Source organism: Micromonospora sp. LOL_024 (assembly GCF_048060415.1).
GTDB lineage: Bacteria > Actinomycetota > Actinomycetes > Mycobacteriales > Micromonosporaceae > Micromonospora.
The window spans coordinates 1-57,671 of record NZ_JBHMIS010000027.1 but is presented as its reverse complement, the minus strand read 5'-3'; the positions used below and the strand labels follow the sequence as shown (position 1 = coordinate 57,671).

Annotated in this window: 44 protein-coding genes and 3 pseudogenes; 23 read left to right on the top strand and 24 right to left on the bottom strand. The window is 70.7% G+C overall.

The window, feature by feature from the left end; translation table 11 throughout:
- Positions 1-1,456: 1,456 nt before the first annotated feature.
- From ACFHWY_RS22395 to ACFHWY_RS22385, 3 genes and pseudogenes are all read right to left on the bottom strand, one after another.
- Positions 1,457-7,150: pseudogene (locus ACFHWY_RS22395) on the bottom strand (toxin glutamine deamidase domain-containing protein); the annotation flags it as partial.
- Positions 7,151-8,281: 1,131 nt separating this feature from the next.
- The gene (locus tag ACFHWY_RS22390; RefSeq protein ID WP_416582204.1) at positions 8,282-8,623 is read right to left on the bottom strand and encodes a hypothetical protein; all 342 of its coding nucleotides are present in this window, start codon (positions 8,621-8,623) and stop codon (positions 8,282-8,284) included.
- Complete coding sequence (locus ACFHWY_RS22385) at positions 8,620-9,012, bottom strand: YbaB/EbfC family nucleoid-associated protein (protein ID WP_416582203.1); 393 nt, start codon at positions 9,010-9,012, stop codon at positions 8,620-8,622. Before ACFHWY_RS22385 ends, ACFHWY_RS22390 begins: the two co-directional genes overlap by 4 nt.
- A gap of 244 nt (positions 9,013-9,256) precedes the next feature.
- Here ACFHWY_RS22385 and mycP point away from each other — a divergent pair, with 244 nt between their 5' ends.
- Complete coding sequence (gene mycP / locus ACFHWY_RS22380) at positions 9,257-10,537, top strand: type VII secretion-associated serine protease mycosin (RefSeq protein WP_416582202.1); 1,281 nt, start codon at positions 9,257-9,259, stop codon at positions 10,535-10,537.
- 121 nt (positions 10,538-10,658) lie between these two features.
- Here the strand turns inward: mycP and ACFHWY_RS22375 are convergent, their stop codons facing one another.
- From ACFHWY_RS22375 to eccB, 3 genes are all read right to left on the bottom strand, one after another.
- Positions 10,659-10,946 carry a WXG100 family type VII secretion target gene (locus tag ACFHWY_RS22375; RefSeq protein ID WP_416582201.1) on the bottom strand — a complete coding sequence of 96 codons (288 nt, stop codon included), beginning with the start codon at positions 10,944-10,946 and terminating at the stop codon, positions 10,659-10,661.
- A gap of 15 nt (positions 10,947-10,961) precedes the next feature.
- A complete protein-coding gene (locus ACFHWY_RS22370; RefSeq protein WP_416582209.1) occupies positions 10,962-11,291 on the bottom strand; it encodes a WXG100 family type VII secretion target in 330 nt (109 codons plus the stop codon).
- Positions 11,292-11,450: 159 nt separating this feature from the next.
- Entirely contained in the window at positions 11,451-12,878 is a 1,428-nt protein-coding gene (eccB, locus tag ACFHWY_RS22365; protein WP_416582200.1) for a type VII secretion protein EccB, read from the bottom strand.
- A gap of 141 nt (positions 12,879-13,019) precedes the next feature.
- Here eccB and ACFHWY_RS22360 point away from each other — a divergent pair, with 141 nt between their 5' ends.
- Positions 13,020-13,766 carry an SUKH-3 domain-containing protein gene (locus ACFHWY_RS22360; protein ID WP_416582199.1) on the top strand — a complete coding sequence of 249 codons (747 nt, stop codon included), beginning with the start codon at positions 13,020-13,022 and terminating at the stop codon, positions 13,764-13,766.
- Between the two features lie 9 nt (positions 13,767-13,775).
- On the opposite strand, the gene eccD is transcribed toward ACFHWY_RS22360, so the two are convergent.
- Complete coding sequence (gene eccD / locus ACFHWY_RS22355) at positions 13,776-15,164, bottom strand: type VII secretion integral membrane protein EccD (RefSeq protein ID WP_416582198.1); 1,389 nt, start codon at positions 15,162-15,164, stop codon at positions 13,776-13,778.
- Between the two features lie 140 nt (positions 15,165-15,304).
- Here eccD and eccCa point away from each other — a divergent pair, with 140 nt between their 5' ends.
- From eccCa to ACFHWY_RS22330, 5 genes are all read left to right on the top strand, one after another.
- Positions 15,305-19,267: a type VII secretion protein EccCa gene (gene eccCa / locus ACFHWY_RS22350; protein ID WP_416582197.1), complete on the top strand. Its 3,963-nt coding sequence runs from the start codon at positions 15,305-15,307 to the stop codon at positions 19,265-19,267.
- Between the two features lie 130 nt (positions 19,268-19,397).
- Positions 19,398-20,018, top strand: a complete 621-nt coding sequence (locus ACFHWY_RS22345) for a hypothetical protein (RefSeq protein WP_416582196.1) — start codon at positions 19,398-19,400, stop codon at positions 20,016-20,018.
- 28 nt (positions 20,019-20,046) lie between these two features.
- Entirely contained in the window at positions 20,047-21,786 is a 1,740-nt protein-coding gene (locus ACFHWY_RS22340; RefSeq protein ID WP_416582195.1) for a hypothetical protein, read from the top strand.
- Positions 21,787-21,891: 105 nt separating this feature from the next.
- Positions 21,892-23,175, top strand: a complete 1,284-nt coding sequence (locus ACFHWY_RS22335) for a S8 family serine peptidase (RefSeq protein WP_416582194.1) — start codon at positions 21,892-21,894, stop codon at positions 23,173-23,175.
- Between the two features lie 26 nt (positions 23,176-23,201).
- Entirely contained in the window at positions 23,202-23,729 is a 528-nt protein-coding gene (locus ACFHWY_RS22330) for a hypothetical protein (RefSeq protein ID WP_416582193.1), read from the top strand.
- A 70-nt stretch (positions 23,730-23,799) separates the two neighbouring features.
- Here the strand turns inward: ACFHWY_RS22330 and ACFHWY_RS22325 are convergent, their stop codons facing one another.
- The 3 genes from ACFHWY_RS22325 to ACFHWY_RS22315 are packed head-to-tail and all read right to left on the bottom strand — an operon-like array spanning position 23,800 to position 25,918.
- Positions 23,800-25,059 (bottom strand): SseB family protein, encoded by a 1,260-nt coding sequence (locus ACFHWY_RS22325; protein WP_416582208.1) that lies wholly within the window; start codon positions 25,057-25,059, stop codon positions 23,800-23,802.
- Positions 25,053-25,538, bottom strand: coding sequence for an SUKH-3 domain-containing protein (locus ACFHWY_RS22320; RefSeq protein WP_416582192.1), 486 nt, complete (start codon positions 25,536-25,538; stop codon positions 25,053-25,055). Before ACFHWY_RS22320 ends, ACFHWY_RS22325 begins: the two co-directional genes overlap by 7 nt.
- Complete coding sequence (locus ACFHWY_RS22315; RefSeq protein ID WP_416582191.1) at positions 25,535-25,918, bottom strand: YwqJ-related putative deaminase; 384 nt, start codon at positions 25,916-25,918, stop codon at positions 25,535-25,537. The genes ACFHWY_RS22320 and ACFHWY_RS22315 overlap by 4 nt, the downstream gene beginning before the upstream one ends.
- A 191-nt stretch (positions 25,919-26,109) precedes the next feature.
- On the opposite strand from ACFHWY_RS22315, the gene ACFHWY_RS22310 reads away from it, so the two are divergent.
- The 5 genes from ACFHWY_RS22310 (at position 26,110) to ACFHWY_RS22290 (ending at position 36,210) form a co-directional block, all read left to right on the top strand.
- The gene (locus ACFHWY_RS22310; protein WP_416582190.1) at positions 26,110-27,789 is read left to right on the top strand and encodes a right-handed parallel beta-helix repeat-containing protein; all 1,680 of its coding nucleotides are present in this window, start codon (positions 26,110-26,112) and stop codon (positions 27,787-27,789) included.
- 31 nt (positions 27,790-27,820) lie between these two features.
- The gene (eccE, locus tag ACFHWY_RS22305) at positions 27,821-29,299 is read left to right on the top strand and encodes a type VII secretion protein EccE (protein WP_416582189.1); all 1,479 of its coding nucleotides are present in this window, start codon (positions 27,821-27,823) and stop codon (positions 29,297-29,299) included.
- Positions 29,296-29,988 (top strand): hypothetical protein, encoded by a 693-nt coding sequence (locus ACFHWY_RS22300; RefSeq protein WP_416582188.1) that lies wholly within the window; start codon positions 29,296-29,298, stop codon positions 29,986-29,988. Before eccE ends, ACFHWY_RS22300 begins: the two co-directional genes overlap by 4 nt.
- A 185-nt stretch (positions 29,989-30,173) precedes the next feature.
- Positions 30,174-34,541 (top strand): ExeM/NucH family extracellular endonuclease, encoded by a 4,368-nt coding sequence (locus ACFHWY_RS22295; RefSeq protein WP_416582187.1) that lies wholly within the window; start codon positions 30,174-30,176, stop codon positions 34,539-34,541.
- A 274-nt stretch (positions 34,542-34,815) separates the two neighbouring features.
- Entirely contained in the window at positions 34,816-36,210 is a 1,395-nt protein-coding gene (locus ACFHWY_RS22290; protein ID WP_416582186.1) for an MBL fold metallo-hydrolase, read from the top strand.
- Between the two features lie 448 nt (positions 36,211-36,658).
- Here the strand turns inward: ACFHWY_RS22290 and ACFHWY_RS22285 are convergent, their stop codons facing one another.
- A complete protein-coding gene (locus tag ACFHWY_RS22285; protein WP_416582185.1) occupies positions 36,659-37,018 on the bottom strand; it encodes an ArsR/SmtB family transcription factor in 360 nt (119 codons plus the stop codon).
- A gap of 132 nt (positions 37,019-37,150) precedes the next feature.
- Here ACFHWY_RS22285 and ACFHWY_RS22280 point away from each other — a divergent pair, with 132 nt between their 5' ends.
- The gene (locus ACFHWY_RS22280) at positions 37,151-38,560 is read left to right on the top strand and encodes an FAD-dependent oxidoreductase (RefSeq protein WP_416582184.1); all 1,410 of its coding nucleotides are present in this window, start codon (positions 37,151-37,153) and stop codon (positions 38,558-38,560) included.
- A 68-nt stretch (positions 38,561-38,628) separates the two neighbouring features.
- On the opposite strand, the gene ACFHWY_RS22275 is transcribed toward ACFHWY_RS22280, so the two are convergent.
- Together ACFHWY_RS22275 and ACFHWY_RS22270 are read right to left on the bottom strand one after the other, a co-directional pair.
- A complete protein-coding gene (locus tag ACFHWY_RS22275; RefSeq protein ID WP_416582183.1) occupies positions 38,629-39,072 on the bottom strand; it encodes a hypothetical protein in 444 nt (147 codons plus the stop codon).
- Complete coding sequence (locus ACFHWY_RS22270) at positions 39,072-40,886, bottom strand: carbon starvation protein A (protein ID WP_416582182.1); 1,815 nt, start codon at positions 40,884-40,886, stop codon at positions 39,072-39,074. The genes ACFHWY_RS22275 and ACFHWY_RS22270 overlap by 1 nt, the downstream gene beginning before the upstream one ends.
- Before the next feature lie 113 nt (positions 40,887-40,999).
- Here ACFHWY_RS22270 and ACFHWY_RS22265 point away from each other — a divergent pair, with 113 nt between their 5' ends.
- On the top strand, positions 41,000-41,794 hold the full coding sequence (locus ACFHWY_RS22265) for a pyridoxamine 5'-phosphate oxidase family protein (RefSeq protein ID WP_416582181.1): 795 nt from the start codon (positions 41,000-41,002) through the stop codon (positions 41,792-41,794).
- Positions 41,795-41,831: 37 nt separating this feature from the next.
- Here ACFHWY_RS22265 and ACFHWY_RS22260 read toward each other — a convergent pair whose 3' ends face one another.
- Complete coding sequence (locus ACFHWY_RS22260) at positions 41,832-42,767, bottom strand: AraC family transcriptional regulator (RefSeq protein ID WP_416582180.1); 936 nt, start codon at positions 42,765-42,767, stop codon at positions 41,832-41,834.
- A gap of 137 nt (positions 42,768-42,904) precedes the next feature.
- Between ACFHWY_RS22260 and ACFHWY_RS22255 the strand changes: the two genes are divergently transcribed.
- On the top strand, positions 42,905-43,720 hold the full coding sequence (locus tag ACFHWY_RS22255; RefSeq protein ID WP_416582179.1) for an NmrA family transcriptional regulator: 816 nt from the start codon (positions 42,905-42,907) through the stop codon (positions 43,718-43,720).
- Positions 43,717-44,115, top strand: coding sequence for a DUF4345 domain-containing protein (locus ACFHWY_RS22250; RefSeq protein ID WP_416582178.1), 399 nt, complete (start codon positions 43,717-43,719; stop codon positions 44,113-44,115). Before ACFHWY_RS22255 ends, ACFHWY_RS22250 begins: the two co-directional genes overlap by 4 nt.
- 377 nt (positions 44,116-44,492) lie before the next feature.
- Here the strand turns inward: ACFHWY_RS22250 and ACFHWY_RS22245 are convergent, their stop codons facing one another.
- Positions 44,493-45,278 (bottom strand): spermidine synthase, encoded by a 786-nt coding sequence (locus ACFHWY_RS22245; protein ID WP_416582177.1) that lies wholly within the window; start codon positions 45,276-45,278, stop codon positions 44,493-44,495.
- Positions 45,279-45,737: 459 nt separating this feature from the next.
- On the opposite strand from ACFHWY_RS22245, the gene ACFHWY_RS22240 reads away from it, so the two are divergent.
- The gene (locus ACFHWY_RS22240; RefSeq protein ID WP_416582176.1) at positions 45,738-45,908 is read left to right on the top strand and encodes a hypothetical protein; all 171 of its coding nucleotides are present in this window, start codon (positions 45,738-45,740) and stop codon (positions 45,906-45,908) included.
- A gap of 24 nt (positions 45,909-45,932) precedes the next feature.
- A complete protein-coding gene (locus tag ACFHWY_RS22235; RefSeq protein WP_416582175.1) occupies positions 45,933-46,145 on the top strand; it encodes a hypothetical protein in 213 nt (70 codons plus the stop codon).
- 594 nt (positions 46,146-46,739) lie between these two features.
- Here the strand turns inward: ACFHWY_RS22235 and ACFHWY_RS22230 are convergent.
- Genes ACFHWY_RS22230 through ACFHWY_RS22215 form a run of 4 tightly spaced genes read right to left on the bottom strand, consistent with a single transcriptional unit; the run spans position 46,740 to position 49,519 of the window.
- The gene (locus ACFHWY_RS22230; protein ID WP_416582174.1) at positions 46,740-47,657 is read right to left on the bottom strand and encodes a cytochrome c biogenesis CcdA family protein; all 918 of its coding nucleotides are present in this window, start codon (positions 47,655-47,657) and stop codon (positions 46,740-46,742) included.
- A gap of 1 nt (position 47,658) precedes the next feature.
- Positions 47,659-48,192 carry a redoxin domain-containing protein gene (locus ACFHWY_RS22225; RefSeq protein WP_416582173.1) on the bottom strand — a complete coding sequence of 178 codons (534 nt, stop codon included), beginning with the start codon at positions 48,190-48,192 and terminating at the stop codon, positions 47,659-47,661.
- A gap of 59 nt (positions 48,193-48,251) precedes the next feature.
- Positions 48,252-49,010: a zf-HC2 domain-containing protein gene (locus ACFHWY_RS22220; RefSeq protein WP_416582172.1), complete on the bottom strand. Its 759-nt coding sequence runs from the start codon at positions 49,008-49,010 to the stop codon at positions 48,252-48,254.
- The gene (locus tag ACFHWY_RS22215) at positions 49,007-49,519 is read right to left on the bottom strand and encodes an RNA polymerase sigma factor (RefSeq protein WP_416582171.1); all 513 of its coding nucleotides are present in this window, start codon (positions 49,517-49,519) and stop codon (positions 49,007-49,009) included. Before ACFHWY_RS22215 ends, ACFHWY_RS22220 begins: the two co-directional genes overlap by 4 nt.
- Positions 49,520-49,891: 372 nt before the next feature.
- Between ACFHWY_RS22215 and ACFHWY_RS22210 the strand changes: the two genes are divergently transcribed.
- On the top strand, positions 49,892-51,130 hold the full coding sequence (locus ACFHWY_RS22210; RefSeq protein ID WP_416582170.1) for a glycoside hydrolase family protein: 1,239 nt from the start codon (positions 49,892-49,894) through the stop codon (positions 51,128-51,130).
- A gap of 228 nt (positions 51,131-51,358) precedes the next feature.
- Here the strand turns inward: ACFHWY_RS22210 and ACFHWY_RS22205 are convergent.
- The 3 genes and pseudogenes from ACFHWY_RS22205 to ACFHWY_RS22195 form a co-directional block, all read right to left on the bottom strand.
- Positions 51,359-51,729 (bottom strand): annotated as a pseudogene (locus tag ACFHWY_RS22205) (VOC family protein).
- A gap of 125 nt (positions 51,730-51,854) precedes the next feature.
- Positions 51,855-52,196, bottom strand: coding sequence for an ArsR/SmtB family transcription factor (locus ACFHWY_RS22200; protein ID WP_416582169.1), 342 nt, complete (start codon positions 52,194-52,196; stop codon positions 51,855-51,857).
- 193 nt (positions 52,197-52,389) lie between these two features.
- Entirely contained in the window at positions 52,390-52,515 is a 126-nt protein-coding gene (locus ACFHWY_RS22195) for a hypothetical protein (protein WP_416582168.1), read from the bottom strand.
- 316 nt (positions 52,516-52,831) lie between these two features.
- Here ACFHWY_RS22195 and ACFHWY_RS22190 point away from each other — a divergent pair, with 316 nt between their 5' ends.
- The 3 genes from ACFHWY_RS22190 (at position 52,832) to ACFHWY_RS22180 (ending at position 55,852) form a co-directional block, all read left to right on the top strand.
- On the top strand, positions 52,832-53,080 hold the full coding sequence (locus ACFHWY_RS22190; RefSeq protein WP_416582167.1) for a hypothetical protein: 249 nt from the start codon (positions 52,832-52,834) through the stop codon (positions 53,078-53,080).
- 106 nt (positions 53,081-53,186) lie between these two features.
- A complete protein-coding gene (locus ACFHWY_RS22185) occupies positions 53,187-54,587 on the top strand; it encodes an FAD-dependent oxidoreductase (RefSeq protein ID WP_416582166.1) in 1,401 nt (466 codons plus the stop codon).
- An 8-nt stretch (positions 54,588-54,595) separates the two neighbouring features.
- Positions 54,596-55,852: an MFS transporter gene (locus ACFHWY_RS22180; RefSeq protein ID WP_416582165.1), complete on the top strand. Its 1,257-nt coding sequence runs from the start codon at positions 54,596-54,598 to the stop codon at positions 55,850-55,852.
- Positions 55,853-55,962: 110 nt separating this feature from the next.
- On the opposite strand, the gene ACFHWY_RS22175 is transcribed toward ACFHWY_RS22180, so the two are convergent.
- Positions 55,963-56,730 carry an SDR family NAD(P)-dependent oxidoreductase gene (locus ACFHWY_RS22175; protein ID WP_416582164.1) on the bottom strand — a complete coding sequence of 256 codons (768 nt, stop codon included), beginning with the start codon at positions 56,728-56,730 and terminating at the stop codon, positions 55,963-55,965.
- A 60-nt stretch (positions 56,731-56,790) separates the two neighbouring features.
- On the opposite strand from ACFHWY_RS22175, the gene ACFHWY_RS22170 reads away from it, so the two are divergent.
- Positions 56,791-57,219, top strand: a complete 429-nt coding sequence (locus ACFHWY_RS22170; protein WP_416582163.1) for an ArsR/SmtB family transcription factor — start codon at positions 56,791-56,793, stop codon at positions 57,217-57,219.
- On the opposite strand, the pseudogene ACFHWY_RS22165 reads toward ACFHWY_RS22170, so the two are convergent.
- Positions 57,138-57,470: pseudogene (locus ACFHWY_RS22165) on the bottom strand (transposase); the annotation flags it as partial. The gene ACFHWY_RS22170 and the pseudogene ACFHWY_RS22165 overlap by 82 nt on opposite strands.
- Positions 57,471-57,671 lie beyond the last annotated feature (201 nt).

The following is a 57,671-nucleotide window of genomic DNA, read 5'->3' as shown; positions in this document are numbered from 1 at the left end:
CCCACGGGTCGTGTCCCAGGGAGACGCAGAGCACCGGCGGCAGGCCGGTCCCGGTGTCGGCTGCGACGCCCATGGTGACGAAGTTGGCGGTGGCGGCCCAGCCGCCACCGAGCACCAACCGGCCGAAGACGTGATCGGGTGCCGCGTCCAGGGCAGATTCCACTCTGGCGGTCAGGGCAAGATCGGCCTCGTTGCGCAGGGCGGTAGCCTGCCGCGCCCAGGCCCGCGCCTCGGCACGCACAGCCGACTGTGCCGCTCTGAGGTCCGCGACGAGCTGTTGCCCGTCGCCACGGCCAATCCCGATCAGGCTCGCGACCTCCGGGGCAAGGGTCCCCAACTGGTCACGGATCAGGTCGAGGCGGGCTTGGGCCGCCGACGGACCGACCACCGGCTCGTTGCCGCTACGCCTGTGTCCGTGTACGGGATGGGCAGGCGCCTGTTCCAGCAGGCCGGAGGAGACGAGCAGGCTCAACGCCTCGGCCCGCAGTTGGCCGGCCCGGGCCGGATCAGACGCGGCAGAGATGTCGGCGAGCACGACCCGCAGTTCGGCGAGGTGGCCCACGTCCCGTGCGGTGAGTACCCGGACACCGCTGCCCTCCGGCCGAGCGCCCTCGGTGAGCGCCATGGTGGCGTCGATGCGCAGCCCGGCGGCCCGCTCCTGGGCGATCGTGTCCACCTCGGCGAGCGCGGCCGCCACCGCGCGTCGGACGTGATCCGGGTGCGCCCCGGTCGACACCTGCACCACGGCACCGTCGACCGGGTAGTGGATGGTGGCGACGGGTACGAGTGGCGTGTCGGTCGGAGGGTCGGTCAGCTCGATGCGGATCTCGTACGGGCCGTTGAGGGTGTCCAGGGTGACGGTGCCGGCGGCCGGGTCGACGTGCGCTCCGTCGGGCAGCGGGCCGCCGGTCAGCGCGGCCTCTACTGCTTGCGCGGCACGAGCGGGATCGACGTCGAGAAGTGCGCCACCGAAGGTCGTCCCGGCGGCGGCCTGCCGCAGGTCAGGCCCGTCGGCGTGGCCCGTGGAGTCGCGGCCACCCGGTGGCCCCGGCGGACCGTCGAGGTCGGTCAGGCCGTCGGTTCCGCCTCGGGCCACACCTGCCGGCCCTTGGTCCGGCCCTCGCGGCGTGCCTGCGCGTACTCCTCCATCACGCGCCGGGGCGGCAGGCTGGAGTGCGCCGTGATCACTCCGGACCGGTCGATGATGTAGCTCCCCTGGCCCACGTGCATCCCCGAGGCCCGTTCCTGCTCCGAGAGTCTCTCCCGGGCCAGCCAACCGAACTCGAACTGCCGGAGAACGATCGGATTCGCGGTACCCAGCAGCCGGCTGATCAACGTCAGCGCCTCGTCCTCGGTCAACTCGCCCCTCCCGGTCAGGCATCATCATCGCCCAGAGGGCATGGGTTTCCCGCACGTCGGCGTCCGGCATGTCCGGTGACGTCGTCCCGGTCTGCGGATCCCACCACAACGGCGTGTCAGCGTCGGCCGGGAAGACGACCACGAAGGCGTGCGAACCGTCGACCTCGGGTCGGCCGGTCTCGTCGAGGACGACGTGCCCGGCGTCGTCGAGGAACAGCCAGTCGGCCACCACCAGGGCGGACGCCCCCGGACCGGCATCCGCCACCCGCTGGTAGATCTCGGCGTACTGTCGGGCTACCGCGCCCGTGCGGGCAGACAGTTCAGGCGGCAGGTTGTCGGACCCGCCAGTCCACGCTCCGCCGATCCACGTCTCGGCCCGATCCAGGCCACCCCGCTCACCGGAGACGCGGTCGATCGAGCCGTCGTCGAGGCGATCCGCCCAGCGCGGCACCGACACCTGAGGATCGCCGTGGAAGCTGGCCAGCGCGGCCAGCGAGCAGTCAAGACAGTTGTTGCCCCGGCCCGGCTGGTCCGGCCCGCCGTCGTTGACCAGCTGCCCGTACGGGTGCGTCGACGGGTCGGCGAAGACCGCGTACCCGTCCGGGGTGGCCAGGCTCACCGCAAGATCATCCTGGTGGACGGAGTCTTCCAGGGGCGCCAGCTCGCCCGGACCGATCCGCCGGCTCTCCGGCAGCGAGAGTTGGGGGTTGGTGTCGGTCAGGCTGTCGGTTCCGCCGTCGGCCAGACCTGCCGACCCGTCATCCGACCCTCCCTGCGGGCCTGCGTGTACTCCGTGATCAGCAGTGGTACCGGCAGACTCATCTGCGCGGTTATCACTCCCGTCCGGTCGATGACGTAACTCCCGTGGCCCAGGTGTCTGTCCGCCGCCCGTTCCTGCGACGACAGCTGTTCCTTCGCCAACCACCCGAACTCGAACGGATGCAGCTCGATCTCGTTCGCCGTGCCCAGCAGGCGCCTGATCAACATCAGCGCCTCGTCCTCCGTCATTCGGAACCCCTTCCACTGCGGGCACCATCGACCACAGTGCATAGGTGTGCTGTACGTACGCGGCCGGCGGTTGCGGCCACGTCAGTCCCCGCAGTGGATCCCACCAGACCGGACCGTCGGCACCCTGCGGATAGACCAGGACGATGGCGTGTGAGTCCTGAACCTGGACGTACCCACCATCGAGAACCAGTTCGCCGGTGCGGGGATCCGTCCTGACCCATTCGGCCACGACGAGCGCCGCCGAGCCCGGACCTGCCTCTGCGACACGCTGATGAAGCTGCGCGTACTGCTCGGCCACTGCCGCCGCGTGCTCGGCCGGCGTCGCGGGCAGCACGGTGTGGCCACCGGACCAGTCGGCACCGAGCCATGCCTTCGCGCGGTCCAACCCGCCCGACTCACCCGTGACGGTCTCGATCGAGCCGTCCGGCCGGACATCGGCCCAGCGCGGGAAGGACACCCGGGGGTCGCCGTAGAAGCTGGACAACGCCGACAGTGAACTGTCCAGACAGTTGTTGCCACGACCCGACTGTGCCGGCCCCCCATCGTTGACCAACCGACCGTACGGATGCGTGGACGGGTCGGCGAACAGCGCGTACCCCTGGGACGTCCGCAGGCTCTGCTCGACGTCCCACTGGTAACTCGGATCCTCCAACGGTGCCAGTTCACCCGGACCGAGCCGGCGGGTCTGCGGCAACCCGTGGTCGGTGTCACCCGGCACCGAAGTCGGACCGGCTCCGATCGCCACCGGTGCACTCGGGCCCGGATCGCTCAGGTCACCGGCCCGCGCGACCGCTCCTCGGACGTCGGCGGCCAGGTCGACCTGCGGCAGATCTCCGTCAGCTCGGCCTCGGTCGGCACCGGTACCGTCGTGAAACGCGCTGCCTGGCGCTCCGCCGTGGCCCGGTCGACCTCCTCGGTCTCGTGGCGTTCCGGGTTCGCCCAGAGGATCGCCGCCGCCACGTCCGGGCGGAACGTCCACGCCTGCTCCGGCCGGTCCCAGATCACCGCCTGGGTCGGCCCGCTGCTGACGGCCTGCGCGATCAGGTTGACCGGCGGGCCGGTCGGCTCGTCCGGTCTCCGCAGGAGGAAGTAGCCGAACCTCAGCTGCGCCATGCACGCCCCCCATCAGGTCAAGGTCCAGACCGGGCAGGTCGGACGCCGTCAATCCTCGCGCGGCCAGCACATCGGCGAACGTTCGGCCCTGCTCGGCGAGCGAGTCGAGGTACGCCTGACGCATGTTCGCCTGCCCGGGCGAAGCCATCCACTTGGCGAAGCTGGTGTCCTTCGGCGGCGGGAACCGGGTGGTGTCCAGGCCACCCGGCATGCTCGCGGCGATACCGTTGGCCTTGTTGATGGCGAGGATGTCGAGAAGTGCGTGCACGCGGGCGGCGGCGGGCTGCGCCGGGTCGCGCATCACCTCGTACGGCACGTGGGTCTGGCCGCCGATGGCGTAGCTGGTGGCGGTCGGGAACTGCAGCTCGAAGGTACGTCCGGTCGGCGAGGTCAGCGTGACGTTCAGCCCGAAGAACCGGTTCCCGGGATGCCAGAAGTTCTTCAGGTCCGTGACCTGGTACCCCTGGACCTCCAGCGACGAGAGGATCGAGTCCACCGCCGGCCCGTACGCCTCGGACTCCGGCCCACGCACCGAGAACCGCACGACGTCGTTGACGACGTCCAGTGCCGATGCCATGTCGTAGCCGAGCGGTTCCATCTCGGTGCGGAACTTGCGGGCCAGCGACTCCGCGCCCTTGACCCGGTGCTGCTCACCGAGCATGTTCAGCGCGTCCGCACCGGTCAGGCCGAGCCGCGCAGCCACCTGCGCGTTAGCGTTCCTCAGGTCGGCGCGGATCTGGTCGGCGTCCAGCCGGGCCTCGGCCAACGCCTCGAGCAGGGTGGCCTGGTCGGTGTCCGGGAGCCCGTCCAGGTAGCGGCTCTCGGTAGGGTCGCCCTCCGGCGTCGACGCGTCGGCGTCACTCGGTCCCTCGGACTGGGATGGGCCGTCACCACGCCACTCTGGTCGATGATGAAGACTCCCTGGCCCAACTGCGTCCGTGCCGGGCCGGCCGGTCGGACCGGCGTCCTGCCCCTGCCCACCCGGTGGCGTGGCCGCCGGTGTGTCCGCGGTCGAGGCGGGCGGTGGGGCCAGCCTGGTGGCCTCCGGTGCGGCGGGTCGGACCGGGTCGCCTTCGGCGTCCAGCACGATCGCCCAGACGTCACCCGCCCGCGCCGAGTGCAGCGGGCCGGTGTCGGAGATGAGCTGGTTCTGGCCATCGAACCAAACGATCGTGCCGCCGTGGTTGACCGCGTTCAGGGTGTGTGCGCCGGGCTCGCCAGCCCAGCTGATCACGATCAGCGCTGCCGAGCCAGGACCGGTCGATCGGAGTGCGTCGGTGAGGGCGTCCAACCCGGTGGTGCCGGAGCCCTGGTGGGCGAAGCTGGCCCGGAGCGCCTGCTCCTGCCGAGCGGTGCTACCCACCTCCACTGTCGTCGACGGTGCCGCCGGTGCCGCCACCTCAGGCCGGCCGAACCAGGTCGACAGGACGGAGAGACCGACGTCGGCACAGTTGCTGTCCCGACCCGCTACGGTCGGCCCACCGTCGTTGATCAAATCCGCCCACCGACCGACACGTGGATCGGGATGGGTGAGTGGACGGCCGGTGTCCTTGTCCTGCGGTACGGCCGCGTCGAGTGCGCCTTGGTCGGCCGGGTCCGGCGGCACGAGGCCGTCCGGCCGCCCGAGCGGCCGGTTCTCGCTCAACGGTGGGCTGTTGCCCACCACGCCGGGTACGGGCGGCTGGTAGACATCGACGTCCCGCTCCGGATCTTCGATCGGCTTGACGTCGAACTGTGCGAGAAAGTGCGCACAGGAATTGCACGGCTTCCGGTAGTGCCCGAGGTCGTAGGCGACCTTGTTGGAGACTGCCGGAGCCACTTGATGGGTGACGACCTTCGATCCTTCGAGGGCAGTGCGGGCGTACCGCTCGAAGTTGCCAGGCTCACCAGCCTCACGCCACTGCCGCTCGAGCCGGTGGAGCTGGTCGGAGACCAAGGCAACCTCGGCGCACTTGCCGTGCCCTTTACCACGGCCCTGGCCCAGCGCTTGGGCCGTGCCGTCCAGCGCCTTCTCAGCGAGCTGATGCCTGGCGGGTTGGGTGGGCGGCTTGGTGCCCTTGTCCTCGGTCATGCTGGTGTGCGTCGTGATCTCGCCGTTGGGCATCAACAACGCGCCAGCCATGCCGGGGCGCTTGCCCTTGGAGACCGTGGTGGCCTTGACCGCCGTCCGTACGGTCTCCGCCAACGTCCGCGACGCCTCGATCAGGGCGCGTTCGGCGTCCGGACCGGCGGGGTCTCCATCGACCGACGTCGCATCCAGGTTCCAGCTGTACGTACCGCGCCCCGTCGGCCCGTCCGACCGCCTGAGGGTCGCCGGGTCGACCGGACCACCCTGGACGTTGGGCGTGTCGGGAGCGCCATGCAGGGTTCCGGTACTACCTGGCACCGGAACGACGACCGGTCCGTCGGTACCGGTCCACTGAGCCGGATCCGTCCGAGCCAGGTTCGAATCCAGGTCACCGGCGGGAGTGCCGGGTGTGGCGTCGGGGCCAGCGGTCGCCGACTCGACGCCCTCCGTCTGCGCCGGGACGGTCGGGACGGCCGGATCGACCGGCTTACGCGACTCCGGCACGCCGGGTGCCGGGGTGCCGGCCGGCTGTGCCGGAGAACTCTGTTGTGCCAGAGCCCCCGGTTGCTGCGTGGCCCCGACCTGCTGGGCGGGAGCGCCGGGCTGGACCGGACTGTGCGAGGTAGGACCGGCAGCTGGGGTCAGCGAGACCGAACCGGCCGAGTTCGGCGCAACGGTACTGACGGCCGGCGCGAGCGGCGTGATACGACCAGGTGTCGGTTGCGTGGCGGTGTTGCCGGTGGTGGACTGCGTGCCAGCCGTGGTTGATGCCGGCGCGTTGGGGGCGGTCCCGACCGGTGGACCGGTCGCCGCAGGCGAGCCGGCCGCCGGAAGGGTGGGGCTGGCCGGGGCGGTCGGCCCGGAAGCGGCGACGGTGCCCGGCGGCACACCCACGACCGGAGCTGTCGGCGACGCGGCCACCGGCGCCACGGGCAGCACCGTCGACGGCGCGTCCACGGCTACCGGCTCGCCGGGCACGCCGACCGGGGCGGTGGCGGCGAATTCTCGGGTGGGGGTTTGGCTGACTCCACCTCCCGTGGTGGTGCCGTCGGTCGACACGCCGCCCGAAGTCGAGGCCGCGCCACCGGCGGAGACACCGGACGGGGCTCCGCTCGTGCCGTCGCCGCGCGACGCGCCGCCGTCTGCCGTGGCGGCCTCGCTATTCGCGGCGACACCGTCAACCGCTACCGCGACCGCCGCGTCAGAAGTTGGCGGCGCGAGGTTGATCGAGCCTGCCCCGCTGTCCGGCACGATGCCGGTGCCGTTCCTGGTCGCACCACCGCCGGTGTCGGTGCTCCCGGCACCCGACGTGCCACCGGCCGCGCTGGAACTGCCGACACCGTCCGATCCGGATTCGCCGGCGCTCCCTCCGCCGACGTCCGGCGTCGAGCCGCTGCCACCAACTGAGGTGGCCGAGCCGGCACCGGACGTCGGATCGGCACCGCCACCAGCCGTGGCACCGCCACCCGAGCCGGCGGTAGGTGTGGCATCCGAGCCGGCGGCACCGCCGAGGTCCCCGAGGCCCTTCGTGCCTCCGACACCGAGGGACGAGTCGACTGCGCCCGCGCCGAGACCCGCGCCGGGAGTGAGCGAGATTCCCATCGCGCCGAGGGCCAATTTGCTGCCCCGCCCGGCCAGGTTGCCGGTCGCGCCGCCGGCGAGGGTGGCTCCGGTGCGGCCCGCGCCACTGGCGAAGCCACCCAGGAAGGCGTCCCCGCCGGGCAAGGCCCACTGCTGGTTGACGCTGGCGTTGGCGAAAACGCTCGCCGCTGGCGAGACGACCGCGTTTCTCGCGCCGGAGGCGAGGCTGGTGCTGCCCCAACGGACCAGGCCGCTGCCCGGGAAGGTCAACCGGGACGGACTGAACGAGAACGGCATCCGGGGCGCGGCGCGCCGGCCGGCCCAGCTCATCCCGGTACCGAGCACCGCACCATAGGCACCGCCCACGCCCGCGGTGAGCGTCCGCCTGCCGTCCCACTCCCGCCGCTCGCCGCTGTTCATCTGGTATGCCTGGGCGCCCACGTCGATGATCAGCTCCTCGCCGATCTCCTCCAGCAGCTCGAAGCCCAGGCGGTTGAGGCCCTGCCGAAACCCCTGGCTGGCGGCTATCTGCCCAAGTCTGGTGCCGGCCAGCCGCAGCGCCGCACTCATCCCGGCCCGGGTGAGCAGTTGCCGCCCCATCTGAGCGATCAGTCGCCGGAAGGCCACCGTCACCGCCTGCCGGCCGGTCGCCAGGATGCCCGGGATGGCGCCCGCCGACACGCCGCCCAGCCACGCCATCAGCAGCGCGACGAAGACCGCGATCACGGTGATGACGACTGCGATCATCACGGTGAGCTTGGCGTACTCGATCTCCAGCGCCGCCTGGTCACAGCCGACCGCATACGCCGAGGCGATCTCCTGGATCAGTGGTAGGCCGGTGTTCGGGTCGACGCCTATCTGGTTCCATAGACGGCCGAACTCCTCGCCGGCCCCGCCTCCCCAGCTCTGCAAGATCTTCATGACCGCCGGGTCTGCCTGGCCCAACGTGTCGCCGACCGCATCGGACAACGCCTGCCACGCACCGGCGAGGTCGCGCATCCGGTCCTCGTCGCCGCTGGGCCACGCCTCGCCCGCGCTCACCCAGCAGATGGCATCCCAGACCCAGGCGTACTCGCCGAACGAGTCCCTGGGATTGGGTACCGCCACCCCGTGTGCCCCTTTGTCTGATCGCGGCCCGCAGCCGGTGGACGACTACTTGTCGTCGCCGCCGAACAGCGTCTCGACCATGTCGTCGACGTCGACAGTGCCCTCAACCGCACCCTTGACCGTCGGTCCCAGCACCTCCACCAGTGGCACGAGGTCTGCGGTCAGCTTGAGGACCTTGTCTGCGGGCTGGTCCGCACCGCCGAGGTAGCTCTTGTTGAACTCGTTGCCCGGCTCGTCGTCGCCCCACGGGCGGCCCTCGTTCAGCGTCTCGATGGTTCCGGCGAGGTTCCGCCAGGTCATGGCCAGACGGGCACCGGCGGAGCCGAGGTGGTTGGCCCCCTCCAGGGCTTCATCCGGCTCGACGAAGGTCTCCCGCAGCTCGGTCATCGCTTGTCCTCCCCAGGTAGGTCGCTGTCCAACTGACGGAAGATGCCATCCAGATCATGGTCGATGTACGCTTGAAACTGGCTGTCGGGTACGAACGGGCGGACCAGCTTCTCGACCTCTGCCATGGCCTTCTCGGTCGCTAGCCGGATCGTCTCCGTGACGGTGGCGGAGAGTTCTTTCGAGTTCGGACGGCGGTATATCCGCGGGTCGAACTCGACCTTCGTCACCTGTCCCCGCGGCCCCACCGTGACGGTCACCAGACCGTCCTCGGACGTGGCTGTGGCCGCCACCGCCCTGAGCTGCTGTTGAAGATCGCCCACGCCCGAACGCATCCGCTCGAACTGGGCCATCAGCTCGTCGGCACGGGCGCGCAGCGCCTGTACGTCCATGGCGTGTCCTCCCCGTGCCTTGCCGGTCCTCGCGCGCCTTGGGCCGGTCCTCGCGCGCCTTGCCGGTCCTCGTCTTTCACCGGTCCTGGCTACACGCGTCCACCTTCGACCCACGCCGGACGTGACCGCCTCCGACCATACTGAACAGATGCGACATCGGCGCCCTCGGTCTACGGTCGCCCGCAGATACGATGCACCGACACGGTCGGCAGGGAGGTCAGCAGGCATGGTCCGGGATCACCCGATGACAACGTTCGCCCTGGTGGGAGCGATGTTGGCCACGGCGATGTCGATTCCCGCAGCGCATCCTGCCCAGGCCGCACCTGCGATTTGTCAGAATCCGAGCGATCCCGGGCAGGTCAACACCGAGACCCCCTGGCACCAGCGGTGGCTCGCGCCGCAACGGGTCTGGCCGTTGAGCACCGGCGCGGGAGTGCGGGTCGCCGTCATCGACTCCGGCACGGACAGCAGCCACCCCCAGTTGGCCGGGCGGGTGGCCGTCGGCTTCGACGCGCTGAGCGGCACGCCTGGCGGCGACGTGGACTGCGTCTCCCACGGCACTGCGGTGGCCAGCATCATCGCCGCACGCCGACAGGACGCAGTGGGCTTCCACGGACTGGCGCCCGACGTGACGATCGTGCCGATCCGGGTCAGCGAGCGCAACGCCAACGACGCCCAGAGCGCCGACGGGGATGCCGTCACCGGTCCGGTCTTCGCGCAGGCGATCCGGCGTGCGGTCGACGACGGCGCCGACGTTATCAACATGTCGGTGACCCTCTACCACCCGGACCAGGACGTACGGGATGCCGTCAGGTACGCCGCCGAGAAGGACGTGTTGCTGGTCGCCGCGGCGGGCAACGAGCACCAGGACGGCGTCCGCCCTGACCCGGTGCCCTACCCGGCCGCCTACGATGACGTGATCGGGGTCGGCGCGATCGACCAGCACGGCGCTCGGCTCCGGCAGTCCCAGATCGGGTCCTACGTGGACATCGTCGCGCCGGGCGCAGCGGTGGTCGCCGCCACCCGACTGGCCGGACACCAGACCTGGGACGGAACCAGCTTCGCCACCCCGATGGTGAGCGCGACCGCGGCGCTGATCCGCTCGGCTGAGCCAGCTCTGTCCGCCGCGCAGGTCACCCGGCGGCTGCTGGCGACCGCGGATCCGGCCCGTGGGGACGCCTCACGCGGCTACGGCAGCGGAGTGCTCAACCCGTACCGGGCGGTCACCGAGCGACTGACCAGCGAGACACCGGTGGCACAGCCGCCGCTGCCCGAGGTGCCGCACGATGCGGTGGCGCAGGCTCGCGCGCAGCGGTGGGAGGTCTTCGCCCGGCTCGGGCTCTGGATCGGTCTGACGCTGGCCATGGTCGCCGTCGGCGTGGCGGTGTTGGCGGCGCTGCTGCCCCGGGGCCGCCGGACCCGGTGGCGACCCACCCGCCCGTCGGCACCACCGCCTCCCGGTCCTGAGCTCGACGAGCCGGAGGCGGCCTTCTTCCGGGTACCGAACTCGATGCGACGCGGCTGACGGCGACATCGGCAGCCACCGGGACCGCAGGTCGCTTCCGACTGAGGTGCGCACGGCCCGGCAGCCTGCGGTGACGACGATGGCCCGGCAACCTGCCGGGCCATCGTCGTCAGGTAAAGAGTCAGTCGCCGAACTTGGCGCGGTTCGCGGCCTCGCGGGCCTGCATCTTGGCGGCCGACTCGCGAAGCGCCCGCTCGATACGGCCGAGCAGGTCGCGCAGATCGTTGGCCGCGGACTCCCAGTCGGCCTGCCGGCGGAAGTACGCCTCGCGCGCCTCGCCGTCCCAGGTCGCCAGCAGCGGAGCAATGCCGGACTTGAGTCCGTCGAGCTCGCCGGTGAGATTCTTGACGGCACCACCGCAGCTGTCCGCCGCCGCGTTCAGGCCGGCGAAATTGTAGCGAATCTCCATTTCGAGTCCCCCCCGTCAGAGCTTCAGCGCCGCGGTGATCTGGCCGGCGGTCGCGCCCGCGCTGTCCATGTCGGACCGGATCTCCTCGTCGCTGACGTCGTAGTCCTTACCGGCCGAGCCGACCGCCTCGGCGATCGCCCGCAGCGCGACGTTGAGCCGGGCCATGTCCTGGTCGAACCGGTCACGGACCTGGTGGAAGGAGCCCGCGCCAGCGCCCTTCCACTGGTCGTACAGCGGTGCGAGCTGGTCCATCAGCTGGTTCAGGTTGCCGGTGAGCCGGTCGGCGACGGCATCGACGTCACCCTCGGTCTTCAGCATCAAGCCGGTGTCGGTGTTCATCGACATGGCGGAAGTCACCCCCGTCCTCGTTCGATCGCCCCGCTTCGCCGGAGGCGGCCACTCTCAGTCGGCGCTCACGCACCTTCATCACACGCACGGTAACGGGTGATGTCCTGCCTTCGCTAGACCACCGCTCGGCCCACACTTCCATTGTGGCTGGTCACGTCACTCCGGGTCGAGGGCGAGTTTCGCAGTCGCCGGATCGAGGGCGGGGCCGGCGGGCAACCGGACCACCAGGCTGGCGGGCAGTCGCACCGGCTCCACCTCCGCGTAGCCGAGCATCGCCGGCACCGCCTCGGAGGCCAGCGGATAGCGGTGTCCCAGGTCGGTGACCAGGTTGAGCGTGCCGTTCTCCTGGTCGGGTGAAGAGACGGCGTCGACCAGGACCCCGAAGCCGGGTTCGATGACGACCCGGTCGGCCAACGGCACCCCGTCACCGGTCTGCTCACCGGTACGCACCGGCTCCCGGACCGGCTGGACCCGTGCGTCGAGCAGCACCGTCGGCTCGTCCTCGCCCGGCTGGTAGGCGGCACAGATGGCCGGCTGGTTGCCGACCAGCCGGGCGATCTCCGGCCGCTGCTCCGGTGCGCGGAAACGTCCCTGGTCCGGCGCTGCCGCCTTTGGCGCGGCGGCGGCATCACCGGCGGCGAGTGCGATCGGCTTCGGCTTCGCCCCACCCGGGTACGCCGTCTCCGTCGCCCTGTCGGCCAGGAGCACGTCCGCCTGCACTGGAGTGATCGGGACAAGCCGCCTCCGCTCGGCGAGGTAGTACTGGCGACTGCGGTTCTGGCTCTCCACCAAGAAAACCTGGCCGATCCGGGCGTTGGGAAGCGCCGTGGACAGTGCGCCCCGGCCGGTCACCCGACGGGCGACGATCGCTTCACCGGCGGGCAGCGCGTTCAGCCACGCACCGCCTACCTCCACCACCGGCTCCGCGCCCATGGTGAGGCCCGTCAGCACCGTCTCCTCGTCCCGGATCTCGTACCGGTGGTCCCGCCAGACCAGATGCAGCCGGCTGGTCTCGCGGTCGCGGACCAGTAGCGCGACGTCCCCCGGGTCCCGCCCGCCGTCGGGGGCCAGTCCGACGGTGAGCACTGTGGTGGCGACGAATCCACCTGCGGCGTCCCGGGCCGGCTGCGTGCACAGGGTCCACGGCCCGTCCAGGATCCGCTCGGCCGGCGGCAGCGCCTCCGGTGCGAACGGGATACCGATGCGTGGGCCGCGGGAGATGCCGACCAGCGAGTTGCGGGAGACCGAGACCGTCGGTGCGGACGACTCCATTGCCAGCAGTGCGGAGGAGTAGTTGAGCACCGGATGCAGGCGACCCTCCCGGTACAGGTACCGGGTGCCGGTCTCCTTCTCCACGATGACGGCACCGCCTTTCTTCCACATGGTGGCACCACCCGGGCGCAGCAGGCCGTACACACCCACCGCGGCCAGGCAGAGCACCGCCACCATCACGCTGGCGAAGCCTGCGCCACCGAGCCGACGGAACGGCGCCGCCTCCGGGTCGGGCACCCGCGCCACCAGCGCCGAGGTCATCCGTTGCACAAAGAACTGGTACGACTGGACCTGGTCCCGCCGCGACGGCATGGCACCCTCCCCCTGGCGTACGCCGGCACGGTCACGATTGGCGGACCGCGGTGCCTACCATAGGCACGGCGTCGAACCGCCCGGTGCCCGCACCCGGCGTCGGCCGGACAAACCGCCGACGGCAGACCGAGGAGTCCTTCGATGATCAGTCGCGACGAGGCCCTGACCATCGCGCGTCAGTGGGCCGGCGCCGGCAGGCCAGAACCCGCACCGGAGGTGGACCTGCGCGAGTTCGACCTCGGCTACGTGGCCTGGCGCGTCATCCCCGCCCCACCGCCCACCGACGGGCCACCCGTTCCACCTCCTTCGACCGGATACCCCCGGGCGGTCATCGACCGGAAAACCGGCGAGGTGTCCCAGTGGCCATCACTGCCCTGGCAGCTGATCGCCGAGCAGTACGCGCAGCACCGCGCTGCCGTGGGACGATTCCCCCCCGACGTGCGGCAGGTGTTGGACAAGGCCGGCTGGTTTCCGGGCCGCGATCGAACCGCCTCGGTCGACCTGTGGATCGTCCGCTTCGCCGACGAGCTGGCCGGGCTCGACTGCCCGCCGGTCGCCCGGGCGGCGATGGTCGAATTCGGCGGCCTGCGACTGCCGCAGTTCGGCCACGGCGGTGAGCTGGGAGGTGGCTTCACCAGCTACATCCACCCCACTGAGGGCGGCGTGGTGACCGAGGCTGCCCGGGCCTTCGCCGAGGAGTACGACAATCCGGTCTACCCGCTCGGCAACAACGAGGACGGGCCCTCCGAACTGGTCATCGACGCGCAGGGGCGGGTCTTCATGCTGCACTGGGCCGCCGACTTCTTCGTCGGCCCCGACGTCGACTCCGCCATCGTCGAGCTGATCCGCGGCGGCGACCTGTCGGAAGCCAGTGACCGCGACTGGTGAGGCGGCCGGTCAGCCGTTGATTGCCCGCATGAACGCGTAGAGGCCGAGCACGCTGCACGCCACCGGCACCACGGCGAGTTGGAGAAGGATGTCGAGCATGTCGCCGAGCCGGGCGAGTCGGGGGGACGGGGAGCGGCGGCTGTAGGTGAGCCCGGCGGCGGCCGACGCTGCGGCGGCGACCAGGGCCACCGGCAGCACCGCCAGCACCCGCGTCGCGGTGGACTCGTCCGCCGCACCGATCAGCGGCAGCAGGCCAAGGCCGGCCAGGCCGACGGCGATCAGCGGAACCCGGTGCCGGACCGTCGCGACCAGCCGGGCACGCAGCAGGTAGCCCAGCGAGACGACCCCGGCGAGCAGCAGCGCGGAGAGCGTGCCGGTCGCGGTGAGCACGACCAGGCAGCCGATGGTTACCACGGAAGCGCCGAAGACCATGCCGGTGAACACCTCGTCGGCGCGGGCGGTGGCCTGGTAGACCACGGTGCGCTTCGGTTGCGGCTCGTCGCGCAACAGATCCTCGGTGGTACGCGGCATCGCCGGCATCGGCATCTTCCCGAGCCGCACGGAGAGCAGCGGCATCGCCGGCAGCAACAGGGTCACCGCGCTGACCACGATCGCGGTGCCCTGCGCGGCGTCCATCTCGCCGAGGGCGAGAAGCCCGCCCACCATGCCCCAGAACCCGACGAAGACGGCAGCAACGAAGACCCGTGTCGCGTCGCCCACGCCGAGCAGACCGAGCAGGCCGGAGAGCAGCAGCACAGCGGAACCGAGCAGCACGTGCGGGGCGCCCAGCGCCCACACCGACTCCCCGCTGCCGATGACCAGCACTCCGCCGACGAAGGCGTAGGGCAGACCGGCGGCGGCAACCACCGCGCCGGCGAGGGAGTCGGCCATCGCCCGGGACAGCACGATCCCGCAGACCAGCAGCAATCCCGCTGTCCCGAGGGCGACCGCCCCGCCGAGCCAACCGGGCTCGGCGGAGGTGACGATCACGACCAGGCCGAGCAGCAGCAGCACCCCGGCCACGACCAGGCCGGTCAGCCGGGTGGCGAACGGACTCCAGGCCACGCCACGCCGTCGGGCACCGTCGGCGACCGCCTCCATCAGGTCGTCGTACGCCAGCTCCGGCCAGTCCGTACGCCGCGGCACCAGGTGCAGCGTCTCGCCGTCGCGGACGCTCTGCGCCGCGAGCGTACGGGCGAGGTCGACGGCGCTGCCGTCGCTGCGCCGCAGCATCCAACCGCCGTGGCTGGTGCCGTCCGACGGATCCTCGTCGGCCTGGCGCAGCACGGCGGGGAGCAGGCCGACGAGCGGCAGATGCTCGGGCAGGGCGAGATCCAGTCGTCGGTTGGGGGCGACGACGGCGATGCGCGCGAGTCCGGTTCCGGCCTGGGTGACCACTGACGACCCCTCGGTACGGGGAGCGGGCCGGAAGGCCCGCAGCTGTCCTGACGGGCAAAGGCTACCTACCATGTGCCGATGACGCGGGGGCGGTTCACCGCTGCGCATCAGACCCAGGAGAGGCGACGGAGGTCTGTCACGTGAGCACGGTGGTGGTGAAGCGGCCCTCCCGACAGCCGGAACCGGAGTATCCGTCCGGCGAGGTGCTGCTGGAGGCACCGCCTGAGGTGCCGGCGCCCAGCGGCAAGGCCTGGGGTCAGATGCTCATGATGCTGCCGATGCTCGCCGGCTCTCTGGCGATGGCGATGATGTTCGCCGGCCGGGGCGGCGGCACCTTCGCCTACGTCACCGGGGGCCTGTTCGGACTCTCCGCCATCGGCATGCTCGGCGCCCAGTTGACCAACAATTCCGGTGGGCCCAGCAAGCAGGAGATGCTGCAGAAGCGTCGCGAGTACATGACACATCTGTCGCGCCAGCGCCGTCGGGTACTCAAGACAGTCCGCCGACAGCGGGAGGCCGCGTTCTACCGGCATCCAGACCCGGACACTCTCTGGTCCCTGCCACTGGGCCCGCGACTGTGGGAACGCCGCCGTGGCGACGTGGACTTCGCCACCGTCCGCATCGGCCTCGGTCCGCAGGAACTGGCCACTCCGTTGGTGCCGCCACCGGCCACGTCCCTGGAGAAGCTCGAGCCGTTCTGCGCGTTGGCCCTGCGCCGGTTCCTCACCACCTACGGCGAGGTGCCGGACCTTCCGGTGACGATGGCGTTGAACGGGTTCGCCCGGGTGCACCTGCGCGGCGACACCGACGCCGGCCGCGGAATGGTCCGGTCGGTGATCGCCCAGGCCACCGCGTTCCACGCTCCCGACGACATGCTCGTCGCGATCTGCGTGGCAGCGGATCGGCGGGCCGATTGGGAGTGGACGAAGTGGCTGCCACACGCCCTGCACCCGGCGCGCACGGACGCGCTCGGTCAGCTGCGCCTGGTCGCGTCTTCGGTGACCGGACTGGAGGCGATGCTCGACGACGTGCTGGCCAGCCGCCCAAGGTTCAACGCCAGCGGCGGCCCGCCCCAGGTCGCCGGCCCGCACGTGCTGGTGGTCGTCGACGGTGGCGACACCGCCGGCTCGGACCACCTGATGACCGACGGCGGCGTCGAGGGCGTGACCCTGTTGGACCTGTCCACCCCGGCGCCGCGCCTGCTCGACCGGGCACGGCTGGTGCTGGAGGTGACCCCGGGGCGCCGGTTGAACAGCACCACCGTGGACGGCTCGGCAGAGATCGGTCGGGCCGACGACTGCCGGGTCACGGAGATCGAGGCGCTGGCCATGCAGCTCGCTCCGCTGCGGTTGTCGGCCGCCTCCCGGGGTGGTGGCGACACCCCGCTCACCACCGAGCTGGGCCTGGCCGAGCTGCTCGACCTGGGTGACCCGTACGAGTTCGAGGTCGACCGGGCGTGGCAGCCGCGACCGAACCGCGACCGGCTGCGAGTGCCGATCGGTGTGGGTACCGACGGCGGCCCCGTGGAGCTGGACCTGAAGGAGTCGGCGCAGGACGGCATGGGCCCGCACGGGCTACTGATCGGTGCGACCGGTTCCGGGAAGTCGGAGCTGCTGCGCACCCTGGTGCTGGCGCTGGCGGTCACGCACTCGTCGGAGAGCCTCAATTTCGTCCTGGTCGACTTCAAGGGTGGCGCGACGTTCACCCGGCTGGACGGACTGCCGCACACCAGCGCGGTGATCACCAATCTGGCCGACGAGTTGCCCCTGGTCGACCGGATGACAGACTCCATCAACGGTGAGCTGGTGCGCCGGCAGGAGTTGCTGCGCGCGGCGGGCAACTACGCCTCACAACGCGACTACGAGAAGGCCCGGACGGCCGGCGCGCCGCTCGCCCCGCTGCCGAGCCTGCTCATCATCTGTGACGAGTTCTCCGAGTTGCTCTCCGCGAAACCCGACTTCATCGACATGTTCGTGCAGATCGGTCGGGTCGGTCGGTCGCTCGGCGTACACCTGCTGCTGGCGAGCCAGCGCTTGGAGGAGGGGCGGCTTCGGGGACTCGACACCCACCTGTCGTACCGGATCGGTCTGCGGACGTTCTCCGCGATGGAGTCACGGGTGGTGCTCGGGGCCACCGACGCCTACGAGCTGCCCCGGTCGCCGGGGCACGGCTACCTGCGGTTCGGCATGGAGCCGTTGATCCGGTTCAAGGCCGCATACGTCTCCGGCACCTACCGGAGCAAGACCGCCGCGGCGGTCGCGGCCGGCGACAGCGAGGACCGGGTACACGAGTACAGCACCACCTACGTCGCCCCACCGGTGAGCCGGACACCTAAGCAGGAGGAGGCGCCGGAGCCGACCGATGGTGTCGGTGAGAGCGTCCTCGACATCCTCGTCGCCCGGCTTGCCGGCCGGGGTAAGCCGGCGCATCAGGTCTGGCTTCCGCCGCTGGCCGACCCGCCGACGTTGGACCAGTTGCTGCCTCCGATGACCGCCGACCCCGCTCGCGGGGTGACGGTGGCGCACGCCGGTCTGCTGGGCGAGTTGCAGGTGGCGGTCGGCATCGTCGACAAGCCCTTCGAGCAGCGCCGGGACGTGCTGTGGTTCGACCTGGCCGGTGCGGCCGGCCACGCCGTGATCGTCGGTGGGCCGCAGAGCGGCAAGAGCACTCTGCTGCGGACGGTCGTCACGTCGCTGGCACTGACCCACACTCCCCGGGAGGCCCAGGTGTACTGCCTCGACCTGGGCAGTAGTGCGCTCTCCTCGCTGCGCGACCTGCCGCACGTCGGGTCGGTGGCGACCCGCCTCGACGCTGGCCTGGTCCGGCGCACCATCGCCGAGCTGCAACTGCTGATGGGTGAGCGGGAGCGGCGGTTCGCCGAAGGCGGCGTCGACTCGATGGCCGAGTACCGCCGGGCCCGCCGGCACGAGCAACACAACGACGACCCGTTCGGCGACATCTTCCTGGTCATCGACGGCTGGGCGACGCTACGGACGGAGTTCGAGGACCTCGAGTCGACGATCAACGACATCGCCAACCGGGGCCTCTCCTTCGGTATTCACCTGATCGTGACCGCCGGCCGCTGGATGGATCTCCGCCCGGCGGTGCGGGACGTCTTCGGCACCCGGTTGGAACTCGCGCTATCCGACGCCGGCGACTCCAACCTGGACCGTCGTGCGGCGATGAACGTGCCGGAGAAGTCGCCCGGCAGGGGTATCACCCCGGACGGGCAGCAGTTCCTGGCGGCGCTGCCACGCGCCGACGGCGCGCAGGAGGCGGAGACTCTCGCCGAGGGGTCCCGCAAGCTGGTGACCGACCTGGCCGCCGCCTGGCAGGGCCCGGGTGCCCCGCCGATCCGACTCCTCCCGCCGGTGGTTCCCTACGGCAGCCTGCCCAGCACCGGACGCCGGGGGATGCCGATCGGCATCGCCGAGGTGGACCTTCAGCCGGTGCAGCTGGACTTCGCCGCCGATCCGCACTTCGTCCTCTTCGGCGACGGCGAGTCCGGGAAGAGCACGTTCCTGCGGGCGCTGGCGCAGACGATCGTCGACCGCCACGATCTGACCGAGGCCCGGCTGGTTCTCGTCGACTACCGGCGTAGCCTGCTCGGCGACATCACCACGCCCCATCTGATCGGTTACGGCTCGACGGCCCAGGTGACCGAGAACATCGTCACGGAAGTGGCAACCGTGATGCGCGACCGACTGCCCCCGGACGACATCAGCGCGGATCGTTTGCGGGCCCGCGACTGGTGGAAGGGTCCGGATCTCTACGTGTTGGTCGACGACTACGACCTGGTCGCCGGCGCCGGCAGCAACCCGCTGACCCCGTTGCTGGAGTTCCTGCCCCAGGCCCGGGACATCGGCCTGCACCTGGTCATCGCCCGGCGGACGGGCGGCGCGAGTCGCGCACTCTACGAGCCGGTGCTGATGCGGTTGCGCGAGATCAGCACGCCGGGCGTCGTGATGTCCGGCAACCGGGACGAGGGCGTGCTGCTCGGCACCGTACGACCGGGGCCGCTACCACCGGGCCGGGGGTGGCTGGTCTCCCGACGCGGCGGCACCCGACTGGTGCAGTTGGTGAACCTTCCGCAGCGTGCGTAGGCCGGTACAGGGTTGCCCGATGAGGCTACCGTCGGCCAGAGTGGACTTACGGTGGCGCGGCTCCGGAACTCGGCTTTCACGAGCGAAGAACAGCCGCGTTGGCACCGTGTGAGCGACCGGGGGAGGGGACATGGACCGAGAGTGGCTCGTCAACGAGGACATCGATGTCGACATCCAGCAGTTGGGGAACTTCGCTGAGGCCCTCCGCAGGGAGATGGAAGAGAACTTCCAGCCCAGCTTCGACAACGGCCTCCGCCCCATGCTCACCGTGCAGGCTCCGTTCGGTGGTGGTGGGCTCAAGGAGGCGGCGTTCTTCCGGGGGCGACACGACGAGAGTCGTGCCGCGGTGTCACTCCTGATGAGTGACGTGATGAAGGGCCTGACGGCGCTGCGCGTGGCCGCCATGTCCATCTCGGCGGAGTACCTCACCGGTGACGCGCTGGCCCAGGCCACCAACGAGGACGTCTACAACGCGTTCCACGCCGTCGACGGCCAGGAAACGCTGAGCGGGGCCTGGGAGCAGGGCGGGGAGGACCCGGCGAACGGTGTCCCCGATGGCTCCATCAACCCGCCGCCCATCAACCCGTACGAGGGCATGGACTCCTGCCCCACCGGTGACCAGCGCGAAGAAACTCCGGAGCGGGACCTGACCGAGGTCGTCGGTGAGGGCACCGCCGCCTACACCATCTCGGGTGACAACGAGCGTATGCACGGCAATGACCTCCGGCTGGACACCTCGGGCCTTCGGTGACAGTGCCGGGGAGAGCTGAGGAGCGGGGATGAGCGAGGACTACTACGGCTGGCAACCTCCCACGTACCACATGTACTCGGGGGTGTCGGACGACTACGCGGCCGAACGGGCGGCAGACGCCACGCCGTACCAACCTACGGCGTGGGGCGAGGTCACCGTCGAGCAGATGTGGGAGTTCGTCCGCAAGGAGAGCGACGAGCGCACCACCGCACTCGCCGACATGTGGCAGGACGCGGCCAGCCTGCTGGAGGTCACCCGGGCCAATCTGAAACGTCATGCCGACGGTCTCCGGGCCAAATGGCAGTCGCCGGCGGCAAGCGTGTTCATGGGGCGGGTGGGTGGCACGCTGCACTCACTCGACGAGTGGGAGCAGATCGCCGCCAACAACGCCGCCGGGCTGCGGCAGCTCGCCACCAAGATCGCGGCTACCCAGCGCGACATGCGACAGCTGTGGCTGGAGTACAAGGCCGAACAGCAGCGGCAGGAAGACATCTACGAGGAGGACAAGAAAGAGGTCACGTTCGGTGACATCTTCGGCGACAACCACAAGTCGTACGAGGAAGTCCAATCCGAGTTCCACCAGCGTGCAAAGAACATCGCCAAGCCGCTCGCCGACCTCTACATCGACGTCTACATCTCGAACATCTCCCGGGGTGGCAAGTTCAAGGGCCCGACCGACGCGGTCCTCACCAACGCGGCGAACGTCCCTCGGCCGGGCCGGCCGGGCGCGCCCGGAGCCCCGCCGGGCGCGCAGACGGTGAACGGCAGCCGCCCGGATCGTCCGAACATGCCGACCCGGCCGGATGTGGTTGATCGGCCGGCCGGTGCCCCTCCGCCGCCCGCGGGACTGCCGGAGGGTGTCGGCCTGGCCGGCGGTGCCGCGCCCACTGCGCCGCCCGGAGCACCACCCGCCGCACCACCGGTGAGCACGCCGAACGCCACCGCGCCGCCGGGACCGGTCGCGCCGCCGATGGCCGGGCCGGGACCGCGTCCCACCAAGCCGGGTGCGAACTCGGGAAGCCGACCGAACGTCCCCCGGACCTCCCTACCCGGATCCGGAGGTCCCGGCGCCCCGCGGGGAGGCCGCGGTCCGGCACCGAACCGGCCGACCCTTCCGGGCTCAGGTGGTCCAGGTGGCGGATCTGGCGCGCCTCCCGACGGAAAGCGCGGCTCCGCCCCGAACCGTCCGACCCTGCCTGGAAACACGGGCGCGGGCCGACCGGGGGGCGGCCCGGCCCGGCCGGGGCTCGGCGCACGCCCGGGGACCTCGCCGGCCCAGCCGCCGTCCAGCCCTCGCCTACCGGGCTCCACCGCCCGCCCCGGCCAGGGCGGCAACTCTCCAGGGCGTCCGGCTGCCCCGCCGCCGAGCCTCGGCGGACAGCGTGGCACCACTTCGGGCACCCCGAAGGCTGGTCCACCGCTGACTGGCCGGTCCAGCCAACCACCGGGCGCACGTACAGGCTCGCCGCCGAAACCGGGTACTTCCGGCGGCGGAACGCGGCCGGACCTGAGCGGACGCGCCGGGTCGGGTACCGGTCGACCGGCACCGACCACCGGGCCGGCACCGTCGCTGGGCGGCCGGCGCGCCGGGTCGGCCGGGCCCGGTCCGCGTAGGGGCACCGAGCGGCCGGACGCGGATCAGGAGACCTGGGAATACGGCGAGGGCGACGACGAACTGTGGGTCACCGGCTCGTCCGCCGTCGGCGTGGTGGGGGCGCCGGCCGAGCACCGGCCCCGCGAGCAGGGCAGGGCCCTGGGCCAGGGCTGATGGTACGGGCCCATCACCCAACTTTGGGTGGTGGGCCCGTACCATGCGGTAACCGTCCATTCCCGGCTGTCGGGAGCGACGGCCCACAGAGGAGGGCAACGGGACATGAACGGCATCACCCGACCGGCCACCGTCCCGGCGCTCGCCGCCGCGAGCGTCCTGGTCGCTCTCTCGCTCCCCGCCACGCCTGCCGCAGCGGACTCCACGAGGGACGACTCGTGGCACGTCAAGGCCCTGGAGCTACCGGAGATGCACAGGATCACCCAGGGCGAGGGAGTCGTGGTAGCGGTGATCGACACCGGGGTGGACGGGAGACACCAGGATCTTCGCGACAACGTCCTGCCCGGCGTCGACCTCCACGACGACGGCACCAAGGGTCGGATCGACCGGGCGGGCCACGGCACCGGCATGGCTTCGTTGATCGCCGGTCACGGCCATGGTCCGGGTAACCGGGACGGGGTGCTCGGGGTCGCCCCGAGGGCCAAGATCCTGCCGGTGACGATCAAGAGCGAACAAAGCCCCTTGATCGCACCGACGGCTGTGGCCGCCGGGATCAACTGGGCGGTCGACAATGGCGCGGACATCGTCAACGTGTCGCTGGGCAGCAGCTTCAGCGAGGAACTGAACCGGGCGGTCGACCGGGCGTACCAGCGGAACGTGATCGTCGTCGCGGCCGTCGGCAACCGCGGGGACTCACTCATCAGCAACCCCGCCCGGCAACAGACGGCGGTCGCGGTCAACGGCACCGACCGCAAGGGCGTCATCAGCGAGGAGGCGGCGTTGCCGGCCCGGGAGGTCGACATCTCCGCACCCGGGGAGGAGATCATCCAGGCGGCCCCCGGCGACAAGTACGTCACCGCGATCGGCAGCAGTGGGAGCGCTGCTATCGTCTCCGGAGCACTGGCGCTGATCAAGGCCGAGTATCCGGACCTGAACGGGTACGAAATGTTCCGGCGGCTGCTGGAAACCACACGCGACGAGGGCGATCCGGGCCACGATCTGTACTACGGCTGGGGTGCGCTCGACATCCGACAGGCGCTGACCGGTGAGCCGGACGGCCGCGGTACCCGAAGCTTCGACGCCGGGCCGAAAGCGGGCGGGGCCGAGCCGTGGCAGGCCAATCCCCGCGAGCGCGAGGACGACATCCTGATCTTCGTTTGGGCGGTGATCATCGCCGTACTCGTCCTCATCATCGGTGGAATCGTGGCGACCGCCATGTTGATCCGCAGTCGCGCACGGCAGCGACAGGCCATGTCCGTCGACGAGACCACGCCCACACTCGTCACGACAACTCCTGGGCCTGATACACCCCCGATGACTCAGGCGACGGACGCCGACCAGCCCCCGGACGCAGCCGGAGACGGAGTGTGGCGCCCGCCGCCCGGCTGACTGGGAGCCGATTCGAGGAGGCAGCCATGCCGACACCACCAGCCGAAGGGCCGTCTTCTCCGATCCTCGGTCCGTCACCGGCCCAACAGCCGCCAGGGACATCGGGCGCACCGCCGGCCGCACCGCCCTCGCGTCGACCGCCGGTGGTCGTTGTCCTCGCCGTTCTGCTGATGGTTCCGGCGATCGTCACCTGGCTGGTCGCCGGCTTCGCCTTCTTCCGGGCGATGCTGCGCTCCGAGGGCGACGGGCTCGGCAGGTTCCTGGTGGTGTGCATCGGCGCGGGCGGGCTCGGGATCGCCCTGCTGGTGGTGCTGCTCGGATCGCTCGGAATACTCATGGCCTGGGTCGGCGACAGCGCGGAGGGACTGGCGGTGCCGGCGGGCTTCACCTTCGGGCTCTTCGTCGTCGTCATCGTCGCGCTGCTCGTGCAGGGCAAGCTGAGCTACCACCCGACGATGGTCACCCCACTTGTCGTGGGTGGGTTGGCCGGCGTGTCACTCGCTCTGATCAAGAGTCCACCGGCGCGCGACTGGTTCGCCAGCCGTCGACGCTGACCCGCCCGGCCACCCGTGGCGCGACTGAGCCACGTCAGCCAGCCTGAGCGCTCCGGCAGGCTGGGGCCGATCAGGCCGGCGACCAGCGGCCGGCGGCTGCCTCGAAGCTGGCCAGCAGTTCGTCGCGGCCGTCCTGGTGCAGGCAGCGCAGCTCGGTGCCGTCTGGCACGACAAGTGACTCCATCCGGGGTGGTCCCTGGCCCCACTGCTCGGGCGTGGCCTCGCCGGGTGGCCAGCGCAGCACTGGCACCCACTCGTCCGACTCCTCGAAGGGCGAGCCTTCACCGAGCAGGCCCAGGCGGCGGTAGAGCCGGATCGGGGTGTCCCGTCCCGGGCCGTGCCAGGAGTGCACCAGCCCGGCCGCCCGGTCGTAGCCGCCGTCCACATAAGACGCCAGGTAGCGGTGCGGAATGACCAGTTGAAGCAGTAGCGGCACGGCAGGAGCGGGCCCCTCCTCGTCGGCCGCCTCGGGCGCCGGTCGCGGAACCGGCACCCCAGTCGTCGACGGCTTCTCGTAGGCGGCCGTCTCGCGGCGGCGCCGTTCCTGCTCGGCCGCCTCGGTGACCACCTGCCGCAGCTCGCCCACCCAGTCGCGCAGGGCGGGCAGTGCCTCGCCGGGCAGGGCCGCAGCGAGCGGGGTATCCGGGTTGAGCAGCAACTGCCAGGACACGTCCGGCCAGTGGTCGGTGAGCTGAAGGCTGCTGACCACCACGAGATCACGGTCGCCGAGCGCCTGCCGCAGGCGAGCCTCGGAGGTGAACACGGGCAGGCTGGGCCGGCCCTGCTCGTCGGGGAGAATCCACCACGGAAACTCCGGATCGGCCAGGTCCCGCGTTGGAGGGCCGTCCGGTCGTAGCGGTAACACCAGTTCGGCCCGGAACAGCACGGACATCAGCCCGTCCGGGTCCTCACGCAGGATCGCCTCCCGCAGCGGCTGCTCGGCCGCGAGCGCCGGCGCGGCCAGCGTACGGATCTCGTCGGCGGTGAGCCGGACGCCAATTGGCAGCCCCGGGTCGATCGCCAGCATCCAGTCCTCGTCAGGCCAGTCGGCGGCGACGTCGGCGAACCCCGTCACGCGGTAGCTGACCGACTGGCCGGGCAGGCCCGCGGCGATCGCCGCTGGCGAGGTGTACGCGACCACGTGGGTGACCTCGTCATACCGGCCCGTCGGCCAGCCGGCCGGCTCGCGGCCGGCAGCCGCCGCCGGTGACACGGGCAGCAGCAGCGGACCGCCGACGAGTTCGGTGAGGAAGTTATCGCGGTCGTCGGCCGCCGCGGCGGCCAGCAAGGCACGCTCGGTGACGGTGGTTGGCTGCCAGTCGGTCACCAGGTGCCGTCCCCGCGTACCCGGCGGGGTGTGCGACCGAGCACCAGCGTGATGAGCGCCTCGTCGAGGCTCGCGCCGAGGAACCAGTCTCCAGCGTGGTCCAGCACGAACACGCGCCCCTGCTCGTCGACGGCGAGAATTCCGGCGCCGCTGCCCTCCTCGCCCAGCGGGCTCAACGCGGCGCCGGTCGCTTCGGCCAACTCGGCGAGCGTCTCCACCGAATGCCGCACCAGGAACGGATCGAGATGGATGTCGCTCGGCGCGACCTGTTCCCCGCTGCCCTCCGGGCGGACTCGCAGCCCGCCGAACTCGGCGTACGCCTCGACTGCCGCTGCCGTCACGGTGTGCTGGCGCCCGCCGGGAGCGGCGTGGGCGGCGACGCGCAGCCCCCACTCACGGCCCTTCTCCTCGGACCGGCGGTCGGGCGACCATCCTGCGGCGGCGAGAGTTTCGGCCACCTGGGGCGGGAACCGCTCGGTCATGCCAGTGCCTGCATGCCGAACCAGTCGAGCATCGCCGCACAGGAACGACAGGGCGGCTGGGTCTCGCCATGGCGCGGGTCGCCCTCCTCCCGCACTCGGGCCACCCGAATCTTCGCGCCCCACAACAGCGCGCGGGCCCGGGCCGCTTCGAGGGGTGGGCCGCCGCTCTCGGCGGCGTACAGCCGGTCCGAGATCAGCATCGGCTCGGCGCACCAGCCGGTGTAACGTTCGCGCTGCCCGGCGGGGAGTCCGTGCAGGAAGCGCCGGACCACCGGGTGCAGGTCGGGTGCCACATCCCCGCGTACCGAGGTGTGCGTGTGGACGGTGCCGTCGGCGAGCAGCGCACCCGCCGCCATCGGCAGCATCCGTGGCTCCGCCATCCGTCCTCCCCGAGTGGAGACAAGAGATCCGACGAGCCTAGCCAATCGGAGCGGCGACCGGGTGGCAGGTCTGCGCGACGGAGATTCCACGCATCGACCGCAGCGATCGTGGTGGTGTTCGGGGCACCCGTCGGGTGGGCCGGCTGGGATATCGTCGGTCCAGCCCTCTTCGCCCCTGCAGAGCCGGAGCCATGACGCGCACCCTTCTTGTCTCCCCGGACCAGCCCGGCGCCTACCCGTCCATCGGGGAGGCGCTCTCGGTGGCCGGCGAGGACACCGTCGTCTCGGTCAGCCCCGGCACATACCACGAGGCGCTGTTCGTCAACGACCGCTCGGTCACGGTGGTCGCCGCACAGGGTGCGGGCACCGTCACCATCGACGCCTCCGCCGGCACGTACCCGACGGTCTCCTGCAACGCGGGGCACCTGGTACTGCGCGACCTCGGCCTGCGGGCGGGCGACGCGCCAGTGGTGGTTGCCGACCGGGCGAAGCTCACCATGACCGGGTGCGAGCTGAGCGCCGGCTTCGGCGCGGCGATCCAGGTGGCCGGGCGCTCCGAGTTCACATTGGCCCGGTGCCGGGTGACCGGCGGTCGCTACGGCCTAGTGGTGGAGGACTCCGACGGCAGCGTCGAAGGGTGCGAGTTCACCGACCTCAGCGAGGACGGCATCATAGTGCGGATCGGTGCCGCTCCGACGATTCGCACCAGCACCGTGGCCCGCTGCGGCAATCGGGGCATCTACATTTACCAGTACGGCAAACCGACCATCGAGGCGTGCGACATCTCCCAGACCGGCCACGCCGGGGTGGTCGTGGTGCACCAGAGCGCACCGGTGCTGCGCCGCTGCCGGATCCGCGACACCCGTGGCCCGGCGGTCTCCTTCGCCCGTGGATGCCACGGCACGGTCGAGGAGTGCATCACCGAGAACACCGCCCAACCGGCGATCGAGGTCGCCGAGGGGGCCACACCGACCATCGTGGCGGGTACGGCGAACAAGAAGGCCGCCTTCGGCACCGACGCCGCCCACGCCGCCGCCCCGCAGGACACCGCGAAGGTGGAGAGGCTGCTGGCCGACCTTTCGGTGATGGTCGGCCTGGAGTCGGTGAAGGCGGAGGTCCGCGCCCTCATCGACGAGATCCAGGTCAACGAGTGGCGGCGTAGCGCCGGGCTACCGGTCGGTGCGATCAGCCACCACCTGATCTTCGCGGGCGCGCCCGGTACCGGAAAGACGACCGTGGCCCGCATCTACGGCGATCTGCTGGCCGCGTTGGGTGCGTTGCCCGGCGGCGCGTTCCGCGAGGTCTCCCGGCGCGACCTGGTCGGACAGTACATCGGCCACACTGCGGAGAAGACCGCCGCGGCGTTCGAGGTGGCGCGCGGTGGTGTGCTCTTCATCGACGAGGCGTACACACTCTCCCGGTCGTCCGGCACCGGCGGGGACTTCGGTCAGGAGGCCATCGACACGCTCGTCAAGCTGATGGAGGACCATCGCGACGAGATCGCGGTGATCGCCGCCGGCTACACCGGCGAGATGGTGCAGTTCCTCGATGCCAACCCAGGTCTGGCCTCCCGTTTCGCCAAAACCGTGGAGTTTGGTAACTACTCGCCCGAGCAGCTGGTCGTGATCGTGGAACGGATGGCCGGCGGCGACGAGTACCTGCTCGCCGACGGCGTCTCCGAGATACTCCGGGAACACTTCGGCAGCCTCGTGCGGGACCAGAATTTCGGCAACGCCCGGGAGGCCCGCAGACTGTTCGAGGGTGTCCGCAAGACGCAGGCGCAGCGGTTGCGACAATCCGGCCAGCGGCCCACTCTCGACGAACTGCGCACGGTGGCCGTCGCCGACGTACACGCCGCGATCGGACGCTGACGATGCCGGTTCGGTCAGGGAGGGCGGTGCGGTGACGCATCCGGGTGCGGCCCAGCCGGGCGAGCCGGGTTGGCAGCATCACCCGGGCGCGGCGGCACCGCCACCACCACCGCAACGGACGGCACAGCAGCAGGTGGGTCCGCCGGCGCCGGCGCTCGGCGGCGCCGGGCCAGGGCACAGCTGGGCGGCCCAACGTGGGCAGGAACGGGCCACCGTCGGCACCGCGTACACCAGCCATGCCGCCGCAGCGGCTCAGGCCGCGGCTGCCACGCCGGCCGCCCGGGCGGCGGTGCAGAGCCGGCCCGCAGCAGAGGCCCGGTCCGCAGCGACCCACCCGCCCACCACTGAGGCCGCGACGACCACCCCGGTGGTACGCCCACACCGACGGCAGCCCCGGGTCGCTGGGATCCACGTCGCTCAACTGTTGGCCTGGCAGGCCGGCGCGGCGGCGGTGCTGGCGGCCACACCGCACGGCCTTGCGCTGACCTTCGCCGTCGGCACCGCCACGGCGCTGCTGCTCTCCCCCACTGTGCTGCGGCACCGGGGCCGGTGGCTCTACCAGTGGCTGGCGGTGTGGTGGGCCTTCCGGGGTCGCCGCCGTCAACTGGCCGCCACCGGGTCCGACAATGCCTGGCAGCTACTCACCCACCTGGAGGGCAGCGTCGAGCTGGACCAGGTCGAGATCGACGACCAACCAGCCGTGCTGCTGACCCATCGGCACGGGCTCAGTGCCGTGCTGGAGGTCGACCCGACCGAGGGTGCGCTGCTCATGGGTGCGCCGCAGGCCCTGCCCTCGCCGATGTCGCTGCTGCCGGCCGCCGACCCGAAGACTCCGGCCGTGACGGTACAGATGCTGATCCAGGTCACCCCGGCGCCTCGGGCCCGCGCGTCGGCGGTGGACCGGGCGTACCGCGAGCTGACCAATGGGATGGTGCCCGCCAGTCGGCAGGCCTGGGTGGTGCTCCAGGCGCCGCGTACGCCCGACTTCCACGCCGACCACGACCTGCGCCCGGCGCTCACCGCAGCGATCCGGCGGACCCGTCGTCAGCTTCGCCAGGACCAGGCGGTGGCCCGCCTGCTCAACCGGGACGAGGTGCTCGCCGCCATCGCCAGCCTGACACACCTCACCTCCGCTGCGGTGAGCGGAGATCGGCCGCTGTCCCGGGAGAGTTGGCGAAGCTGGTCGGCACAGGGCACCCCGCACAGCTGCCACCGCCTGCTCGACTGGCCCGGCCGGGCGTGGGAGGTGGATCCCCTGCTGCGCGGGTTGCCCGCAGCGGCTGGCGTGGTGTCCATCGCCGTCGCCCGGGAGAACGGTCGCCCAGGTGCCGACGATGCCGTGGTGGAGGTGGCGTTCCGGCTGATCGGCACCGACGCCACCGCACTCGCCGCCGCCGATCGGGCGCTGCACGAGGCGATCCGCGAGCACGGTGGTCGCCTACAACGACTCGACGGCGAGCAGGCCCACGGTGTCGCCGCCACCCTGCCGATCGGAGGCTTCCTGCGGTGAACAGCGTCGCTTTTCCCGGCAGCCGGATGGGCCTGCACGTCGTCGACGGCGCGACGGTCGCCGGGCTGAACCTGGTCGCCGGCGGCGGCGGCCTGGTGGTCGGCCGCAACCGGCAGCAGGAGCCGGTGGGGCTGCGGGTGTTCCGGGCCGAGCCGACCCGGCTGGTGTTGACCGGCGGGGTGCGCGCGGCCGAACTGCTCGCCTTCCGGTCTCTGGCGGTCGGCGCCCGGCTGTTCATCCAGACCGCTCGCGAACAGGAGTGGGACGCCTTCCTGCGACGCTGCGTCATCGGCCGGGAGATCGCCTCGTTCCTACCGCCCGGCGTCGCCCCACCGGTGCCAGCCACCCCGACCGAGCCGCAGCTCGTGGTGATCGACACCGGCCCGGTGACCGGGCCGGACACCAATCTCAGCGCGTCCTGGCGGGCCACCCTGGTGGTCCGGGACGATCTGGCCAGCTGGGACGTCGAGGTGCTGGTACGCAGCGACATCGTGGTGCTCCAGCGGCTCACCGACACCGAGGCCGCCACGGCCGCGAACGCCCTCGGGCTGGTGAGCGTGCAGAACTGGTTCACCCAACTGCACCCGGAGATGGTCGGCCTGATCACCAAGGGCAAGGTGCAGTGGGTGATGCTCAGCGTGACCGGCACCGAACGCCAACTGGTCGGCCCGGTCGCTCGGGGCGGCTGAACACCGGGCGGTGTTGCTGAGCCGTCGTCGGCGGACAGCGCCCCGGCCAGGACCCGGCGAAGCTTGATCCGGCCGCGCGGCAGCTCCGCGTCACGGTCTTTGCCGCATTGGTACACCCGGTGGCTCCCACCTGGACACCGATGCCGCTTATCCTCCAGCGGTCTACTCCCTCGGAGGCCCCGCACATGCAACGAACAAGAAGCACCCGACTACTCACAATTCCGGGCGTACTGGTCACCGCCACCGCGCTCGTCCTGTCCGGTGGCACCGCCGCCGTCGCCGCGCCGGTGCCGACGACACCGTTCATCAGTGAGATCCACTATGACAACGTCGGCACGGACAGCGGCGAGGCGATCGAGATCGAGGTGCCGGCCGGCTACGACCTGACCGGCTGGCAGATCGTCCTCTACAACGGCGCGAACGGCGCGGCGTACAACACCAGGACGCTGAGCGGGACGGCACCGGACGCGGGCGCGGTCGTCGCGTCGTACCCGACCGACGGCATCCAGAACGGGTCGCCCGACGGCGTCGCGCTGGTCGCGCCCGACGGTTCGGTGGCGGAGTTCCTCAGCTACGAGGGCACCTTCACCGCGGCTGGCGGGCCGGCGAATGGCCTTGCCGGCGTCGACCTCGGCGTTGCGGAGACCGCCTCCACTCCGGTCGGTCACTCCCTACAGAAGCTCGACGGCAGTTGGCGGGTGCCGGCGACGAACACCTTCGGGGTACGCAACAGCGAGCCCGACCCGGACCCCGACCCGATCGGGTGCACCGTCGCGGTCGACCACACCATCGCCGAGGTGCAGGGGGCCGGCAGTGCCACGCCGCTGGCCGGCACTCGGGTGACCGTCGAGGGGATCGTCACCGCCGACCATCGCGGCGGTGGCTACAACGGTGTGTACGTGCAGACGGCCGGCAGTGGTGGGGACCGTCCGGTCGCGGCCGGCACCGCCTCGGACGGCATCTTCGTCTACCTGAGCACCAACACCGCCAACCATCCGTCGGTGACGATCGGCGACCGGGTCCGGGTCAGTGGTACCGCGAGCGAGTTCAACGGACTCACCCAGCTCAGCATCGCCGCCCGGGCCGACGTGCAGGTCTGCGAGCAGGGCTCGCCGCTGCCCACGCCGGTTCAGGTCGGCCTGCCACTGGACGACGCCGCCCGCGAGTCGGTCGAGTCGATGCTGGTGGCGCCGGTCGGCCAGTACGCCGTCTCCGAGGTCTACAACACCAACCGGTACGGCGAGGTCGTGCTCACGGCCGGCGACGAGCCGGCGCCGATTCCGACCGACCGGTTCCGTCCCGGCTCTGCCGAGGCCCAGCAGATGGCGTCCGGGAACAAGCTGCGCCGGCTCCTGATTGACGACGGGAAGACGACCAACCTGGCCACCGCCGGGCTGTTGCCGCCGTACGTCTCTCCGGCCAGCCCGCTGCGGGTCGGCGACTCGGTGCAGGCGTTCGGACCGTCGGTGCTCTCCTACGGCTTCAACGAGTGGCGCCTGCAGCCGACCGTACCGGTCGACGCGGGCACGACGCCGGCCGCCCGGACCACCTTCGAGGCCACCAACCCGCGTACCGCGGCGCCCGTCGGCGTCGGTGGCGACCTGCGGGTGGCCAGCTTCAACGTGCTGAACTACTTCGTGCACTTCGGTGGCGACGCGCGCGGCGCCGCCGGTGAGGCCGCGCTGGCGAAGCAGGAAGCGAAGATCGTTGCGGCGATCAGCGCGCTGGACGCCGACGTGGTCGCGCTGGAGGAGATCGAGAACTCGGTCCGGTTCAACGCCGCCGACCCACAGCAGGCGCTCAAGCGCCTGGTTGCCGCCCTGAACACCGAGGACGGCGCGGGTACCTGGGACTACGTCCGCACCCCGGCGGAGCTGCCCGGCGCGGCCCAGCAGGATTTCATCACCACAGCGATCATTTTCAAGCCGGCGAAGGCGCAGCCGAAGGGCCCGTCGCGTTCGGTGAACGACGAGGCGGTCTGGTTCAACGCCCGCGAGCCGATCGCGCAGACGTTCACCGCCGGCACGGTCGACTTCGTCGTGGTCGCCAACCACTTCAAGTCCAAGAGCGGAGCCGGTACCGGCGACAACGCCGACGCCGGCGACGGTCAGGGCGGCTGGAACGGTGACCGGGTACGGCAGGCCATGGCGCTGGCCGCGTTCGTCGACCAGGTCAAGGCCGACAGCGGCACCTCGGATGTGCTGCTGCTGGGTGACTTCAACGCGTACACTCACGAGGACCCGATGCAGGTCCTCTACGACGAGCAGTACCGCAACCTGAACGACACCGGCAAGGCGAGCTACGTCTTCAACGGCGAGTCCGGTTCGCTCGACCACGCGGTAGCGTCCCCATCGCTGGCGGCCCGGGTCACCGGGGTGGACGTGTGGCAGATCAACGCGGTCGAGTCGTACGCCTTCCAGTACGACGGCCTGGCCGAGTTCTTCGCGCCGGACGCGTACCGGGCCAGCGACCACAACCCGCTGGTGGTGGGGATCGACACCGGATCGGATAGCGGCCCGGTGGACCTCCAGTTGTTGAGCATCAACGACTTCCACGGTCGACTGGAGTCCCCGGCCACGGTGGACGGTCAGCCCGTCGGCGGCGCCGCTCAGATCGCCGGCCTGGTGAACCAGCTGCGGGCGGAGAACCCGAACACCGCCTTCGTCTCCGCCGGCGACAACATCGGAGCCTCCACCTTCATCTCGGCCATCGACGAGGACAACCCGACGATCGACGCGTTGAACCAGGCCGGCCTGCTCGTCTCGGCGGTGGGTAACCACGAGTTCGACAAGGGGATGGCGGATCTGACCGGGCGGGTGACCGACCGCGCCGACTTCCCGCACCTTGGCGCCAACGTGTACCGGGGTGGCACCCGGGCGTTGCCCGCGTACTCGGTGAGCACCATCGACGGGGTCAGCGTGGGCTTCGTCGGCGTGGTCACCGAGCAGACCGCCGCGCTGGTCAATCCGGACGGCATCGCCGGTCTGACTTTCCGCGACCCGGTGGCCGAGGCCAACCTGGTGGCCGGTGAGCTCAAGGACGGCAACCCGGACAACGGCGAGGCCGACGTGGTGGTGCTGCTCGCGCACGAGGGAGCCGCGACGGAGAACATCGACTCCCCGGCGGCGCTGGCGAACGACCCGGTCTTCGGCGCGTTCACCCGGGCCAACGCGACCGTCGACGTGATCTTCAGTGGGCACACCCACCAGCCGTACGCCTTCGAGGTACCGGTTCCGGGCACGGACAAGCTGCGTCCGATCGTTCAGGCCGAGGACTACGGCAAGCGGTTGGGCAAGGTGACGCTGACCTTCGACCCGGAGTCGGGTTCGATCACCGCCACCGACGCGTCCCTGGTGGACGTGGTCGGTGCACCGCAGGATCCGGCGGTGGTCGGCATCGTGGCCGACGCCAAGGTCCGGGCGCAGGAGCTCGGCCAGCGGAAGCTGGGCGAGATCACCGCCGACATCCGGCGGGCCTACACCGACGGCAACGAGGACCGGGGCAAGGAGTCGGCGCTGGGCAATTTGATCGCCGACGTGCAGCTCGCCGGTACCAGTGACGCCGGCCGGGGCGGGGCGCAGATCGCGTTCATGAACCCGGGTGGTCTGCGGGCCGACCTGCTGTACCGGACCGACGGCACGGTGACGTACGCCGAGGCCTTCGCCGTCCAGCCGTTCGCCAACGACGTGGTCACCAAGACCTACACCGGCGCGGAGATCAAGCAGGTGCTGGAGCAGCAGTGGCAGCCTGCGGGCGCGTCCCGTCCGGTGCTCTGGCTCGGCGTGTCAAAGGGCTTCGGCTACACCTACGACCCGCAGGCCGCCCAGGGGTCACGGATCACCTCGATGAAGCTGAACGGCACGCCGATCGACCCGGCGGGCACTTACCGGGTGACGGTGAACTCGTTCCTCGCGGCTGGTGGGGACAACTTCACCACCCTGGGAGGGGGCACCAACCCGGTGACCACCGGTGACAACGACCTCACCATGTTGGTCAGCTACTTCGCGGCGAACTCGCCCATCACCGCGGACACCGGGCCGCGGTCGGCCGTCGGCCGGGGCGGGCCGGTCTGCACCACGACCATCACCGGCCGGCACAGTCGGCCGCTGATCGTCACCTCCGGCCTGACCTGCGTGGAGAACGCCACCATCGCCGGGCCGGTGTCGATCGGCGCGGGGGCGTCGCTGCGGGTGACCGGGAGCACCGTCAACGGTCCGGTGTCGGCCACCCGGCCGGTGCTGTTCGAGTTGTCCAGCGCCACGGTGTCCGGCCCGGTCACGGTTGCCGGCACCACCGGCGACCTGAAGATCAGCAAGGGCCGGATCAACGGCCCGCTGTCGCTGGTGGCCAACCACGGCGGTGTGCGGGTGGACACGGTGACGGTCAACGGTCCGGTCAGCGTGACCGGCAACTCCGGCAGCCAGCCGGTGGTCGTCGCCGCGAACACGGTCAGTGGGCCGCTGGCCTGTTCGGGCAACACCCCGGCCCCGGTGAACGAGGGCCGGGCGAACACCGTGCGGGGCCCGGCGTCGGGCCAGTGCGCGCGGCTGTGACTGCTGGCTGACAGCGCCGGTCCGCGGTCGGAGCACCTCCGGCCGCGGACCGGCGCCGCTGGTCTCCTCCGCCACTCCGGCCCCACCAGTTGTTCGGGTTCGTACCACCCGACTGGGCTCTTGATACCCCCTGGGGTATGTTGGTGGTAAGCGCCCAGCCACTGCCACCCAGCCGGTCGCATCCTCGCAGGCGCACCGGGTAAGTGGTCGGGCATGGCGGACAACTGACCCGCACGTACCCCTATGGGTATAAGCGGGCGTGAGGGGAGTTGGCATGGCGGTGCAGGTGTCGGTCATCGCGACCTCGTCCCTGGGTGACCGGAGCTACCTGGCCAGCGACGGCCGGACAGCAGTCGTGGTGGACCCGCAACGGGACGTCGACCGGGTCATGCGGCTCGCTGGCGCGGTCGGCGCCCGGATCACCCACGTGATCGAGACCCACATTCACAACGACTACGTCTCCGGCGGGCTGGAACTGGCCCGGCTGACGGGTGCGCGCTATCTGGTGGCCGCGGCCGACGACGTCGGTTTCGACCGGCTGCCGATCGCCGACGGCGACGTCATCGGGGTGTCCGAAGCGGTGCGGTTCCGGGCGGTGGCGACTCCGGGCCACACCTTCCACCACCTTTCGTACGTCCTGGACGAATCCACCGACGGCGGCTGGAAGCCGCTCGGGGTGTTCACCGGCGGGTCGCTGCTGTTCGGCACCACCGGCCGCACCGACCTGCTCGGCGAGCAGCACGCGCACGAACTGGCCCACCAGCAGCACGCCTCGGCGAAGCGGCTGGCCGAGCTGCTGCCCGACGGGGCACAGGTGTGGCCCACCCACGGATTCGGCAGCTTCTGCTCGGCCAGCCAGGCCGATGCCCCGGAGTCGACGATCGGGCGGGAGAAGCGGGCCAACCCGGTGTTCCGGCTGGCCGCTGCGGAATTCGTCACCGAGACCCTGGCCGGTCTGGACACCTACCCGGCGTACTACGCGCACATGGGGGTGGCCAACGCCGCCGGCCCGGCGCCCGTAAACCTCACACCGGTGGCCCGGGCCGACGCCGGGCAGCTACGGGACCGCATCGCAGCCGGGGAGTGGGTGGTCGACCTGCGACACCGCAAGGCGTACGCCGTCTCGCACCTGGCCGGCACCATCAGCCTCGGTCTCGACGGACCGATGTCGACCTGGCTCGGCTGGCTGATCGACTGGGGCACGCCGGTCACGCTGCTCGCCGAGACACCCGAACAGGTCGCCGACGCACAGCGTGAACTGGTCCGCATCGGCATCGACCGGCCCGCCGCCCAGGCGACCGGGGCCCCACAGCAGTGGGCCACCCAGCCCGACGCGGTACGGGAGATGCTGGTCGCCGACTTCCCGACGCTGGCCGCCGCGCAGGCCGGACAAACCCCGGCCGGGCTGCCGGACCCGCAGGTCGTGCTCGACGTGCGGCTGACCAACGAGTGGCGGGACGGCCATGTGGCCGATGCAATACACGTGCCGCTGCCCGACCTGCGTCGCCGCCTGACCGACATCCCGGCAGGCACGATCTGGGTGCACTGCGGTTCCGGCTACCGGGCCGCCGTCGCCGCGTCCCTGCTGTCCAACGCCGGCCGCGACGTGGTCCTCGTCAACGACCTCTTCGATCACGCAGCGCAGGCCGGCGTGCGGCTGACCCGCTGACGGCCGCCACGATCCACCGGTGGCCGCCGGGCGCTGCCGGCACTGCGTCGGCGGCTCCGGCCAACTGACCGGCAGCAGCACCCGAAACACCTTTCTGCCGGGCGGGCTCGTCACCTGGGGAAATCGCATACCTGCCGCCCTGCGCCACCGGAGAGGGCCACGATCTCGAACCCTGCCCCGAGCTGCTGGATGCCCTGCGTACCGCCTGCACGGACTGGACGAGCGCATCGACGCCCTCGCCCGGTCCCGTCGGGCGCTGCACGACTACCTCGACGCGACCGAGCGGCGGTTGTCCCAGATGCCGGGTCCACGACGACCACGACTAGGCGCGTAGCACGCGGAGCTGGACGTACAGGTCGACGTCACCGTGGAGCTGTACCGCGTGCGCAGACAGCAGAACGGCGCCCGGCCGAGCTCCATGGTCTTCAGGCTCTTGTGGCCGAGGGTGCTAGCTGAGGTCGATCGACAGCAGCGCGGACAGTTGCCGGAGGATCTGAGGTCTGGCCCGGTAGTAGATCCACGTCCCTCGTCGCTCAGCGTCGACCAGGCCCGCCTCCCGCAACGTCCTGAGGTGGTGCGAGATCGTCGGCCCGGTCAGGTCGAAGGCCGGCGTCAGATCGCAGACACACGCCTCTCCGCCCTCGGCAGAGGCGATCATCGACATCAGTTGCAGCCGAACCGGGTCGCCGAGCGCCTTGAACGCGGGCGCGAGCACTGCGGCGGTCTCACCCGGCACCCGCTGCCGCGCCAGTGGAGGACAGCACGGCGCGGCCGTGAGATCAACGAGCGGTCCCGCCTGCTTCGACATATCTCTAGGTTGACAGCTGTCTAGCCAGCGTGCAACTGTCTGTTTTGACGAACGTCGAGACAGAGAACCCGACATTCGACCCGGAGACCGGCGCACCCCGCCCGGCTGAATCGTTCCGCACAAGGAGTCCCGATGAGCGACCCGGATCAGCTACCCGTCGCCGTAATCGGCGCCGGGCCGGTCGGCCTCGCCGCCGCCGCGCACCTACACGAGCGCGGCCTGCCCTTCACCGTCCTCGAAACCGGCGACGCCCCCGGCGCCGCCGTGCGGCAGTGGGGACACGTCCGCGTCTTCTCACCCTGGCGGTACGACATCGACCCCGCCGCCCGCCGCCTCCTCGACGACGCCGGCTGGATCGCACCCGACCCGGATGCCCTGCCCACCGGCGCCGAACTCGCCGACAGCTACCTCCAGCCCCTCGCGGGCCTGCCGCAACTCAAGCCGCACCTGCGCTACCGCGCCCGGGTCGTGGCGCTCAGCCGCCTCGGCTACGACCGGCTCCGCACCGCCGGGCGCGAGCAGGCGCCCTTCCTGATCCGCCTCGCCGACGGCCAGGAGATCCTCGCCCGTGCCGTCATCGACGCTTCCGGCACCTGGCACACCCCCAACGTGCTCGGCGCCTCCGGGCTACCCGCCCGCGGCGAGCCCGACGCCGCCGCTCACCTCGAGCACGCGCTGCCGGACGTGCTCGGCACCGACCGGGACCGGTTCGCCGGCCGGCACACCCTCGTCGTCGGCGCCGGCCACTCCGCCGCCAACACTCTGCTCTCCCTCGCCGAACTCGCCACCACGGAGCCGGGCACCGAAGTGACCTGGGCGATCCGTTCCGGCTCGCCGGCTCGCACCTACGGCGGCGCCGAGGCCGACGCCCTTCCGGCGCGTGGCGCGCTCGGCTCCCGCTTGCGCGCCCACGTCGACGCCGGCCGCATCCGCCTACTGACCGGCTTCTCCGTCCATGCGATCGACCCGGCCGGCGGCCGGGTCACGGTGATCATCCGCCCCGGCGACGGCAGCGAGGAGAAGGTCGTGGTGGACCGCATCGTTGCCGCCACCGGGTACCGGCCGGATCACTCCATCGCCGCCGAGCTGCGCCTGGACCTTGACCCGGTCATGGGAGCCACCCGCGCCCTCGCCCCGCTCATCGACCCCAACGAACACTCCTGCGGCACCGTCCCGCCGCACGGCGTCAAGGAACTGACCCACCCCGAGCCCGGCTACTACGCCGTCGGGATGAAGAGCTACGGCCGGGCACCCACCTTCCTCATGGCCACCGGCTACGAGCAGGTCCGCTCCGTCGTCGCCGCCCTCGTCGGCGACTGGCAGGCTGCCCATGACGTCCAACTCGACCTGCCCGAAACCGGCGTCTGCAACAGCAACCCCGACGACTCGGCCACCGGCGAGGACTGCTGCGGTCCCGCCCCCGAGCCGGTCGCCAGGGGACTCGCCACCGGCATCTCCGGCGGCCTGCTCGGCGCACCGCTGAACCTCGTCGGTGTAGACACTCCGTCGACGAGCCAGGCCGGCGGCTGCTGCGGCAGCTGACGGCACCGAAGCAGGGCAGCCCGGCCGCGACGGTGGCCCTCCGCGCGGCAGCCACCGCCATCTTCGGCCTACGTTCCAGCCGCTGGCCGCGGCACTGCCCTCGGCGCGGCCAACTCCTCACGGATGAGTCGCAGCGCCTGCTCGGGAGCCGGGAGTCCGGCATCGCCGACCACCCGGCCGTCCACGATGATCGCGGCGTACCCGGGGGCGCGAGCCAGGTCCCGCAGGAGAACCCACCACGGCCGACGGTGCCGGTGGCCGTCCCGCACGATCGCCGAAACCAGGAACAGGGTGTTGTGCGGGTCGACGATCTCCACCGCGACATCGGGTGGCAGCCCAGCGCGTAGCGTCAGGTAGACCTCACTGAGTGGCCGCAGTTCGGTCCGCTGACGAGCGAACGCGGGATCCTCGTGCCAGCCTTCGCCGCCGATGCCGGTCGCACCGGCGCAGCAGCCGGAGCCGGCCCGGGCCGCACGCCACGGTCGGATCAACAGGACCCGGTGCCGTCCCATCAGCGACGATCGTCGGCGGCGCCGACCTCGGCACTGCCTCCGGACTCGACGCCGACCGTGCGCCCGGTCCCGTCGGGCTCGCTGGCACCGCCGCCGGTGTCCGGGCCAGGCCCGTCGCCCGGGTCGGCTTCGGTGGTCTGCCCGCTGGCACGACGTAGCGCGAGCACCGCCTCCACGATCAACCACAGCGCGAGGACGAAGATGAGGGCGTCCAAAGGTGCCAGCACCCACTCGTCGGCCTCGATGAATTCGCGCAGCTGGACGATCAGCGCCCAGGTGGTCATCAGCAGCAGGAAGACCAGCGGCACGACGATCGCGACCGGGTTGCGGCGGCGGCGCAGCACCCAGACCGCGATCATGGCCAGGGCCAGGCCGGCGGTGAGCTGGTTGGTCGTGCCGAACAGCCGCCACAGCACCCCGAAGGTGTAGCCCGCGTCCCCGCCGCCGGGCAGCAGGGCGAGTGCGAGCGGCGCGGCGATCGCCAAAAGCCCGGTCAGCGTCAGGTGACGCGACAGTCGTCGCCAGCCGGCCAGTTCGGCGATCTCCTGGACGATGTAGCGCTGCAACCGGACACCGGTGTCCATCGTGGTGGCCGCGAACGAGATCACCACCACCGCCGCAAAGACGGTGGCGAGCTGGAACTCGAAGCCCAGATTCTCGGCGAAACTGGCGATGCCGTTGACGAAGTTGCGGGTTGCCCCACCCGAGGCGTCGGTGTGCGTCGCGTACAGCCCGTCCCACTCGGCCCGGGTGGCAGCCACCCCGGCCGTCACCGCGATGATCGAGCCGAGCGCCAGGCTGCCCTCACCGATCGCCCCGCCATAGCCCACGTACCGGGCGTCGGTCTCCTTGTCCAACTGTTTGGCGGTGGTGCCGGACGCCACCAGCGAGTGGAACCCGGAGATCGCCCCACAGGCGACGGTGATGAACAGGAACGGGAAGATGCTCGGCGAGCCGGCAGGCACGTCGTTGACCAGCGGTGCCACGATCCGGTCCATCCCTACCAGCACGCCGGTGAAGATGACCGCCAAGGCGATGAACAGCTGGTGTGAGTTGATGTAGTCGCGCGGCTGCAACAGCAGCCAGACCGGCAGGCGCGAGGCGATGAAGGTGTACGCGAAAAGGATGATCACCCAGAGGTTGCGCGGCTGGTCGAAGCCCAGCGCGTCGGCCGCGCCGGTGATCTCGATCGGCCAGATGTTGCCTACCCAGATCAGGAAGTAGAGGGCGATCACACCGATGATCGACGGCACCAGGGCTGCGCTGCGGCTGCGGTAGATGTACTGGCCTATCGCGATGGCGAGCGGGATCTCCACGAAGATCGGGATGACCGCGCCGGGGTAAGCGACGAGCAGGTTCCCGATCACCACCGCGAAGACCGCGTTCACCAACGTGAGCAGGAAGAGGATGATGAGCAGGAAGAGCGCTCGGGCCCGCTTGCTGATCACGTCGGCGGCGAGGGTGCCGATGTTGCGGGCCCGGTGCCGAACCGAGACCGCCAGCGCGCCGAAGTCGTGCACGCCGGCCGCGAAGATTGTGCCGAGCACCACCCAGGCCAGCGCCGGACCCCACCCCCAGAAGACGGCGATCGCCGGGCCGACGATCGGGGCGGCGCCGGCGATCGAGGTGAAGTGGTGACCGAAGAGCACATGTTTGTTGGTGGGGACGAAGTCCACTCCGTCGGTGAACCGGTGCGCCGGGGTCACGTACCCCGGGTCCAGTCCGTACACCCGGCCGGCAAGGTAGCGCGAGTAGTACCGGTAGCCGAGGGCGAACATCGCCATGACCGCGAGGACAACCACGATGGCGGGCATACGGCTGCCTCCTTGCAGCCCACCCCGGGTGGGCGCTCGTTATGCAGATCCCGAAACCTCCCGGTAATGTAACGGCGATCACATTCCAAGGTCAATCGAACGGCGTGAATCACATGAACGTGGACGCAGACATCCGCCGCGCGTTCCACGCCGCCACGGTCGGGGAACTGGCCTGGATCGACCCCGTCGGACGACCGCACGCCCACCCGGTCACCCCGCTGCTGCTCGGCGACAAACCCGCCGTCGCCTTCCCGTACGCCGAGGCGGCGCTGGCCCGCCGGGTGGCCGCCGCCCCGGTGGCCGCGCTGGTGGTCTCCGACGACCGGCTCACCGGGCGGAGTTGGCATCCGGCCGCACTGGCCGGCCCGCCCCGGCTGATCGAGGACCGCGACGGCACCGAGTTCTCGGAGCGGCTACTCACCCAGGAACTGCGCAAGTACCCGCCCGCACGCGCGCTGGTCGACTCACCACTGCTGCGCCGCGAGCACTGGTGGTACCTCCCCCGGTTGATCGTGGTGCTGGACGGCGTCTCCGCGACCCCGGTCGGTGTCCGGTCCGGCGGGCGCGGCGAGGTGCTGGCGGTTGCCGGCGACGACCATGGCCTGCGTGTGGACACGGTGGACCGGGTCGACGCCGCAAACGGCACGATCCGGCTGACGAGTCTCGCCGGCCGCCCTCCGGCGACCGGCCCGGCGGTGCTGCTGGGGCACGACTTCTCCGCCCCCGACCTCGAACGCTGGACGCCCTGGGTCACCCGGGGCCGGCTGGCCGAGGGCCACCTCACCGTCGAGGAGTCACCGGCCCGTACCGCCCTGGCACCGCCGCTGGGCCTGTGGCAGAGACTGACCCGCCAGCGGCGGCTGGCCCGGCAGTGCCGTCAGGCGATCGACGCCACTACGGTGCGGTAGCCCGCGCCGGCTGCCGGCAGTTCTGCGGGAGCACCCGCTACGCAGGGGCATCCGCTGCCAGGCGCCGTACGCTTCCTGGCGGCACGCCGAATGCCCGCTTGAACGCCCGGCAGAAGGCCGCCTCCGACTGATAGCCGAACCGGCGGGCTACCACCGACAGCGGCTCCGATGTCTCGCCCAGGTGGACCCAGGCGAGCTGCAACCGCCACTGCGCCAGATACCGCATGGCGGGTTCGCCGACCAGGTCGGTGAAGCGCGCGGAGAACGCCGAGCGGGACATGCCGACCTCGCGGGCGAGGGACTCGACGCTCCACTGCTGGGCAGGCGCCCGGTGAATCGCGGCGAGCGCCCGACCCACCTGGTCGTCACGGAGCGCAGCCAGCCAGCCTTGGCGGGCCTCCGGGGCGGAGTCGAGCCAGGACCGGATCGCCTGGATGACCAGGATGTCGGCCAGCCGGGTGATGACGGTCTCGCCGCCCGGCCGCAGGGCCACCGCCTCGCGGGAGACGAAGCGTAGCGTGCTGTACAGCCATCCGTCGTCGTCGAAGTTGTCGACCTGGACGACGGTGGGTAGCTGCGCGATGAGCCGCCGGCCGGCGACGTGGTCCAGGCGCAACACGGCGTAGGTGACCTGGGTGAGCGCACCTCCGCCGCCATACCGCAGGATCTCGTACCGATCGCTGATCTGCTCCACCGGAAGGTCGAAGAGCGGCTCGACCGCTGCCGTGGGGTCACTACGGAACAGGTGTGGCGTTCCGTGCGGGAGCAGCGTGAGCGTCCCCGGCCGCAGCAACCGCGGCTCGGTGCCGTCGACCTCCAGGTGACCCGCGCCGGCCGTGACGACCTGCAATGCCATGCATCCCTCGATCGCTGGCACCGCTACGCCCCACGGCGCGGTCAGGTCGGCGCGGCAATAGAGGGTGCCCGTGAGTCGAAGGAGGTGCAGAGCCTCACCAAGCGGGTCGACCGGCATGCCCGACATCGTCGCATCGATCATATAGATCGTCCATCAGCCCAGACGATCTGCATAACAATGTGGACCTGGGGGCATTGTCCGTCCAGTGATTGGACTGAAGGCTGGACTCAAATCCAACACGGGAGGCTTCCGTCATGACCACACTCGTGATCGGCTCGACCGGCAAGACCGGCCGCCGGATCGTCCGCCGGCTAAACGATCTCGGCACCCCGGTGCGCGGCGCGTCCCGGCGCTCCACCCCGCGATTCGACTGGCAGCAGCCCTCGGCCTGGCCTGCGGCGCTACAGGGGGTCACCTCGGTGTACGTCTCCTACCACCCGGATCTCGCGGCTCCCGGCGCCCCCGACACCATCAGGGCATTCACCACCGCGGCGACCCGGGCCGGTGTGCGGCAGCTGGTTCTGCTCTCCGGCCGTGGCGAGTCGAACGCCCAGCGGTGTGAGCAGATCGTCCGCGAGTCCAGGCTGAGCCACACCCTCATCCGGGCGAGCTGGTTCTTCCAGAACTTCACCGAGGGCGACCTGCTGGAACCGGTTCTGGCCGGGACCGTCGCGCTTCCCGCCGGAATGGTCGGTGAGCCGTTCGTAGACGTCAACGACATCGCCGACGTCGCGGTCGCCGCGCTCACCGGCGACCAGCACGATGGCCGACTCTACGAGCTGACCGGGCCACGCCTGCTGACCTTCGCCGAGGCCACCGCGGAGATGTCCGAGGCCACCGGTCGAGACATCAGGTACGCGCCGATCTCCCTGGAGCAGTTCCACGCCGCGCTCACCGAAAGTGTCGGGCCCGACCACGCCGACCTACTCACCGGACTGTGCCGGGAGGTGTTCGACGGACGGAACCAGTCGCTCGGCCGTGGGGTGCAGGAAGCCCTCGGCCGCGAGCCTCGCGACTTCGCCGACTTCTGCCGGACCGCCACGCGAACCGGCGTCTGGACGACCGCATGAGCCGGATCCAGAAGGCCACCCTCCTCATCGCCGGGTTTGCGCTGGCTGGCATCGGCGCAGCGACCCTGCTCGCCCCGGAGTCCTTTCACAGCACTAACGGCATCGACCTGGGCGGCGACAGCAGCCTGCTCAGCGAAGCTCGGGCCGCCGGCGGAGCGCTGCTGTCGCTCGGCGTACTGATCATGGCCGGTGCGTTCGTCGCACGACTAACCTTCACCTCCAGCCTCTCCGGTGCGCTCGTCCACCTCTCGTACGCCTTCGCCCGGCTGCTGAGCCTCGTGCTGGACGGGCGGCCGGCCACCGGGCTGATTCTGGCCGCAGCCGTGGAGCTTCTTCTCGGGCTGGCCTGCGTCGCCGTCCTTCGCAGGACGGCTCCGGCCGGCGCCGGAGCGTAGCGGCGCGCGGGGCACACATCCCGCCTGCTGATCGGGACTGCTGCCCGACCGGTCCGCACACTGTTTCCATCCAAGCACCGCGCACCGCGATTCAACTGCAGCCAGGCACCAAGGTTGCTGGCTCGCGCCGTCGAGGCAGTACATCGAGGTCCACAGAGGTGATCTCACCGTCAACGTCGGCGCACGCAGCGTCTCCACCGTCGTACTGACCCCCTGAGGGCCCTCCACCGGCCGGTGGAGCCTGGTCGGGGCGTGCGGGAGCAGTCAATCGGCCGCACCCGTACACCCCGACCTGCGGGCCGTGGCTCTGCGTCGTGACCACGGCCGCAGCCGGCGGGGCGAGCCGGGAGCTGCGACACCTCGGCCAGCCGAACTGTTCAGGGCTCGGTGTCGTCGGTGTGCGGCCGGGTTCCGGCGATGAACGTGTCGAGCGCCGACCCGTGCAGCAAACCGCCGGACAGCAGATCACGCCGCGCCCGCACCAGCAGGCGTGCCACGGGCAGACGGTTCGGGCGCCGCGCCGCAGCGAGGACCACGTTGCCGTACCGCCGGCCCCGCAGCATCCGCCGGTCGGCGACGACGCACACGTCGGCGAAGACCGCTCGCAGGGTGGCTGCCTGCGCCCGGCTGAGCACCAGAGACGGCAGGTCGACCACGTTGACCAGGTAGGTGCCATCCGGTCGCAGCACCCGCGCGACCTCGGCGGCGAATGCCACGGTGGCCACGTGCGGCGGCATCTGGGCCGCCCGGTAGATGTCGGCGAGTACCAGGTCGTAAGCGCTGGCCGGAGCGGCAGCGACGGCCTCCCGCGCGTCGGCGATGTGGACCTCGACACCGGCCGGGCGCGGCGGTAGGTCACGCGCCACCAGTTCGACCACGGCCGGGTCCCGCTCGACGACCAGCTGCGCCGAGCCGGGCCGGGTCGCGGCTACGTAGCGCGGCAGCGTCAGCGCGCCGCCGCCGAGGTGCAGCACGTGCAGCGGAACGCCGGCCGGCGCCGCCTGATCGACCACGGCGGCCATCCTGCGGACGTACTCGAAGTGCAGGTACAAGGGATCGGCCACGTCCACGTACGACTGCTCGACGCCGTCGGCGAGGAGCGTGCGCCCGGTGGGCCGGCGCGGGTCGACGGCCAGTTCGAGCCGGTCGTCCGCTGTCTCCATGACCAGGCAGGCTAATCCAACCCTGTGCCGTACCCCGGCTTCCACCAGCCTGGTGTCCCAACGCCTGTCGGTGGCGAGCACTCTCCGGGATCCGCCGACGGCCAGGGCCGCTACCGGCAGATCACGTAAATCTCGGTGTAGCGGTAGAGCGATGTGCCCGCCACGCGGTAGAGGTAGGGAAATGCCGTCGCGAGGACGGGTATGTCGCCGCGCGGGGTGTCGTCAGTGCGGGGAACACCCCGGTGACGCCCGACCTATCATACGAGAACATCATCTTCACCGAGATACCGTGCATCATCGCAATAATGGGTCTGACGCTACAGACGTCATAGCGGCATCGTTGGCGAGGTGAATGTGGCGGCCGGTGGGCCGTCACATTCACCCAAGGCATCGGTTCACGGAGCGGATAACATGAAGGTCAGAGCGATCGCGTTCGGAGTTGTAGGCGTGGCGGCCTGCGTGAGCGTGCTTTCGGTGCTCGTCATCCCCTGGGTCTGGTACGGAACGATCAGCATCGGCGCGTGGCGACTGCTCTACTGGGGCCTACACCTGGTGGCCGTCGCCGTGGCTTATACGTGTGCCCTGTGGACATTGCTCACCTCACCCAAGCGGGTATCGGCGCTCGTGTAGGCGGCAGGCGCGGGTGTCCTCGTCGTGGGAGCCACGGTGTTCGTCGCGCTCGGCTACGACAACGCGGCAGCACTGTTCGACGAGTGGATTCCGATGGTGAATCCCCGGCTTGGCAGCGGCCCGTTCGTCGCGGCTCTGGCGGCCCTGACCGCGCTCGCCGCCGGCGTCCTCGGAGCCGGCACACGGACACAGGACGACCGGTCCGCAATCGGGGCCGGGGCACGACCAGTCAGTTGAACCTAGGTGGATGCCCTACTTGCCGCCCCACAGGGCGGTAAGCAACGGCCAGCAGCGCCCGCCGACCCAGTGGCGCAGTGACGTTGACCTGACCGTACGGCACCTCGTCGTCGGATCGGTGGTCGTGGTGACATTGGTGAGGGTGATGTCCACTCATAGTCAAACATGAACATTTTTTTACCTGACGATGCCACCAAGCTGGGTCATCAGTCAGGCGAATACTCGCGGTAGAAAGGGCCCCTGGCTGTACCGAACGAGCGCCTGCCACTGGTTCACGAAAAGCTCGAACATCAACCGGGCGCAGGCGAACACGGTTCCCGGGCGGCGTGGACCCAGCGCCAGCTACCGCTCCTCCAGCACCACGGCCGCGATATCGGAGAGATCGCCGGCGCCCTGACTCCGCGCGGCCTGCCGGATCTCGCTCTCAGCGACCCGGCCACGCCGCACCGCCGCCTGTTGCTCGGCCGAGTGGGCAGGGAGTCCACGGATAGATGGGAGCTACTCGCCCATACCGACCCCACGCAGTACCTCGCGCTACTGCAGCTGTTTTCGGTCACCCCCAGGTCGACCTCGCCGTGGTGCCGCAACCAATGATCAGCTCTCGCTACCGACGCGACCGGCGCCGCCGCGTTCGGCCTGGCGCTCAGCTTCCCGATCACCCCGCTGCGAGGAGCGTCGTCGTTGGCGCCACCAACTCAGGGCGGCGCCGGTCAGGAGAACAGCCAGGATCACCGTGAGGGTCCCGGCGCCGGTCTGGTCGAGCAGGGTCGCCAGCCAGCGCTGGGCGGTGGCGGCCGCGTCGACGATCGGATCGTAGGTCGTGGCGCCGCGCAGGATGCGGATCTCGAACCAGCCGTACCATGCGACGTAGGCGCCGGCGGCCACGAGCAGGACACCACCGAGGCGGGACAACAGCGGTGCTGCGCGGCGGATCCGGCGGAGCAGACCGTCACGGGCGAGGGCGACGGCGAGGGCGGCGACTCCGACGGTCAGGCCCATACCGGCCGCGTACGCGCAGAACAGCCCGACTCCGGCGACGATCGAGCCGGCGCGGAAGCTGCTCACGACGATGGCCAGGAACGGGCCGATTGTGCATGACAGCGACGCTGCGGCGTAGGCGGCGCCGAACACCACCATGGACGGCAACGACCGGTGCACGGTGGGCGCACGCGACACCGCCAACCGCAGGCCGGGCAACTGCCGGCCGGACAGCAGCCAACCGCCCAATCCGACCAGCAGTACGCCCATGGTGACGGTGACCCACGGCAGGTGTCTCTGCAACGTGCCGGCCACGGGGGTGAGGACCAGACCGAACAGGCCGAAGACGGCGACGAAACCGACGGTCATCGCGACCGTGGCGGTCAGGGCCCGGCCGACAGCGGCACCACGCCCGGTCGCAGCTTCGCCGGCCACCAGGAGCGACAGGTACGCCGGCAGCAGCGCGAACCCGCACGGGTTGACCGCGGCGACCATGCCGGCGGCCAATGCCAGTGCCAGCGGTGCGTCACCCATCTCAACCGGCCAGCAACGGGTCGAGCACGTCGTGCAGCTTGTCGACGTCTGCCCGGCCGCGTTCCACGACCGTGCCCGAGCGGTCGAGCACCACGAAGGTGCTCTGCTCGGTCATCTTGAACCGCTTCCACACCACGCCCTGCTCGTCGGCCAACTGCGGGAACCCGGACAGCTTCGCCATCCGCACGAAATCGTGCATCGCCGGCACCCCGTCCAGCCCGGCCACCCCGACCACGGTGACTTTGCCCTGGTACTTGGCTGCCAGGTCGGCGACCGGCTGCGCCTGCGTCAGGCAGGTGGGGCACCACGGGGCCCAGAACCACAACAGCGCAGGTTTGCCGGCCAGGCTGTGACCGTCGAAACTACCGCCGTCGAGGGTGGCGACGGAGAAGTCGTAGCTGTCGGTCCCCACGTCGGCGACTCCCGTCGTCGAGCTCTCCGGCGTGGTTGTCTGTTGGCCGGAGCCGTTCCCGCAACCGGCCAGGGCCAGCATGCCGACCACCACCAGGGCAAGTAGTGCCTGCCGTGCCTTCATCGATGCTCCATCTCGTCTGCTACTCGGTTGGCGTGCCGCGGACGGCCCGTGAATACGGTTCAGATCAGGTCAAGGGTGACGGCCGCCTGCCGTACGAGGTCCTCGTCCTCGCCCAGCACGAGCGCGGTGTGCGGGCGGCGGGAACAGAGGACGACAACGCCATTCAGGTGCATCATCGCGGCGCCGTCGGTCCCCATCGGGTTCTCGGCCTGCGGGGACATGGGGAACGGTTTGTCACTGACGTAGACGAGCAGACGCCGTCCGGTGCCATCCCGGTAGGCGTACCCGGTCACCGGTTGTCCGGCCAGTTCACCGGCGCTGGCGCCGGCTCCGGTCAGACGCAGCGCAGACAGGTCCGGGCCCGATCGGACAGGAATGGTCGTGCCCGGCAGGCGGCCGTCGTGGTAGCCGGCGACGGCGACGGCGATCTGCGGTGCGGGCGTGGTTCCGCCGTCGCGGCCGACGACCGCCGCACCGAGGACCGCGACCAGGACCAGGGCGGCGGCCAGCGCCCACGAGCTCCGGGAATGCCCGTGCCTGAGCCTGCGCAGCGAAGACAGCCACCCGCCGAGCACCGAGTGGCTGCGCGGTGGGACGTGCCGCTCGGCCACGACGACGGCGGCCAGTCGGACGGCCAGGTACGCCGGTGCCGGTTCCCGGGCCAGGTGGGCGAGCGTCCGCCCTCGACGTCCGGCGTCGACGTCGGTCCAGCAGCTGTCGCAGGTCAGCAGGTGCCTCTCGAACGCCTCGCGCGGCCCGTCGAGCAGCTCACCGGCCAGGTAGGCGCCGAGGGTGGCGTCGCCGTACTGGTGCCTCATTCCGCCGTCACCCCCTGCCGTTGCAGCAACTCCGCGAGCTTCTTGTGCCCGCGGTGCACGCGGGCCAGTATCGTGCCGCGCGGAGCCCCGGTCATCGCCGCGACCTCGGCTGCGGTGAACCCGCACAGGTCCATCAACGCGATCGCCTCGCGTTGCGCGGCCGGGAGTTGCCACAACGCGCGGTGCACCTGGTCGCGGACAAGTACGCCCATCGCCTCGCCCGCGGTGTCGTTGCTGGCCTGCGCTGACGTGCCGGCGTCGGGGTCGAGAACCTCGACTGGGCGGACGGACTCGTACCGCCACCCCGCGCGAGCGGCGTTCAGGCAGATCGTCGCGAGCCATGCCCGCACGTCGTCCGGTGGCCGTCGCCGCCACCCCCGCAACGCGCGCAGGTACGTATCCTGAACCAGGTCCTCGGCCTGCGGTCGCGACCGGGTCAGCCGCCGGGCCAGGCTATAGACCAGATCCAGGTGTTCCCGCATCGCCTGAAGAAACTCGTCGTCACTCATCCACCCACCCATCCGACGGGTAGGACTCGCCGCGTGCGGATCTGATTGCACCAGAGTCGCTCTTCCTCAGACCGGATCGTCGGATCCTATCCCTGCGATCAGCTGCGGCGTCCGGGCGTCCTGCGCCAGTGGACAGGCACGACGTGGTCTCCGAGTGGGGAGCCGGCGCAGCCCCGCCGGGTCGCCGGAATCCGGCCCTGGCGACCACCGATGCCACGGGCCGCTACCAGCAGTCCCGCCGATTGTCGGCCCCGAGCACGGCCGACGCCCCTCAGCCGCTGCTCTGAGACGAAAGGAGTCACGCGACGGTGAACCGTGGCCGGCTGCGGGCCGTGGTACACGCGACCAGCCATGATGTCGAGGAGCGCGTTCATGACCTCACGTAACACGAGCCGCAGGCGGCTCATGCGTGTTATCGCCACCCTGACCTGTTCGGCGGCCCTGGCCGGCCTGGCCGCCGAACCGTCGGCGATGGCCGACGCCAGCGGACAGATCGTCGGTGTGGCCGGGAAGTGCGTCGACATCCAATGGTCCGGAACTGTGAACGGCACACCCGTGCAACTGTGGGACTGCAACGGCACCAACGCGCAGAACTGGGCTGGGATCGGGCGTCAGGGCACGCTGCGCGCGCTCGGTAAGTGCCTGGACGTGGCCGGCGGCTCCCACACAGATGGCGCGCGGGTGCAGTTGTGGGACTGTAATGGCACCGAGGCGCAGAGCTGGATACCGGACAATGGGCAGCTGATCAACACGGGGTCGGGCAAGTGCCTGGACGCCGGTGGGGCAGCGACTGGGACGACGCTACATATTCGCAGCTGCTCCGGCGCCGCCACGCAGGCATGGGCGCCGGACGGCGGTCCGGCAGTGGCCGGGCCTGCGGGCAAGAAGGGCGTAGCCACATGGGCGTTTTCGCCCGGCGGCGACGTAATCCGCGATGTGGGTGCGGCCTGGTACCACGACTGGTCCACCTCGAACAGCGACGTGCCGGCGACGGCCGAGTTCGTACCGATGATCTGGGGTGCCGCGTTCGTCAACGACGCCGAACTGGACACCGCACAACGGGCCGGCCGCACGCTGCTCGGCTTCAACGAGCCGGACCTACCGTCGCAGGCGAACATGTCGGTCGACCACGCGCTGGACCTGTGGCCCCGGCTCCAGAGCACTGGCATGCGGCTGGGTAGCCCCGCCGTCGCCTTCGGCGCCGAAAACCCGGGTGGCTGGCTGGACCAGTTCCTCGCCGGCGCCCATGACCGAGGGCTGCGCGTCGACTTCATCGCCCTGCACTGGTACGGCTCGGACTTCGGCGACGACGCCGCGAGCCACCTGATGCAGTACGTGCACGCGGTCCACGAGCGCTACCGCCTGCCGATCTGGGTCACCGAGTTCGGCCTGATCGATTTCACTCAGGGCACGGCCCGCCACCCGACGCCGCAGCAGCTCGTCACGTTCATCGGTAAGGCGACCGCCGCACTGCAGGCCACGCCGTACGTCGAGCGGTACGCCTGGTTCGCCCTGCCGGCCACCGGCGAGCACGCGGCGCACGGTCTGTACCGCGAGGAGGGCACCGCCACCGAAGCGGGCGTGGCCTACCGGCTGGCGGGCCGTTCGTAGGTCTCGCAGCACTACCGACGCCGACACCTGCCCGTCGCTGACCGTTCCATCCGCTTTCTGGCTGGCGGCGACCTTCGCCGTCGCCCGCGCGCTGCTGGCCGCCGACCTGTCAACCGCAGCCACCTCACGAGCCCTGTGGCCCGACGTGCCTTGGCTGCTGGATAGGTGGCCCTACCGGCGCACGATCGGCGGTGCCCGAAGAGACAGCCGTCGGTGGTGGGCCGGCGATCAGCCGTTGGGGCGTGACTTCATCGCCTGCAGCGACCACCTGTTGCCGTCAGGATCACCGAAGTAGACAAAGTTGCCCCATGCCTGGAGGTCGACATCGCTGACATCGACGCCCGCGTCGAACAGTCGCCGGCGCGCCGCTGCGGCGTCGGCGACTACAACCTGAATCTCCTGTTGCCCGGAGTCTTGTCGGTGATGCCCTCGCCGATCACGATGGAGCAGGCTGAGCCCGGGGGCGTCAGCTGGACGAACCGCAGGCCCTCGTGCACCCTGTGATCGTGGTCGGCGTTGAAGCCCACCCTCTGGTAGAACGCCTTGGCCCGGTCGACATCGGTCACCGGAACGGGGATCAGTTCGATCTTCCAGTCCATGAGGCCAACGTAAGACATGGGTACGACCATCTCGATCACCGGCATCCGCGCCACGGGAGTGCGCCTGATCGAGAGTCGTACCGCCGGGTCAGATGGCGCCGGTGGGCAGTCTTCGATGGCGTCGGTCAGCGGTTCTTCTTCGTTGCGCGCTTGCGGGGTGGCGTCAACAGGTCGGCGATCGTGGCGATGGCGGACGGCACGAGGCGGTAGTACGCCCAAACGCCGCGCTTGTCCCGTTCCAGCAGGCCAGCCTCGGTGAGGATCCGCAGGTGGTGGCTGACGGTCGGCTGGGAGAGCCCGAGGGGCGCGGTGAGGTCACTGACCGAGGCCTCCCCCTGCGGGGCCGACTGGATCAGGCTGAGCAGTCGCAGCCGGGCCGGGTCGGCGAACGCTTTGAGCACTCCCGCGAGCCGCTCGGCGTCGGCGCGTTCGATCGGCTCGCCGGCGAGGGGCGAGATGGCAGGCATCGCAGTCTTCACAGTTCCCACATCTCGCATCGTTGCAGCAGTCAGCATCGATCAGCTGGTGAACGAGGGCAGGATCACCGTGAGTTCGTGTGGGAGAGCTGGCATCGCCTGCCCCCCCCGGACGGCAGCCGTAGGCCCAAGGTCGCCGGCGGCGGACGCCCCCGACCCGGCAGGGTGGCCGTTTCTCAGGGTGTCAGCAGCAGGTGTTGAGGTACGACTGCAGGTCCGCCAGGGCAGCGAGGGCGCCGTCGCGGTCGGCCCGGTAGTACATCGTCTTGCCGTCGCGTCGGGAGGTGACCGCTCCGCCACCGGCTACCACCGGCCGCCTCCGGCCACGCCCGCGTCGCCGTTCAGGTTGAGCACGGCGAGCGGCGCACGTTGTTTCGACATATCCCTAGGTTGACAATCCTCTAATCAACGTGCGAGCCTTGTTTAGACGGACATCAAGACAAGCGTTGCCAGGGGGAGTCGTCATGTTCGACAAGGCTCGGCCGCCAACGGGCACCGACGGAAGTGCCGTGGCGACTCCTGGACCGAGGTGTCAACCGCCGCCCAGCACGCAGCGCCGCTACGAAAGCGCCAGCGCCACCGTCTACGCCCTGACCAGCCCTCGACAAACGGAAGGAACATCTCTGATGAGCGAAAACGCCCAGACCACCGGCGGGTTTGCCGGCGACCCGGCTGCCGCCCCGGCGGTCACCGGATCCGGATCCTGCTGCGCAAGCCCCGCCGAGGCGGCCGACTCGGTCCGCCCACCCGCCGGAGAGACGACGACCTCCAGCCCCTGCTGCGGCACGGCGGAGGCCGCCCAGAGCGCCGGTTCCTGCTGCGACGCAGAGGCGAAGGCCGATGCCATCGACGCCGGACAGGGGTGCTGCCGATGACCTCGGCCATACCGGCCAACTCCCAGTAGGCCCCACCGCCGCCGCAGTGACCCGATGGCCCGCGACACCCTGCTGATTCGACAGATTCCGACGTAAGGAGTTCCTGATGAGCGCTCTGGACCAGTTGCCCGTCGCCGTCATCGGCGCGGGGCCGGTCGGCCTGGCCGCCGCCGCACACCTGCACGAGCGTGGCCTGCCCTTCCTCGTTCTCGAGGCCGGTGACAGCGCTGGCGCTGCCGTACGGCAGTGGGGGCACGTGCGGGTGTTCTCCCCGTGGCGGTACAACATCGATCCGGCCGCCCGCCGTCTGCTCGATGACGCCGGCTGGATCGCCCCCGACCTCGCGGCCCTGCCCACCGGTAGGGAACTAGCCGCCGACTACTTGCAGCCCCTCGCCGAGTTGCCGCAGCTCAAGCCGCACCTGCGCTGCGGTGCCCGGGTGGAGGCGGTCAGCAGACTCGGGTTCGACCGGCTCCGCACCGCCGGGCGCGAGCAGACTCCGTTCCTGGTCCGCCTCACGGACGGGCAGGAAATCCTCGCCCGGGCCGTCGTAGATGCCTCTGGCACCTGGGGTACGCCCAACGTCCTCGGCGCGTCCGGCCTGCCCGCCAGCGGTGAGCGGGCCGCCGCCGCGTACCTGGAGCACGCGCTGCCGGACGTGCTCGGCGCGGACCGAAGCCGCTTCGCGGGTCGGCACACCGTGGTCGTCGGTGCCGGCCACTCTGCCGCCAACACGCTGCTCTCCCTGGCCGAGCTGGCCGCTGAGGTGCCGGGTACCGACGTGGCCTGGGCTACCCGGTCCGCGTCCCCGGCCCGCACCTACGGCGGCGGTGACGCCGACGCCCTGCCCGCTCGCGGTGCGCTCGGTTCACGTCTGCGCGCCCACGTCGAGGCAGGCCGGATCCGGTTGCTCACCAGTTTCTCCGTCCACGCCCTCGCGCCGACCGACGGCCGGCTCACTGTCGTCGTCCGCCACGCCGACGGCACCGACGAGCAGATCGTCGTGGACCGGCTCGTCGCTGCCACCGGTTTCCGCCCCGACCACGCCATCGCCGCCGAGCTACGCCTGGACCTCGACCCGGTCATGGGCGCCACCCGCGCCCTCGCCCCGCTCATCGACCCCAACGAGCACTCCTGCGGCACCGTCCCCCCGCACGGCGTCGACGAGCTCGCCCACCCTGAGACCGGCTACTACGCCGTCGGCATGAAGAGTTACGGCCGTGCCCCGACGTTCCTCATGGCCACCGGCTACGAGCAGGTCCGCTCCGTCGTAGCCGCCCTGGCCGGCGACTGGCAGGCGGCCCGCGACGTCCAGCTCGACCTACCCGAAACCGGCGTCTGCACCAGCAGCCCCGCCGAGGCCACCGGCACCGACAGCTGCGACGGCTCCACCCCTCAGCCGGCCGCCAAGGGCCTTGCCACCGGCATCTCCGGCGGCCTGCTCGCAGCGCCGGTGAACCCCACCACCCTCGACACTCCGGCGAGCGGCCAGACCGGCGGCAGCTGAGGCAAGTGATGACCACCATGGTGGCGTCCGCTGACCCGACAGTGGGCGGGCGCCACGGGTGGCACATCGTCGCCGCCCTCGCCATCACCTCGACCATCGGCTACGGCACCCTCTACTACGCCTATGCGGTTCTGCTCGGCCCCATGGCGACAAGCCTCGGGGCCTCGACCACCGCCGTCACCGGCGCACTGACCGCCAGTGTCCTCGCGGGCGCCCTCATGGCCATACCCGTCGGCAGGTGGCTCGACCGACACGGCGGACGCGCCCTGATGACCGCCGGCTCGATCACCGCCACCGCCCTGCTGGTCGCCTGGTCTCAGGTCCAGACCATCGGGCAGCTCTACGCAGTCATGATCGGCGTAGGGGTCACTGGCGCGATGGTCCTCTACGAACCCGCCTTCGCCGTCATCGTCTCCTGGTTCACCCCCGACCGACGCCCCACCGCCCTGCTCGCCGTCACCATCGTCGCCGGGTTCGCCAGCACCATCTTCATGCCCCTCACCGGCCACCTGATCACCCACCTCGGCTGGCGCGGCGCGCTTCTCGCGCTCGCCGCCGTCCAGGGCGTCGTGACCGTTCCCCTGCACGCCCTCTACATCCGCAAACCGTCACAAGCCAGGACAACCAGCCCCACGGCGCGGCCGGACCAAACGCTACGACGCATCGTGGCACGCGCAGCGATGCGTGAACCCCGGCTCTGGATTCTCACCGCCGCCCTGGTCGCTCACGGCGCGGCGACCAGCACGATCGCTGTCCACCTGGTCGGCTACCTCACCAGCCGCGGCCACCCCGCCACCTTCGCCGCCACCACCGCCGGCCTGCTCGGCGTCCTGTCCGTCACCGGACGACTCGTCCTCACCGCCGCCCAACGCCGGCTCCCGGTCAGTACCATCGTCGCCGCGGTCTTCGTCATCCAGGCAGTCGCCGTACTCACCATGCCTCTCACCGCCGGAACCCGCGCTGGAGCCATCGTCACGGTCACCGGATTCGGGCTCGGCTTCGGCATCGCCAGCCTCGCCACCCCAGCCCTGCTCACCGACCGCTACGGCACCGCCGCCTACGCCACCATCGCCGGACGACTCGCCGCCCCCGTCACCGTCGCCAAGGCCACCGCGCCTCTCGGCGCCGCCGCCGTTCTGCACATCGACGGCGGACACACCCTCCTGCTCGGCGCCGTGGCGACCTGCTGCGTCCTCGCCGCCGTCGGCATGCTGACCCGGCAGACAGCCACCCGAGGCAGTAACCCGGAGCCGCTGGCCAGCTGAAGCCGCGTTGCCCGCCGTGAATCGATCGGAGGCGGCTCGCCAAGCGGCTTCGGGGGTTGCGGGCCGCTGATCGCGCACGTCGCGATCGGTCGGCAGCCGAGTCGGTGCTGTCAGGTGAGTTCAAGACCGCCGTCGATGGTGAGGATCTGTCCGGTGAGCCAGGTAGCGGCGGAGTCGGCGAGCCGGAGTACCCAGGTGGCCACTTCGTCGGGTCGGCCGCGGCGGCCCAAGGGGATGCGTTCGACTTCGTCCTGCTTGATCTGGTTGACCACGGGTTCGGGCAGGCCGGCGGCGCGCAGGGCTTCGCTTTCGGTGGGTCCTGGAGCCAGAGCGTTGACCCGGATGCCGACGGTGGCCAGTTCCAGCGCCCAGCATCGGGTGAGCTGTTCGAGAGCGGCTTTGGAGGCGGCGTAGTGGGCGGCGCCGGCTACCGGACGGTGGCCGTAGGTGCTGGAGATGTTGATGATTGAGCCGCGGGTGTGTCTCAGGTGGGGTAGGGCTGCGTGGGCGAGCAGGCTGGGCGCGGTGACGTGGAGATCGAACATCTTCGTGATGCGGTCTGCGACCGTGTCGGCGAGCGGCATGACGGCTGTGGCACCTGCGTTGTTGACCAACACGTCGACCCGGCCCCACCGGCCGATGGCGGCATCGATGATTGCCTGGCCAGCGCTGGTCGCGCGGATGTCGGTGGCGAGAACGGCGATGCCGGAATGCTCCTGGGCGATGCGGTGCAGTGCGTCCGCGCGACGTCCGACACCGAGGACGTACGCGCCGGCTTCAGCGAACGCGAGAGCGGTCGCGCGGCCTATTCCTGATCCTGCTCCGGTGATGACGGCCACGCGACCGGTGAATCGGCCTGCGTCTGGGAGTGTGGTCACAACTCCACCTCTTGTCGTTGTTCGAAGTTCGTAGAACATCGAACAAGGTATCATGGTCGCATGAAGGATCCGCAGCATCCGGAACTCGCCGAGATGACCCTCACCGAGGTGATGGCCGCGCTCAGCGACCCGATCCGGATCGGCCTGGTCCGGCTGCTGTCCGACGGCCACGAACGCGGCTGGGGAGCGCTGCGGACGCCGGTGTCCAAGTCGACGCTGAGCCACCACCTGCGTGTGCTGCGCGATGCGGGGCTCACCCGCACTCGCCAGGAAGGCACCCGGTGTTACGTCGTGCTGCGCCAGGAGGACCTACACGTCCGTTTCCCCGGCCTGTTGGACGCCGTGCTGGCCGCCGCTGACAGCGAGGACGTCGGCAGCCACGTTGGTCTCGCGACCGGTCGCTCGCCCGACAGCAGCGCCTCGTCCACCTGCGACAGCAGCCGCCAGGCGGTCGGCTCGGAGGCGACGGACCCGAACAAACCGGCCTGATCACGCAGCACAGCGAGATCGGCGATCGCTTCACCGCCATCGGCGAGCATTATCGCCAGATCCACGGCAATCCGGCCCGGATCATGACCACTGCGCCGCCGCTACCGCAGACCGGCGAGGGCTTGGCTGAACGTGCTGGTCAGCCCCGTCACGTCAGCGAGGTCAGCGAGTAGCCGGGCACCAGCGTGACCGACCACGCCCCGCCCGTCGCCGGTGACCGTGATCTTCGGACGTGTTGCGGTAGCCTTCACCCAGCAAGTGCCTTCCGTGACAAGAACATCGGACCCTCAGCAAGTCCTATTTGCTCGATCAAGGCACTGTTTCTATTCTGCCCAGTCCGTGGACAGCCCATAATGAGGTGATCTCAGCAAGGTTTCGGGGGCGGTTCGGGATGACACGGGCGTAACGTCCATAGCGGACAGTGTGGGATAAGGACGTGGAGCCATCGGTAG

Coding starts and splice junctions, on each gene's coding strand:
- ACFHWY_RS22390 (WP_416582204.1), bottom strand. CDS start 8,623: ATGACCGAGCTGCGGGAGACCTTCGTCGAGCCGGATGAAGCCCTGGAG.
- ACFHWY_RS22385 (WP_416582203.1), bottom strand. CDS start 9,012: ATGGACGTACAGGCGCTGCGCGCCCGTGCCGACGAGCTGATGGCCCAG.
- mycP (WP_416582202.1), top strand. CDS start 9,257: ATGACAACGTTCGCCCTGGTGGGAGCGATGTTGGCCACGGCGATGTCG.
- ACFHWY_RS22375 (WP_416582201.1), bottom strand. CDS start 10,946: ATGGAGATTCGCTACAATTTCGCCGGCCTGAACGCGGCGGCGGACAGC.
- ACFHWY_RS22370 (WP_416582209.1), bottom strand. CDS start 11,291: ATGTCGATGAACACCGACACCGGCTTGATGCTGAAGACCGAGGGTGAC.
- eccB (WP_416582200.1), bottom strand. CDS start 12,878: ATGCCGTCGCGGCGGGACCAGGTCCAGTCGTACCAGTTCTTTGTGCAA.
- ACFHWY_RS22360 (WP_416582199.1), top strand. CDS start 13,020: ATGATCAGTCGCGACGAGGCCCTGACCATCGCGCGTCAGTGGGCCGGC.
- ACFHWY_RS22345 (WP_416582196.1), top strand. CDS start 19,398: ATGGACCGAGAGTGGCTCGTCAACGAGGACATCGATGTCGACATCCAG.
- ACFHWY_RS22340 (WP_416582195.1), top strand. CDS start 20,047: ATGAGCGAGGACTACTACGGCTGGCAACCTCCCACGTACCACATGTAC.
- ACFHWY_RS22335 (WP_416582194.1), top strand. CDS start 21,892: ATGAACGGCATCACCCGACCGGCCACCGTCCCGGCGCTCGCCGCCGCG.
- ACFHWY_RS22330 (WP_416582193.1), top strand. CDS start 23,202: ATGCCGACACCACCAGCCGAAGGGCCGTCTTCTCCGATCCTCGGTCCG.
- ACFHWY_RS22320 (WP_416582192.1), bottom strand. CDS start 25,538: ATGACCGAGCGGTTCCCGCCCCAGGTGGCCGAAACTCTCGCCGCCGCA.
- ACFHWY_RS22315 (WP_416582191.1), bottom strand. CDS start 25,918: ATGGCGGAGCCACGGATGCTGCCGATGGCGGCGGGTGCGCTGCTCGCC.
- ACFHWY_RS22310 (WP_416582190.1), top strand. CDS start 26,110: ATGACGCGCACCCTTCTTGTCTCCCCGGACCAGCCCGGCGCCTACCCG.
- ACFHWY_RS22295 (WP_416582187.1), top strand. CDS start 30,174: ATGCAACGAACAAGAAGCACCCGACTACTCACAATTCCGGGCGTACTG.
- ACFHWY_RS22290 (WP_416582186.1), top strand. CDS start 34,816: ATGGCGGTGCAGGTGTCGGTCATCGCGACCTCGTCCCTGGGTGACCGG.
- ACFHWY_RS22285 (WP_416582185.1), bottom strand. CDS start 37,018: ATGTCGAAGCAGGCGGGACCGCTCGTTGATCTCACGGCCGCGCCGTGC.
- ACFHWY_RS22280 (WP_416582184.1), top strand. CDS start 37,151: ATGAGCGACCCGGATCAGCTACCCGTCGCCGTAATCGGCGCCGGGCCG.
- ACFHWY_RS22275 (WP_416582183.1), bottom strand. CDS start 39,072: ATGGGACGGCACCGGGTCCTGTTGATCCGACCGTGGCGTGCGGCCCGG.
- ACFHWY_RS22270 (WP_416582182.1), bottom strand. CDS start 40,886: ATGCCCGCCATCGTGGTTGTCCTCGCGGTCATGGCGATGTTCGCCCTC.
- ACFHWY_RS22265 (WP_416582181.1), top strand. CDS start 41,000: ATGAACGTGGACGCAGACATCCGCCGCGCGTTCCACGCCGCCACGGTC.
- ACFHWY_RS22260 (WP_416582180.1), bottom strand. CDS start 42,767: ATGCCGGTCGACCCGCTTGGTGAGGCTCTGCACCTCCTTCGACTCACG.
- ACFHWY_RS22255 (WP_416582179.1), top strand. CDS start 42,905: ATGACCACACTCGTGATCGGCTCGACCGGCAAGACCGGCCGCCGGATC.
- ACFHWY_RS22250 (WP_416582178.1), top strand. CDS start 43,717: ATGAGCCGGATCCAGAAGGCCACCCTCCTCATCGCCGGGTTTGCGCTG.
- ACFHWY_RS22245 (WP_416582177.1), bottom strand. CDS start 45,278: ATGGAGACAGCGGACGACCGGCTCGAACTGGCCGTCGACCCGCGCCGG.
- ACFHWY_RS22230 (WP_416582174.1), bottom strand. CDS start 47,657: ATGGGTGACGCACCGCTGGCACTGGCATTGGCCGCCGGCATGGTCGCC.
- ACFHWY_RS22225 (WP_416582173.1), bottom strand. CDS start 48,192: ATGAAGGCACGGCAGGCACTACTTGCCCTGGTGGTGGTCGGCATGCTG.
- ACFHWY_RS22220 (WP_416582172.1), bottom strand. CDS start 49,010: ATGAGGCACCAGTACGGCGACGCCACCCTCGGCGCCTACCTGGCCGGT.
- ACFHWY_RS22215 (WP_416582171.1), bottom strand. CDS start 49,519: ATGAGTGACGACGAGTTTCTTCAGGCGATGCGGGAACACCTGGATCTG.
- ACFHWY_RS22210 (WP_416582170.1), top strand. CDS start 49,892: ATGACCTCACGTAACACGAGCCGCAGGCGGCTCATGCGTGTTATCGCC.
- ACFHWY_RS22200 (WP_416582169.1), bottom strand. CDS start 52,196: ATGCCTGCCATCTCGCCCCTCGCCGGCGAGCCGATCGAACGCGCCGAC.
- ACFHWY_RS22190 (WP_416582167.1), top strand. CDS start 52,832: ATGAGCGAAAACGCCCAGACCACCGGCGGGTTTGCCGGCGACCCGGCT.
- ACFHWY_RS22185 (WP_416582166.1), top strand. CDS start 53,187: ATGAGCGCTCTGGACCAGTTGCCCGTCGCCGTCATCGGCGCGGGGCCG.
- ACFHWY_RS22180 (WP_416582165.1), top strand. CDS start 54,596: ATGACCACCATGGTGGCGTCCGCTGACCCGACAGTGGGCGGGCGCCAC.
- ACFHWY_RS22170 (WP_416582163.1), top strand. CDS start 56,791: ATGAAGGATCCGCAGCATCCGGAACTCGCCGAGATGACCCTCACCGAG.